A 57,363-nucleotide genomic window follows, 5' to 3' on the forward strand; every position below is an offset into this window, starting at 1 on the left:
GATCAGCCAGGTCGGTTTCACGCAGGCTGTCGCGGTAGTGCTTGTCGACCCACTGGGTCAGCGTGTCGTACAACGGCGCGGTCATGATAACCCCTGGGTTCACCGCCGCCAGCTCAGTTTCATTCAACGCCACGCGCAAGCGCAGGCACGCCGGGCCACCGCCGTTCTGCATGCTTTGCTTGAGGTCAAACACCTTCACTTCACGGATCAGCCCGCCGGAGGCCGTCAGGCCTTGCAGGTACTGCCAGACGCGCTCGTTGGCGCGGCACTCTTCCGGCACGATCAGCAGCATCGAACCGTCGGCGCGGGTCAGCAACTGGCTGTTGAACAAGTAGGACCGTACGGCGTCCTCGACGCTGACCTGGGCGCGCGGCACGCACACTGACTGGAAGTTGCCGCCCAGTTTGCCCAACTTGCCTTGCAGCTCGGCGAGCATCTGCTCGGTATTGAGAAACGCGTCCTCGTGGTAGAACAGCACCTCGCCGTTGCCCACCGCGATCACGTCGTTGTGGAACACGCCGGCATCGATCACAGACGGGTTCTGCTGGGCGTAGACCACGCCGTCATCCTTCAGGCCATGCAGGCGCGCGACGGCTTGTGAGGCTTCAAGGGTCTGGCGCGCCGGGTACTTCTGCGGCGCGGGGTAACGGGTGTCGAACGCGCTGCGGCCAAACACGAAGAACTCGACGCCGGCCTCGCCATAATCACGGCAGAAACGCGTGTGGTTGGCCGCGCCTTCGTCGCCGAACTGCGCCACCGCCGACAACGCGGCGTGGTGGGCGAAGTGCTTTTGGTCGGCGAACATCGCACCCAGCACGCGGCTGGTGGTCGGGTGTTCGATGCTGCGATGGTATTTGCAGTTGAGGTTGGCGGCAGTGAAATGCACGCGGCCGTCCGCCGTGTCGGCACTCGGGCTGACAGTGGCGGCGTTGGCTACCCACATGCTGGAGGCCGAGCAGCTGGCAACCAGCAGCGGCATGGCCTGCTTGGCCGCCTGCTGAATCACCTGCGCGTCGGTGCCGCTGAAACCAAGGTTGCGCAACGCGGCCACGTCAGGACGTTCCTGCGGCGCCAGCACACCTTGCACAAAGCCCATGTCCATCAGGGCTTTCATTTTCTGCAGCCCCTGCAACGCCGCTTCCTTCGGGTTCGAAGACTGCTGGCTGTTGCTCTGGGACGCGACGTTGCCGTAGGACAAACCGCCGTAGTTATGGGTCGGCCCCACGAGACCGTCAAAATTGACTTCACAGGATTTCATCGGCGAGGCTCCACGAACATCTGTTTTTATAGGCATCAATAGCAGTCTTCACACCACCGCTACTCTCTATCTGTAAACCCGATCAACTGTGGGAGCTGGCTTGCCTGCGATGGCAGCGGCGCGGTTTGACTAAAGGACCGAGTTGCCCGCATCGCAGGCAAATCAGCTCCCCCACAAGCCCGCTCCCACCTTTAGATCAGCGTAATACCTGGGGTCAGCGTTGCCGGGACCACCAGGCTTGGCGTTTCCAGAGACGCCACCGGGTACGCGCAATAATCCGCCGCGTAATAGGCGCTGGCGCGATGGTTGCCCGACGCCCCTACCCCACCGAACGGCGCGGTGCTGGCAGCACCGGTCAGCTGCTTGTTCCAGTTGACGATGCCGGCGCGGCTTTCCAGCCAGAACTGCTGGTAGCGTGCTTCGGAATCCGACAACAAGCCCGCGGCCAAACCGTACTGGGTGTTGTTGGCCTCAGTGATCGCAGCGGCAAAATCAGCGTAGCGGATCACCTGCAGCAGCGGGCCGAACAGCTCTTCATCTTCGCGCTCGGTCACGCCGGTCACGTCGATAATGCCAGGGGTCAGCAACGCGGCCTGATCCTGCGGCTGAGTCATTTCCAACAGCGCCACGGCGCCATTGGCCAACATCAACTCCTGGGCGTCCATCAAGGCCTTGGCCGCGCCGAGGGAAATCACCGAGCCCATGAACGGCGCTGGCTGCTGATCAAACGCACCCACTTCAATCGTCGCGCTGACCGCCACCAGGCGCGCCAGCAACGCATCGCCCCAGGCACCTTCGGGCACCAGCAAGCGACGCGCGCAGGTGCAACGCTGACCGGCCGAAATAAACGCCGACTGGATAATGGTGTAGACCGCCGCATCCACGTCGGCCACTTCATCGACCACCAGCGGGTTGTTGCCGCCCATTTCCAGCGCGAGGATCTTGTCCGGGCGCCCGGAAAACTGCTGGTGCAGGTGATTGCCGGTGCGGCTGGAACCGGTGAAGAACAACCCGTCGATACCGGGGTTGGCCGCCAACGCGATACCGGTTTCCCGCGCGCCTTGCAGCAGGTTCAACACGCCCGCCGGCAAGCCGGCGTCGATCCAGCATTGCACGGTCAGCTCGGCGACTTTGGGGGTCAGCTCGCTCGGCTTGAACAGCACGGTATTGCCCGCCAGCAACGCCGGCACGATGTGCCCGTTCGGCAAGTGGCCAGGGAAATTGTAAGGGCCGAACACCGCCACCACGCCGTGCGGCTTGTGGCGCAACACGGCGGTGGCGTCGCCCAGCGGGCCGCTCTTCTCGCCGGTGCGCTCACGGTAGCTTTGAACCGAGATAGCAATCTTGTTGGCCATGCTGGTGACTTCGGTGGCCGATTCCCACAGCGGTTTGCCGGTTTCTTCGCCGATGCAACGGGCAATTTCGTCGGCGCGGCTTTTCAGCGTGGCGGCAAAGGTTTCCAGCACGCTGATGCGTTCTTCCAGCGGGCGCCGGGCCCAGCCTGGAAACGCCTGGCGCGCGGCCTGCACGGCGGATTCAACCTGTTCGACGGTGGCGCCATTGCCGGCCCACAGCACCTGCTGGGTCACCGGGTTGCGCGACTCGAACAGTTCACCCTGGCCCGCCAGCCAGCTACCTGCGATATACAGCGAATTCATTATTTCGACTCCCGAGCAGCAGACAACGCAACAGCGCGCACTTGATCACCCACCACCAGTTGCAGGCGTTTGGCGGTCTGAGGATCGACCACCAGCGTGCCTGCCGCCAGACGGGCCGGAGCGGCCGTGATGCGGCACTCCTCACGCTTGCGGTTATGAATCAGGAACGGCGTGGCGTCGTCCCCTGGGGTGCCGATGGCCAACACCAGTGACTGGCTGTCGCGCACCGCACGGATTTTGCTGGTTTCACATTCCACCGCCGGGCCGGCGTCGAAGATATCGACATAGCCCTGGTAGCTGAAGCCTTCACTCTTGAGCATGCTCAGCGCCGGCTCGGTGTCCGGGTGGACTTTGCCGATGACATTGCGCGCGTCTTCAGAGAGGAAGCAGCTGTACAGCGGAAACTTGGGCATCAGCTCAGCGATAAACGCCTTGTTGCCCACGCCGGTCAGGTAATCGGCCTGACTGAATTCCATCTTGAAGAAATGCCGGCCCAGGCTTTCCCAGAACGGCGAGCGCCCAGCCTCGTTGGACACGCCGCGCATTTCGGCAATGATCTTGTTACCGAACAGCTGCGGGAATTCAGCGATAAACAGCATGCGCGCCTTGGCCAGCATGCGGCCGTTGAGGCCGTTGCGGTAATCGGCGTGCAGGAACAACGAGCACAATTCGGAGTTGCCGGTGAGGTCGTTGGCCAAAAACAGCGTCGGAATCTCGCGGTAGATGTTCAGTTCCTGGGAGGCGCTGACGGTCAGGCCGACCCGGAAGTTGTACCACGGCTCGCGCAGGCCGACGGCGCCGGCAATGGCGGAAATACCCACCACGCGGCCTTCGTCGTTTTCCAGCACAAACAGGTAGTCGGCATCGCCGCGCCCGGCTTCGCCGCGAAAGGTTTTTTCCGCCCAGCCAACCCGGTGGGTCAGGCGCTCTTCGTTGGCCGGCAAGGTGGTGAGGCCGGTGCCGGTGCTGCGCGCCAGATCAATCAGGGCCGGTAAATCGCTGCTGCGTACGGGACGAACGATCATGCTATCTCCTCAGACGGGCCGCCTGCTCCAGGCCACCCGCAAAACTCTGCTTTAAACAGCGACCAGGCGCACGCTGGCACCTTCGCCGACACCCAGGGCTTCGGCCGCGGCCAGGTCCAGGGTCACCGGTTTGCCGGGCGCGTAGTCCAGCTCCAGCATCACCGCGCGGTAATCCTGCAACTGCGCGTTGCTCACCAGGTACTGGCGGCCGGCCCCCTTGACCATTTCACCGATCTTCACCGGCACCACGCGGCTTTGGGCAATCGAGCGAATGCCCGAGACCCGCGCGTGCAGCGTCGGGCCGCCGTCGAAGATGTCGATGTAATGGTCGGTCTCGAAGCCTTCACGCATCAGGATGTCGAAGGTGATCTGCGCACGCGGGTGCACCTGGCCCATGGCTTCCTGGGCTTCGTCGGGCAACAGCGGCACGTAGATCGGGTAATGCGGCATCAGCTCGGCGAGGAAGGTGCGACTTTTGAGCCCGCACAGGCGTTCGGCAGCGGCGTAGTTGAGGTCGAAGAAGTTGCGGCCAATGGCGTCCCAGAACGGCGAATCACCGTTCTCGTCGCTGTAGCCGACAATCTCGGTCACCACCGAGTCGGCAAAGCGCTCGGGATGGCTGGCGACGAACAACAGGCGGCCACGGGAATTGAGTTCCGACCACGGCGAACCGACCAGCGCAGGCTTCACGTAGAAACTGGTGAGCAGGCTGTTGCCGGTCAGGTCGTGGCATTGGGAAAGCACGTGAATCTTGTTGTGGATCTTCAGCTCGCGGGACGCGTGCACGAAGGTTTCGTTACGGAAGCTGTAGAACGGCTCCGAGTAACCGGCCGACGCGACGATGGCCGAGCAGCCGGCCAGCTCGCCGGTCTCGGTGTCTTCAAGCACGAAGAAATAGCTTTCTTCGCCGTTGAAACTGACCTCGGCCGCGAAGGACGCTTCGCTGGCGGCGATCTTGTCGCTCAGACGTTCCACATCATCCGGCAAGGAGGTGACACCAATCGGGCTGTCCGCAGCCAGACGCTGTACCTCGCCCAGATCAGCCATTTGCGCGGGGCGCATCACCAGCATGGTGTCACTCCTTAACTCGAAAAACTCATAGAGGGAAAAATGCCGGACACGGGATCTGAGCTCACACAGATCCAATGTGGGAGGGGGCTTGCCCCCGATAGCAGTCTGTCAGTTGATAAATCCAGTGACTGATCCACCGCTATCGGGGGCAAGCCCCCTCCCACATTTTTGACCAGTCCAACCAGCAAAATGTGTCGCTATCAGGCTTGCGTCAGCGTCTTCACGGCACGTTCAAAACGGTCCAGGCCTTCGTTGATGTCTGCATCTTCGACCACCAGGCTTGGGGCGAAACGCACCACGTCGGGGCCGGCTTGCAGGATCATCAGGTTTTCTTTTTCGGCCGCGTTGAACACGTCCTTGGCCTTGCCTTTGAACGCGTCGCTGAGCACGCAACCAATCAGCAGGCCCATGCCGCGCACTTCGGTGAAGATGCCGTATTTCTCGCCGATCTGTTGCAGGCGTGCCTTGAACAGCTCGTGCTTGGCGTTCACGCCGGCCAGCACTTCTGGGGTGTTGATCACGTCGATGACCGCTTCCGCCACCGCACACGCCAGCGGGTTGCCGCCGTACGTGGTGCCGTGGGTGCCGACCACCAGGTGCTTGGCCAGGTCTTCACGGGTGAGCATGGCTGCAATCGGGAAACCGCCGCCCAGGCTCTTGGCGCTGGTGAGGATGTCCGGCGTCACGCCGTAATGCTGGTAGGCGAACAGGTGACCGCTGCGGCCCATGCCGGTTTGCACTTCGTCGAACACCAGCAGCGCGTTGTTCGCATCGCACAGCTCGCGGGCGCCTTGCAGGTACGCCAGCTCAGCCGGCAAAACGCCGCCTTCGCCCTGAACCGGTTCGAGCACCACGGCGCAGGTCTTGTCCGACACGGCGGCTTTCAGCGCGTCCAGGTCGTTGTAAGGCACGTGAGTGATGCCGGTGATCTTAGGCCCGAAACCGTCGGAGTACTTCGACTGGCCACCGACGTTAACGGTGAACAGGGTACGGCCGTGGAAGCTGTTCAGCGCGGCGATGATCTCGTACTTCTCGGTACCGAAACGGTCGAACGCCACACGGCGGGCCAGCTTGAACGCGGCCTCGTTGGCTTCGGCGCCGGAGTTGCAGAAGAACACGCGCTCGGCAAAGGTGGCGTCGATCAGCTTATGCGCCAGGCGCAGGGCCGGCTCATTGGTGAAGACGTTGGAGACGTGCCACAGCTTGTTGGCTTGTTCGGTCAGTGCACCGACCAGCGCCGGGTGGGCGTGGCCCAATACGTTAACCGCGATGCCGCCGGCAAAGTCGATCAGCTCGCGACCCGCCTGGTCCCAAACGCGCGAACCCGCGCCACGCACAGGGATGAATGCGGCAGGTGCGTAGTTGGGAACCATGACCTGGTCGAAATCGGCACGTTGCACCGGGGCTTGCTCAACGGACATCGGAGTCTCCTGAAGAGGAACGCCTGCCTGGAACTGGCGGGCGATGCAGGGATTGTAAGGACAGTTTTCAGTGCGGCCTTGCCGCCAAGCGACAACTTCTTATAGCGCCAACCCGCGTTTTCAGCGGGTTTACGCCAATGCGACAAATAGCATCGCAATGGCGCAGTTTAAACCGTGGGCTCGCCCAGCGGCACCGATTTACGGCTCGCGCTTAATTATCTAACACGGATCGGCGGCGGCGAACTGTTCTGCTGAGGGCATCATTTGATCCTCAGGAAGTTTTGCAATGAGCCAGCAACCCAGCGTGCCCGCTTTCGACCGGCTGATCCCTGCGCGCGACGTTCATCATGAAACGCTCAAAAACGCGATCCCCGACTGGCTGGGCGACGCGTCGGCCGCACGTCGCAACGCCCTTAAAACCAGCGCACCGGCAGGGTACGCCCAACCCTCAGCCGAGCAGGACACGGCGCTCAAAGGCCTGATCCGTGAGGCCTGGGTCACCCAAAACCTGCTCGACAAGGCCATGGACGCACTCAAGTCACCCGCCGACTTTGCCGCGCCCGTGCTGCAGCAGGCGCTCAAACAGCGCTTCGGTGTGGAGTGCGATGTGCACAACACCTTCCTGCGCCTGTCTATACCGGCGACCATTCCTTGGTTCCCCGTGCGCTCCGGCGCAGTGCGAACCTGGACCGTGTCGCTGCTGGACGCCGCCTTGCATAACTTTGAAGCCGGCGAAACCGCTGACGACGCCTACGAGCCGCCATCCGGTTTTATCACCCCGCCCACCGCCACCGGGCATTTCGATACCCTGCCCGACATAGACACACGTATCAGCGTGCCGGCCTTTACCCGCCTGTGCCGCGAACTGGACATTGGCGGCCAATACAGCGCCTACCTCGAGCACTCCCTGGACCTCAACAACCCCGTCGCCACTGCACACCTGCAACACCGCTTCGATGCCAGCCAGGTCGCCAACCTGAAACTCGCCCTGCACATGGCGCGCCTGCGGGGCGACCTGTCGCAAGCCAGCTCGCAGCGCCTGCAACAATTGTTGAGCAATCCGGGGGGCTGCAACGCACTGCGTTGTCACGCCCTGAGCATGCTGTCCAGCCCGCTGACAGGCATTGTGCTGTTTGCCCACGCGGACCTTGAGCGGGCCAATCACGTGGTGCCCGTCATTGCCTATATTCCGCACGACCCGCAACACCCGCTCAAGGAGTACCGCTCCAGCGTGCAGTTCATGCAGGCCCTGACCGCCGACCTGCGCCAGCCTGCGTACCAGCAATTCTTCAGCCGTTTCGTGAACCACGACGAACGCGGGCATTTTTTCGCCGACCTCGGCCAGCGCCTGTCCCGCGTCACCTGGCATGCGCACACCCGCGGCGACCCGCGCCCGGCCTGGCGGGATACACCGGTGGACAGGCCTGGGCTGCAGTTTGCCGTCACACCGATCAGCGGCTCGGTGCTCGAACACCTTTACCAGACCACCCTGAGCAAACTCTTCAACGACGCACGCGCTCAAGCCGTGTCCACTGCCAGCGCCGACCAGAAAACCCGCTGGGAGCGCTGGAGCCTGTTCGAAAAGATCGGCTCGGCCCTGCTGCAGATTGCCGCGCTGGTCGCGGCGCCGTTTGTACCGCCGCTGGGTTTACTGATGCTGGGTTACACCGCGTATCAGCTGCTGGATGACACGTTCGAGGGCATCGTCGACTGGGCCGAAGGCCTCAAGGCCCAGGCGTTCGGGCACCTGATGTCAGTGCTGGAGCAAATGGTCCAACTGGGCATGTTCGCCCTCGGCCCGCCGCTTGCCGAAGGGTTGTTGCGCCAGCACTTGCCCGCTGAACTCTGGCAGTTTTTCGACCGACTCAAACCCGTCACCTTGCCCGATGGCCAGACCCGGCTGTGGCGACCGGACCTTGCGCCTTACGCCCATGCGGTGACGCTGCCCGAAGGCTCGCGCGCCAACCCGCTCGGCCTGCACGCGCATGGCGAGCAAGACATCCTGCCCCTGTCCGGCGCGCATTACGCGCTGGGCCTCGACCCCGGCACCCACACGCATTACTTCAAGCATCCCACCCGCACCAATGCCTACCGCCCAACGGCACACAGCAATGGCCAAGGCGCCTGGGTAAGTGAGCTGGACCAACCGCTGAGTTGGGACAGCGCCCAGTTGATGCGCCGTCTGGGCCATCAGGCGCAAAGCTTCAGCGACCTGCAACTGGCACAGATTCGCCACGTCAGCGGCGTCGAAGACGCGGCGCTGCGCAAGCTCTACATGGCCCGTGAACCCCTCCCACCGCTGCTGGCCGACACCTTCAAGCGCTTCAAAATCGACCAGGACCTGCAAACCTTCATCGACCAAATGAACAGTGATGACCCTCGTGTCCAGGCGTTGGCCGATGCCCAGACCCAACTGCTGCTCTTGACCAACTACGGGCTGTGGCCCACCACCAGAACCTTGCGCCTGATCGACAACCAGGGACGCACGCACTGGGAAATCCCGGGCGCCGCAGACGCCAGCGTCACCCAGATTCACGAGCACCAACTCAACAATGGCGACTTGCTCCAGACCCTGCTCGAAGCGCTGGACGAACCGCAGAGAAGGACGTTGCTGGGGGAAGCGTCCGGCCATCCCACAGCCTCGCTTCAAGCACGTACGGGCGTCCTCAGGCAAACACTTGCCCAACTGGCTCGGGAAAAACGCTGGGCGCTGTTCGAATCGGCATATCGCGCCCTGCAACGTACCGACGATGCGCAGCTGAGCGCGCTTGTCGACGCGTCGCCGGGCTTGCCGGTGAGCGCCGCCGAAACCCTGCGTGCCATCGCCAGCCCGGAGGAGCTGCGCGCCCTCGATCAGGGCCGGGCGCCCCGGCGCCTGATCGAGTTGGCGCGCGAAGCCCAGCGAGAAATACGCGCCTGCCGTGCCTACGAAGGGCTGTACCTGGACAGCATCGACAACCTGGACACTTACCGCCTGGCCCTGCACTCCCTGCCCGATTTGCCGAACTGGCCCGCGGGGCTGCGCATTAGCGTCAGAAACGACACCGCTGATGGGCCGTTGCGCGACGTGATCGGTGATGACCGCGCCCGCGTTCAACGCACGTTGGTTTACACCGCCAACGGCGGCTATGTGCCCACCGACAGCAGCGGCCCGCTGTTTGGCGAAACCGACTTCTACACCGCCCTCCTCCAGGCGCTGCCCGACCAGGCGCGCGCTGCGCTGGGCATTCATATCGGCCAGGGCCCGGCCCTGCGCCAGGCGCTTGCTCGTCATGCCCTGCACCACTGGCATCTGCGCGAGTTGCTCGCGGGCGCCCCCGTCGGCAAACCCGCCTACGACCCAAGCACCATGCGCCTGCGCGGCGGCATGCCGGGCTATCGAGCAGCACCCGCGCCCGGTGCGCAACACGAGCTGACGGCGCATGAACACGCCCAACACCTGTTCCCGGCGCTGCCCCGCGCGCATATCGACAACATTGTGCGCAGCCTGGAACAAGCGCCCGGCGGGGTGACGACGGCGCTGAGCACCATGCGCAACGAATACCAGCAACTTGAGCGCGACTTGCAGGCCTGGATCACTGCCACGCCGCGCCTGAGCGCTGACCCACAAGTGCGCATCAGTCGCCAGGAACTTGCCTATGCCCGGCGCAACCGCACGGCCTGGGCCGATGAACTGCGCCGGGCCTGGCGCCTGGAAACCCCGCTCGACGCGTACTACGAGCCGCCTGCCCCCAATGGCTACCAACTGCACTTGAACTGGCCGATTTCCGGCAATCCTCCCGTGCTGCCCGGACGTTTCGGTCATATCTCCAGCCTGTCGCTGCAGGGCGAGCAAGGGCCGCTGGAGATCAACACGTTCTTGTCGATGTTCCCGTTCCTGCGTCGCCTGACCGTGCGCAACTTCAACCTCGACAGACTGCCCGATGGCGTCACCGCAATACCCAGCCTCAATGAACTGGTACTCAGCGATTGCAACATTACCCTGACAGCGCAGACCCGCACCGCGCTTGAAAACATGACCCAGCTCAAGACCCTCGACCTCTTCAACAACCCGCTGGGGCTCCTACCCAGTGTCGAGAACATGCCTGGCCTGCACTTCCTCGACTTGAGCAACACCGGTATCACGCAATTGCCTGCCGGGATTTTGCAGCGCCCCCAGCTGGAGACCGCGCTGTTTCGGGACAACCGCATTGCTGCATTGCCCGACGCACTTTTCGAGCTGCCCGTGGCAACCAGCCATTCGTTCGACTTTTCCGGCAACCCGCTGTCTGCGCAGACCCTTGAGCAGGTCAAAACCTACTTCCAGCGCACCGGCAGTTACTGGGAGGCCAATGCGGCCCCGGTGGACATTGCCAGCGCGAAGATGCTTTACCCCACCTTGAGCAGTGACGAAATCAACCGCCTGATTTTCGGTCTGCCGGGTAACCTGGAAATGGGCAAAATCGAACTGGCGCGGCGGGACCTTGACTACAAGCAGCTGAACCACGAGCTGGACGCCTGGGTGAACAGCCCCGGCTTCGGCGAAACCGCCCACTATCAGCGCGAGGCGTTCAAACAAGCGTTGCTCGCTGGATGGCGTCGGCAACTGAAGCAGGACGAACACGGCAACGACATTCATCCCACCTACGCGCTGGACATCTCTGCCCCCATAAGCGGCAAATTACCCACACTCAGCAGCCGGTTCACTCACGTGTCGACCCTCAGGCTCAGTGGCGATGCTCAGCCGTTGGACGTAGGAAATTGGCTGGCGAGCTTTTCGCACGTGCAGCATCTGATCATTGAAGACTACGTGCTGGAGGATATCCCCGAGCCGGTTTTCCAGCTGCCACAGCTCACGGCCCTCAGCCTTGAACGCTGCAACCTGCGACTGTCAGCGAAAACCGTCAAAGCCTTGGAGACCCAGCGCAACCTGGCACGGCTGAACCTGAGCCATAACCCTCTGGAGCAACTCCCGGACTTTACCTCGATGACATCCCTGGACAGCCTGGGACTGCGCAACACCCACCTCACAGAGATTCCGCCCAGCCTGCTCACTGCCCGAGAACGCAACCTCGTAGACCTGAGCCACAACCTGATCACGCAGATTCCCGAACCGCTGCTGCAAAGGCCGGCCTCGGTTACCAGCGCGTTTGACTTGTCTGCCAATCCATTGTCACGAGCGACCCTGGAACAACTCAAGCGCTATTGCCAAACCCGCGGCGAGCACCTCCAGGTCGATGCGCCTGGCGGCTATAACGCCCGCATCGCAGCCTTGTACCCGACGTTCACCGCTGCGGAGGTCAACGCCTTTATCTTCAGCCTGCCCGGCGATCTGGATGCGATTGAGGGCGCCATCCGTCGCCTGGAAAGCGAATACGCGCGCCTCAGTGCAGACCTCACCGTCTGGGCACTGACCGTGCCCGAACGGCACCCCATCCTTGATGTAGCACTGGACGAACAAACGGCGGCCGAGGAGCAAATCCGGCGCCTTGCCATCAAGGCAACGCTGGAAGAAGGCTGGCGCCGCGAAAGCGAGATCGACGATTTCAATGGCGGGTATGCCGTGACCCATAAACTGACGTGCCATACGTCGATTTTTGGCGAGCTGCCCAGCTTGAGCGCACGGTTCGAACATGTGTCGCATCTGGAACTCATCGGCGAAGGAACCACCACCAACGTTGAAGGCCTGGTGCGTGCCTTCCCTAACCTGAGCACGCTGGCGCTGGATAAATACGCCCTGGGCGAGATCCCCGAGCTGATCTTCAACCTGCCGAGGCTGACCAGCCTGACGTTGACGCAGAGTCGGCTTCGCCTCAGCCCGCGGGCCCGCGCCCAGTTGCGAGACCTGCGTAACCTGGAGTACCTGGACTTGAGTGACAACCCGCTGGGCCGGGCGCCCGAGCTGGACAATATGCCCAAGCTGGAATGCCTCTACCTGCAAAACTGCGAGCTCAGCGAAGTACCGTTCGGGGTGTTTGACCGCCCTTATTTGCGCACCGTGGACTTGAGCGACAACCTGATCACCCAGGTCCCGGACGACATTCTAAGCATGCGCCAGCCGTGGGACGACGAGTCCGACCTCAGCGGCAACCCGCTGTCTGAGGACAGCCTGGACCGCCTTCGGCAGTATTTTCGCCAGACAGGCAATGATCTGCAGGTGGATGAAGCCGGCCTGAACGCCCAGGGCACGCCCCTGACGCCACCGTCCACACCCGAACCCATGGAGGAATAACAGCGGTCAGCCGCGCTCGGACGGCACCGACGACAACTCGAACGGGCTGCTGCTGCGTCGCTGGTTGCGGTCTTCACGCGGGGTAGCGCCGAAGAAGTTGCGGTAGGCGCTGGAGAAGTGCGGGCCCGACGAGAAACCGCACGACAAGCCGATCTGGATGATCGACTTGCTGGTTTGCATGAGCATCTGGCGCGCCTTGTTCAGGCGCAATTCCAGGTAGTACTGGCTGGGAACGCGATTGAGGTATTGCTTGAAGATGCGTTCAAGCTGTCGTCGCGACACACATACGTGCTGGGCGATTTCGTCGGTGGTCAGCGGCTCTTCTATGTTGGCTTCCATCAGCAACACGGCCTGGGTCAACTTCGGATGGCTGGAGCCCAGGCGGTTCTGCAAGGGAATGCGCTGGCGCTCGCCGCCTTCGCGGATGCGTTCGACCACCAGTTCTTCGGAGACGGCGCCGGCCAGTTCGGCGCCATGATCACGGGCCAGCACGGCCAGCAACAGGTCGAGTACCGACATGCCGCCGCAGGCGGTCAGGCGATCACGGTCCCAATCGAACAGATGGCTGGTGGCGATGACCTTGGGGAAGCGCTCGGCGAAATCGTCCTGCCAGCGCCAATGCACGGCGGCGCGGTAGCCGTCGAGCAGACCGAGTTGCGCCAGCGGATACACCCCCGCCGACAAGCCCCCGATCACGCAACCCGCCCGCACAAGCTGCTTGAGCGCAGCGCTCAGTTGAGAGGCGATGACGGTCGGCGGCTCGTCCGCCAGCAGGAAGAGTTTCTGGAAGCCTTCAAGCTTGCCGGCCCACGGCTCGCCCGGCAATTGCCAGGCGCCTTCGGTGGCAGGCTCGGCGAGCAGGAACGACAACTCGTAGACCACGTCCGGATGCACCCGCTGAGCAACGCGCAAGGCCTCCTCAGCCAGCGCAAGCGTCAGTGCTTTTGTGCTGGGCCAAATCAGGAAACCAATTTTGTGGGCGGTCATGGAATGCTATCCGAAACGAAGAACGGTAATGAAGACAAGGGCCAATGCTAGCCCGGAAACCAACACAAATCTCAAAACATATGAGATCTAATGGGGGAGCTGGCTTGCCTGCGATAGCGGTGGGTCAGTCTGCCTCTCTGGCACAGACACGCCGCCATCGCAGGCAAGCCAGCTCCCACAGGGAATCGAGGCCAGCCTTAAAGCTGCGCAGCTTGCACTAATTCAGTGCACAAAAGCAGTCTTGATTATTTCAGGCTGCCCGAAAGGAACTGCTGCAACCGCTCAGACTGCGGGTTCACCAGCACTTCACGCGGGTTGCCACGCTCTTCAACGATGCCTTTGTGCAAGAACACCAGCTGGTTCGACACCTCACGGGCAAAGCCCATTTCGTGGGTCACCACCACCATGGTGCGGCCTTCCTGGGCCAGGTCCTGCATGACCTTGAGTACTTCGCCGACCAGTTCAGGGTCGAGCGCCGAGGTCGGTTCGTCGAACAGCATCACCTCAGGCTCCATCGCCAGGGCGCGGGCAATCGCCACGCGTTGCTGCTCGCCGCCGGACATGTGGCCGGGGAACGCATCCTTACGATGGCCCACACCGACTTTGGCCAGGTAATGCTCGGCTTTTTCACGCGCGTCTTTTTTCGACATGCCCAGCACGTGCACTGGCGCTTCCATCACGTTTTCAAGCGCGGTCATGTGCGACCACAGGTTGAAATGCTGAAACACCATCGACAGGCGCGAACGCATGCGTTGCAGTTGTTTCGGGTCGGCAGCCTTCATGGCGCCGTCCTTGTTGGCCACCAGTTTCAGCTCTTCGTTGTTGAGCAGAATCTTGCCGGCGTGAGGTTGCTCGAGCAGGTTGATGCAGCGCAAAAAGGTACTTTTGCCTGAACCACTGGAACCGATGATGCTGATCACATCACCGGCCGCGGCGGCCAGGGACACACCTTTGAGCACTTCATGACTGCCATAGCGTTTATGCAGGTCTTGGACTTCAAGTTTGTACATGCGGTCGGTTCTCACAAAAACAGGTGGTCAGTCGTTGAGCAAGCGCCCGTGACGCAGCGCTTCGCGCCCCGCCACCTTGGCCAGCCAGAAACCCGCTTGGGCATAACGTAGCCGTTCAACGGCAAACAACACCCCGGACGTGCCCGCACACACAATGCTGACGCGGTCGGTCAAGGGATCAATCACTTCAAAAATCGGCTCGCCGGTCTCCACCCAGTCACCGGCTTTACGCAGGTAGCTGATCACGCCGGCATGGGGCGCGAACAACAGCTCGGTCCCCTCGAACGGCAGGCCTTCGCACGGCTCGTGCTGCGGTGCGGGCCATTCGCCCTTGATCAGGCCTTGTTCGGCCAGGAACGCGAGAATGCCTTCAGCGTGGAAGATCGCGTCATCACGGCCGGTGTCGGCCTGGCCGCCCAGCTCCAGCGTTGTCGCCAGGCACGCCAGCGGAATCTGCGCCTCGGGGAACGCCCGGGACAGACGCAGCCAGGGCAGCGAACAGGCTTCATCAAACGAGCTGCCGCCGGAGTCTTCCGCCAGCAGGCCGACTTTTACATTCAAGTGCGCCGACAGCGAACGCCATTGCGGCCAGTGTTGTGGCAACGCGTACATGTGCAGCGCGGCCTCGGCGTCACAGTGCAGGTCGAGGACGATATCGGCGGTGCACGCGTGGCTGAGCAAAACGCGCTGCATGCCTTGCAGCTGGCTGCTCGGCTCGGGCAACGCATTGAGTGCATCGCTCATTGCCTGGCGGATCATGCGCACATTGGCGTGTGGGTCATCGCCCAGCTTGCCCTGGAGCAACGCGGCGACCGGCTCGCTCAACTCGACGAAATCACGGTTGAAGTTCTTGCCGCTGCCGACTTCGAAACGCCCCTGGTGGCTGCCTTGCAACAGCTGGCCCAGGCCCATCGGGTTGGCCACGGGCACCAGCTCGATCACGCCATTGAGCGCACCTTGCTGTTCCAGTTCGGTGAGGCGTTTTTTCAGTTCCCAGGCCGCGCGCATGCCGGGCAATTCATCGGCGTGCAGGCTGGCCTGGATGTAGGCCTTGCGCTCGCCGCTGCCAAAACGAAACACGCTCAGCTGGCGCTCGCAGCCCAGGTGGCCCCAGGGCAACAGGTGATCGATACGTTCCATATCAGTGCTTCCGTGGCGCCAGGTAGCTGAGCCAGCGGCGCTCGGCCAACTTGAACAGGCGTACCAGGATAAAGGTCAGGCACAGGTAGAACACGCCGGCCGTGATGTAGGCTTCGAACGGCAAGTAGAACTGGGCGTTCACTGTGCGCGCGGCACCGGTGATGTCGATCAAGGTGACGATGGACGCCAGGCTCGTGGTCTGCAGCATCATGATCACTTCGTTGCTGTACTGCGGCAGCGCACGGCGCAGGGCCGACGGCAGCAGAATTCGGCGGTACAGCTTGTAGCGCGACATGCCCATGGCCTTGGCCGCTTCGATCTCACCGTTCGGCGTGGCCTTGAGGCTACCGGCGATGATCTCGGCGGTGTACGCGCTGGTGTTGATCGCAAAGGCCAGGCACGCGCAGAACGTGGCGCTGGACAGCAGCGGCCACAGGAAGCTTTCGCGCACGGCTTCGAATTGGGCCAGACCGTAGTAGATCAAAAACAGCTGCACCAGCATCGGCGTGCCGCGAATCACGTAGGTGTAGAGCCAGGCCGCACCATTGACGATCGGCTGCTTGGACACGCGCATCAAGCCCAGGGGCAAGGCGGCGAGCAAGCCGAAGAACAGCGAGATGGCGAGCAATTTCAGGGTGGTCACCAAACCGCCGAGGTACAGCGGCATGGCGTCCCAGATGACGTTGTAGTCGAAGATCATAGATCAGCCGCCCTTACGCCTACCGAGTAGCGCTTCTCAAGATAGCGCAGGGCCAGCAACGACACGCTGGTGATCACCAGGTACATCGCCGCCACTGCGAGGAAGAAGGTAAAAGGCTCGCGGGTGGCGTCTGCCGCCTGCTTGGCCTTGAACATCATGTCTTGCAGGCCCACCACCGAAATCAGCGCGGTGGCCTTGGTCAGTACCAGCCAGTTGTTGGTAAAACCAGGGATCGCCAGCCGAATCATCTGCGGCACCATCACCCGGAAAAACACCTGGAAACTGCTCATGCCATACGCAAGGCCGGCCTCGGCCTGGCCCTTGGGAATGGCCATGAAGGCGCCGCGGAAGGTTTCCGACAGGTAGGCGCCAAAGATGAAACCCAGGGTGCCGATACCGGCGGCCAAGGGGTTCAAGTCGATATAGTCGTCGTAGCCGAGCATCGGCGCGACGCGGTTCAGCAAGTCCTGACCGCCGTAGAAAATCAGCAGGATCAGCACCAGGTCGGGGATCCCGCGGATCACCGTGGAGTACAAGTCACCCAGCCAGGCCAACCAGCGCACCGGCGACAGGCGTAACGCGACCCCGATCAGACCCAGAACAATGGCCAAGGCCATGGACGACAAGGCGAGCTGAAGCGTCAACCATGCGCCATCGAGGATGACGGCCCCGTAGCCTTTCAACATGATTCAGGTCCTCGAAAAGGGGGATGAAAAAATGGCGCAAACCGCAGGAATTCTGTTGCTTGCGCCATTCTGGACAGACAGCTAGGACGAGTTACTTAGGGTCAGCGCCGTAAATATCGAAGTCGAAGTATTTGTCCTGGATTTTCTTGTATTCGCCGTTGGCACGGATCGCTGCGATGGCCGCGTTGATCTTGTCCAGCTCGGCCTTGTCGCCTTTACGTACAGCAATGCCGATGCCGTCGCCGAAGTACTTGGCGTCGGTGAACTGTGGGCCCACGAACGCGTAGCCTTTACCGGCCGGGGTTTTCAGGAAGCCGTCTTGCAGCAGGGTGGCGTCAGCCACGGTGCCGTCGAGGCGACCGGCTTCCACGTCCAGGTAGATTTCGTTCTGCGAGCTGTAAGGCACAACCGTGGCGCCTTTAGGGGCCAGGACTTCCTTGGCGAAGCGATCGTGGATCGAACCGCGTTGCACGCCGATTTTCTTGCCTTTCAATTCATCCAGGCTGTCGCTGACCGTGGTGCCTTCCTTCATCACCAGCTGCGCTGGGCTCAGGTAGTAGCGGTTGGTGAAGTCCACGGATTTCTTGCGGTCTTCGGTGATGGACATGGACGACAGGATCGCGTCGATCTTGCGCACTTTGAGCGCAGGGATCAGGCCGTCGAATTCTTGCTCGACCCAGACGCACTTGACCTTCATCTCGGCGCACAGGGCATTGCCGATGTCGTAGTCAAAACCGACGATGCTGCCATCCGGCGCCTTCGAGGCAAACGGAGGGTAAGCCGCTTCGATACCAATCTTCAGGGGCTTTTCATCAGCGAAGGCCTGCATCGACAGCACGGACAGCGCCAGGGCGCCCAACAGCACAAGTTTCTTCATCTTGGGACTCCATCGGTAGGGCAAAAAGCAGAATGAGCCGTGGCCCACGATGCGACTTAAGTGAAACCGAATAGCGGTGCTGCGTCCTACCCCGGTTCAGCATTGGAGACGACGAGCGAGTGATCGGCATTCTAACGACAGGCCGGAAGCCGATATTTCCTCAATGCGACAACAATTTACAGAAGCACTGAGAAAGCGGTTCCAGCACATTGACAGCCTCTGAATTTTATGCAGAGACAAAAGATATTAAACCTGTTGATGCTGCAAATTGCGGGCCTATTATTCGCAAACCCTTCTAGCACGGCAAGTCTGGCGTTTAATCTTATTTCAGAGGGTGTCTAAAACGGGGCTTTTCGGGGCGCGGGCGTAGCACTTTGCCTCAGGTTTGGGCACAGGGTTACACATTTGGCTTGCTCGGTAACATTCAGATACGTCCTACGAGCGAAGTCGATATTTATTGGCTTGGTGGTTATGCCGGCCTGTCAGACCTACACCGCCTTGTTCATGAAATACATTCCAAATGTGGGAGCGGGCTTGCTCGCGAATGCGCTGGGTCAGCTGCACATCTGCCAGCTGATGCACCGCATTCGCGAGCAAGCCCGCTCCCACAGGGGATTTGCATCGGTTTCGAGACCCTGCAAAAAAGCCCCATGCAGCTCACGCCGAATGGGGCTTCGTCCCACAGACCCCGCCTTACGCGGCGTTCATGGTCTTGTGCGTTTCAATCAAATGCGCCACCACACCCGGATCAGCCAAGGTGGAGATATCCCCCAACCCGTCATATTCAGCCGTGGCGATCTTGCGCAAAATCCGCCGCATGATTTTCCCCGAGCGCGTCTTCGGCAAGCCCGGTGCCCACTGAATCACATCCGGCGACGCAATCGGCCCGATCTCTTTGCGCACCCAGTTTTTCAGCTCCAGGCGCAGCGCTTCGTTCGGCTCTTCACCATTTTTGAGCGTGACATACACATAGATGCCCTGCCCCTTGATGTCATGGGGCACGCCCACCACCGCCGCTTCGGCGACTTTCGGGTGTGCAACCATCGCGCTTTCGATCTCGGCAGTGCCCATGCGGTGGCCGGACACGTTCAACACGTCGTCTACACGGCCGGTGATCCACCAGTAGCCATCCTCATCGCGACGCGCGCCGTCACCGGTGAAGTACATGCCACGGAAGGTCTTGAAGTAGGTATCGACGAAGCGGTCATGGTCGCCGTACAGCGTACGTGCCTGGCCTGGCCACGAATCGAGGATCACCAGGTTGCCTTCGGCAGCGCCCTCGATGATGTTGCCCAGGTTGTCCACCAACGCCGGCACCACACCAAAGAATGGCCGCGCCGCCGAGCCCGGCTTGAGCGCGTGCGCACCCGGCAGCGGGCTCATCAGGGTGGCGCCGGTTTCGGTCTGCCACCAGGTGTCGACGATCGGGCAACGGGATTGGCCGACATTCTTGTAGTACCAGTCCCACGCTTCCGGGTTAATCGGCTCACCGACTGAACCGAGCAGACGCAAGCTGCTGCCGTCCACGCCTTCGCAGGCGGCGGTGCCGGATGCCATCATCGCGCGGATCGCAGTGGGCGCGGTGTAGAGGATATTGACCTTGTGCTTGTCGACGATCTTGCCGACACGGGTGATGTCCGGGTAGTTCGGCACGCCTTCGAACAGCAGCGTGGTCGCGCCATTGGCCAATGGGCCGTACACGATATAAGTGTGGCCGGTGACCCAACCGACGTCGGCGGTGCACCAGTAGATTTCGCCTGGGCGGTAGTCGAACACGCGCTCGTGGGTCAGGGCCGCATACAGCAGGTAGCCGCCGGTGGTGTGCTGCACGCCTTTGGGTTTGCCGGTGGAGCCGGAGGTGTAGAGGATGAACAGCGCCTCTTCGGCGCCCATCTCTTTGGGCGCACACACGGTGCCCGCCACTTTCATCAGGTCTTCGTACCAGATGTCGCGATGCTGGTTCCACTTGATGTTGCCATTGGTGCGCTTGCACACGATGACTTTCTGGATGCTGCTGGTTTCCGGATTGGTCAGCGCGTCGTCGACGTTGGCCTTCAGCGGAATTTTCTTACCGGCGCGGATACCTTCGTCGGCGGTAATCACCACCTTCGACTTACAGTCGATGATGCGGCCGGCCAGCGCCTCCGGCGAAAAACCGCCAAACACCACGGAGTGGATCGCACCGATGCGGGTACAGGCCAACATGGCGACCACGGCTTCGGGGATCATCGGCATATAGATAGTCACCACGTCGCCGCGGTGCACATCCTGGCCGCGCAAGGCGTTGGCGAACTTGCAGACTTCTTCATGCAGCTCGCGGTAGGTGATGGTGCGGCTTTCGGAAGGGTCATCGCCTTCCCAGATGATCGCCGCCTGGTCGCCACGCTCGGCGAGGTGACGGTCCAGGCAGTTGTAGGAAACGTTGAGGGTGCCATCGGCGAACCATTTGATGTCGACATGGTGGTCGTCGAAAGAGGTCTGCTTGACCGCGGTGAAAGGCTTGACCCAGTCAAGGCGCTTGGCTTGCTCGCGCCAGAAGCCATCGGGGTTGACCACCGACTGCTGGTACATGGCCTTGTAGGTCGCCTCGTCGGTCAGCGTGTTGGCTGCTACTTCGGGGCGAACGGGGTACAGGGAAGCCGCACTCATCTTTCTTACCTCGGTGACAATAGTTGTTTTTGTATGCCCTGTTGTAGCCGGGGCGCCCCCATAGAACCATTCGACGATGGTAGTAACAAGCCCCTACAAATTGCCCTGCCATGCCCGTTTACGGCTCTGGCCCGCGCCCTGCGTGGCTTTCCGGCTGGGTGAAAAAACCTTTATCAGGGGATTGTTACAAAAACCGCCAATAGTGTTTATCAAAAGCACGGGTATATGAATATAACGCGTGCGCCTAAAATCAACGCCGTCAACAAGACACTGTGATTAACAACGTAACAGCCCCCACGAAGGCAACGTTAATCCGAACTTCCCAACTCTTAAGTTACACACGTGGCCTCACAAGGGCCCCGTGACCCCTTTCGCCCTGAAGAAGGTAAGTAAAGAAATGAAAGCTCTCGTAGTTATGGCCCTCAGCAGCTTGTGCGCCACCGCCGCCCTGGCCGATGAGGCCCCGACCGAGCTGGCCGGCCAGAACGCCCCGATCGTTGAGGATTACACTTACAGCACTCACTTGGATGTGGCCAAAGTCTTGTCCATGAGCACTGTTCCGGAAGTATGCCAAGTTGTACCGGTACAAATGGAATATGAAGACTCCCAAGGTCAACGTCATATTCTTAATTACCAAGTAATGGGCAACGGTTGTTCTAACGGGTAACAGGTTATTGAGTCAGGTTTAAACCCGGATCTTGGTCGCCGCAAGTAATCGTTCTTGCGGCCAAGAACCTATTTCGAACCCACCATGAAAAAAATGTGGGAGCTGGCTTGCCTGCGATGGCAATTTCAGCCTTACCCACCTCCCAAAGCCCGCCACCTACCCGCCTCTCCTGCCCCCACAAAAACTATCCCACCGCCCGTCAAAAAATTCCTATCCCGGCAAAGCCTTGCAAACACGCGCCTTGGCCGAAAACCAGGCCATTTTGGCGCGCAATCGTGACCATCCGCCGCAACACAAAGCCGAATTTTTCCCTATAATGCGCGGGTAAATCGGGCCTGCAATATCCCTTTACACTGGGATGAAGAGCCAGACCTGAGGCCTCCCGCTGGAGCATGCACCAGTCGCTCCGCCCCTCAGCCTCACGCAGAACACCCGTTACCCAATTCCGTTTAATGCCTGCGCGAGCTGTTGCAACAAACGATTTCTTAAGATCCACCGCGGCCTCTGGGCCGTGTGAACACCCAACCATCCGGTTTCACACGGGCACCTTTGAGCCCTCACGCAGGAGACGACACGTCATGCTGAGCTGGGACGAATTCGACAAAGAAGAAGAAGGCGAAGTAGCCGCTAAAGGCGCCAACGCCGGCCACGCCACCGAAGCCAACATGGACCGCCTCGACGGTGCCGGCGCCGCCGCCGCCATCGAAGCTCGCGCCGTCACCGCCAGTGACTCCGCCGCCATCGTGCGCGCCAAGGCCGCCCTGGACAAACTCGACGTCGCCGAAGGCCTCGCCGAGCTGGAAGGTTCCGCCGCCCGCGTCGCCGTTGACGAAAAGCGCATGATCAACTGCCGCGCCGACCTCAACCAACTCGTACCCTTCAAGTACGACTGGGCCTGGCAGAAGTACCTCGACGGCTGCGCCAACCACTGGATGCCGCAAGAGGTCAACATGACCGCCGACATCGCCCTGTGGAAAAACCCCGAAGGCCTGACCGACGACGAGCGTCGCATCGTCATGCGTAATCTCGGCTTCTTCTCCACCGCCGACTCCCTGGTTGCCAACAACCTGGTGCTGGCCGTGTACCGCCTGATCACCAACCCGGAGTGCCGCCAGTACATCCTGCGCCAGGCCTTCGAAGAAGCGATCCACACCCACGCCTACCAGTACTGCATCGAATCGCTGGCCATGGATGAAGGCGAGATCTTCAACATGTACCACGAGATTCCATCGGTGGCCAAAAAGGCCGCCTGGGGTTTGAAATACACCCGCTCGATCTCCGATCCGAAGTTCGAAACCGGTACCGTCGAGACTGATAAAGAGTTGCTGCGCAACCTGGTCGCCTACTACTGCGTCCTGGAAGGCATCTTCTTCTACTGCGGCTTCACCCAGATTTTGTCCATGGGCCGTCGCAATAAAATGACCGGCGTGGCTGAGCAGTTCCAGTACATCCTGCGCGACGAGTCGATGCATCTGAACTTCGGTATCGACGTGATCAACCAAATCAAAATCGAAAACCCGCACTTGTGGGATGCCGAGATGAAGGAAGAAGCGACCCAGATGATCCTGCAAGGGACTCAGCTGGAGATTGAATATGCTCGTGACACTATGCCGCGCGGCGTGTTGGGCATGAATGCGGCGATGATGGAGGACTACCTCAAGTTCATCGCGAACCGTCGTTTGTCGCAGATTGGGTTGAAGGAAGAGTATCCGGGGACGACGAATCCGTTCCCTTGGATGAGCGAGATTATGGACTTGAAGAAAGAGAAGAACTTCTTCGAAACCCGTGTAATCGAGTACCAGACCGGCGGCGCGTTGAGCTGGGATTAATCCTAGAGTCGGCCCCACCGAGAAGCCCTGACATGTTCAGGGCTTTTTTATGCTCAGTGATCTGAATATTCCCAAATTCAGAGACGGTCAAATCCCAGCAGACTGTAGGAAATTTCGTAGACGCAATAATGGCTACTCAGTATCGTCCGAGGGTTTTCTACCCTTGGCGGCTGTATGGATATTGCGAAAGACAAAACGGACTGGAACGACGCGGAGCTGGCAGCGGCGGTCGAGACGTACTTGAAGATGTTGGCCTGGGAAAAGAGCGGCCAGCCTTTTAACAAAGCCTTCGAAAACCGCCTTCTGCGCGAAGGCCCTGTGGCAGGCCGCGCAAAGGGCTCCATCGAATTTCGCATGCAAAATATCTCTACCGTGCTCGTCCGTATGGGCTGGGACCGCATTGAAGGCTATAAGCCCGCCAAGAATGTGGGCACAGGCGTAGAGCAACGCATCCGCAATGCACTGGCCGCAAAGGGCGTGTTCGAATCCGAAGATGCTGGCCAAACAGCAGACGAGCAAACGCTGATGCGCCGCGCGTCCAAACTGCAGCAGCAACCTTTCCCTAAGCTACCGGACGGTATTGCCCAGCCGCAGAAGGTATCGACCGTAAGCACGGCCTTCGTCCGCGATCCAAAGGTCCGCGCCTGGGTGTTGAAAGAAGCCAACGGCATCTGCGAAGGCTGCGGCTCTAACGCACCTTTCGAGGTCGACGGTTTGCCATTTCTCGAAGTGCATCACGTCAAGCACCTCGCCCGGAAGGGTTCGGATCGCATCACCAATGCTGTAGCCTTGTGCCCCAATTGCCATCAGCGTTGCCACCGGTCGAGTGACCGGGAGGCTTTCACCGAGTCGCTTTACGCCAAGATCGGAAGATTGGCACGGGAGTAAACTCCTGCTGTCACACCTGATGCACGCTTAATAAACACTAGATAGGACCGAGGCCAACCCGTGAACCCAGACATGCTCGAAGCCGGCCCTGCAGACGCCAAAGTACTTTCCGTCTTTGACTTCGACGGCACCCTGACCCATCACGACAGTTTCGTGCCCTTCCTCAAGTTTGCCTTTGGCACCGGTGAGTTCTATGGCCGGATGGTCAAGCTGGCGGTGCCGGGGCTGCGCTTTTTGCTGCGGCAGATCAGTCGGGATGAGTTGAAGGCGCAGTTGATTCGCACCTTTATGACCGGCGTGGAGAAGGCGTGGGTTCAGCAGCAGGCTGAGGCGTATTGCCAGCGTACGTGGAGCAAGCTGATGCGCCCGACTGGGTTGCAATCGGTGGCGGATGAGGTGAAGTCCGGAGCGGAGGTGACGTTGTGTTCGGCGTCGCCGGCTTTAGTGTTGCAGCCGTTTGCGAATCGCCTTGGGATCAAGTTGATCGGCACTGAACTTGAGGTGGTCGACGGGGTGTTGACGGGCAAGCTCACGGGGAATAATTGCCGCTGTGAGAACAAGGTACTGCGGCTTGAGGCGGTGTATGGGGATTTGGGCGATTATCGGCTCAGGGCCTGGGGCGATACCCGCGGGGATCGGGAGTTGTTGGCGGCGGCGCAGGATGCGCATTTTCGGCATTTTCATTCGAAGAAGAAGCAAGGCAAGTTGCAGCGCTGATGCGTGGATGGGGTCGGCGGGTGGACTGAGGTGATCCCCTCGCTGCCTCGCTGGGGCTCGAGAGCTCCCACATTTTGATCGGTTTCAGGCCGGACGGCGCACTAGCATGGGTTGCTGGAGGGTCGATACAAATAGCGGGTTCGGCAGCGGACCGAGGTGATGCCTTCGCTGCCTCGCTGGGGCTCGAGAGCTCCCACATTTTGATCGGTTTCAGGCCGGACGGCGCACTAGCATGGGTTGCTGGAGGGTCGATACAAATAGTGGGTTCGGCAGCGGACCGAGGTGATCCCTTCGCAGCCTCGCTGGGGCTCGACAGCTCCCACATTTGCGCTTTGTTGCTTGTTGATCGGTGTTCGGCGCGGTTTATGTTGTGGCCTTGAGGTTGACGCCCAGGGCTGTGGCGAAGGCTTTTACCATCGGGCTGCGCGGGGCGTTGTGGCGCAGGATCAGGTTGAAGGCGGTGCTCAGTTGGACGTGTTCCGGGCACAGTGCGCGCAGGCGCCCTTCCCTTACCAGTGGCGCGGCGTAGTGTTCCGGCAGGAAGCCTAGGAAGCGGCCGGTGAGGATCAGGATGGCGACGGCTTCAACCTGTGAGGCCGAGGCGGACTGGCTGTCGTAGGTGACGAAGTTGGCTTTGTCGCGGTGGATTGCGTACCGGTGGTTGACCACTTCGTATTGGCGCAGCACTTCTGGCGTGAGGTCGCTCGCGTTGAACAGTGGGTGTCCTACGGCGCAGTAGGCGTGGGCTTTTTCTTCGTACAGCGGGAAGTAGTCGAATTCTTCGCGGCGTTGATACACCGGGACGATGCCGACGATCAGCCGCCCTTCCACCACGCCGCGCTCAACTTCATCCAATTGCGAGGCATGTAGACGCAATCTAATCTTTGGCGATTCGCTGTGTAATTTACTTAAGGCGCTAATCAGCGGCGAATTAACGTCGGAGACGGTGTTATCAATAACGCCCACACTTAGGTCACCAATAAGCTCGTTTTGCGCCGAACTAAGCTTGTCGCGAAAACTGTCCACCGAGGTAAATAACTCGATGGACGCCTGATACACCAACTTGCCTTCTTCGGTCAGGCCGAAGCCTTCCCTGCCCCGCGTACACAGGCGCATGCCGATGCGGATTTCGAGGTCGGAGATCTGTTTGCTGATGGCCGCCAGGCCCACGTTCAGCTCGTTTTGCGCGGCGCTGAAGCCGCCGGCTTCGACCACCGCCATGAACACGCGCAGCAATTTGAAATCCAGCCCGCTCAGTTGCAGGGGCGGCCGAGTGCCGGGTTTTGGTGGCATGTTTCCAGAAGTGGAAAGTGGGGTTTCCATAATACGCGTTGACCTCAAGTGCCATATTCAACAGGCTTCAACCCAATCCTTGAACATAGCCAGGCGGCGATAATGGCCGTAAACATCCGCCCTTGGCAACCTTGAATATAGCGGGTTGAACAGCACACAGAGGCTGATTTAACACCCGTAAAAACCTGACACTACGATCAGGTCTTTTTAGTTTTTTACTGCCTCCGACTCTTCTAAAAACAAGCGCGAGGAATACCGATGTCCCAGCCCACCGACCGCCTTTGGGGTGCTCGTTTCAAGACCGGCCCGTCTGCTGCATTGGCCGCGTTGTCGCGTTGCCCTGAGCGCTATTTTCGCCTGACGCCCTACGACCTGGCCGGCTCCCGCGCTCATGCCCGGGAGTTGCAGCGCGCCGGTTTGCTGGATGAGTCGGAGACTTTGCGCACCCTCGAGGCCCTGGACCGAATCGGTGAGGACTTCGCCGCCGGCCGCCTGCATCCAACCCTGGATGACGAGGACGTGCACACCTTTATCGAACGCGTATTGACCGAGCGCCTGGGCGCCTTGGGTGGCAAGTTGCGCGCCGGGCGTTCGCGTAACGATCAGACGGCCAATGACCTGCGCCTTTTCCTACGCGACCATGCGCGCACCATCACCACCGAGGTGTTGGGTTTGCAGCAGGCGCTGGTGGACCAGGCCGAGCAGCATATCGAGAGCATCTGCCCGGGCTTCACCCACTTGCAGCAGGCGCAACCGATTGTGTTTGCCCATCACTTGCTCGCTCATGCGCAGTCGATGCTGCGCGATGTGCAGCGCTTGGTGGATTGGGATGCGCGCACGGCGTTGTCACCGTTGGGTGCTGCCGCGATGGCAGGCTCGGCGATTGCGCGTCAGCCAGAGCATTCGGCCAAGGAAATGGGCTACACCGGGCCGTGCGAAAACTCGATCGACGCCGTCGCCAGCCGTGACCATGTGGCGGAGTTCCTGTTTGTGGCGGGCATGCTGGGGGTGAATATTTCGCGGCTGTCGGAGGAGTTTTGCCTGTGGTCGTCGCGCCAATTTCGCTGGGTGGTGCTGGACGATGCCTACGCCACCGGCAGCTCGATCATGCCGCAGAAAAAGAATCCGGACATTGCCGAGCTGGCACGCGGCAAGGCTGGGCGCCTGATTGGCAACCTGACCGGGCTGATGTCGACGCTCAAGTCGTTGCCGCTGTCGTACAACCGCGACTTGAGTGAAGACAAGCACAGCGTGTTGGACAGTGTGGACACCTTGCTGCTGGTGCTGCCAGCGATGGCCGGGATGGTTGCGACCATGAAGGTGCAAGTGGAAGAGCTGCGGCGTCAGGCGCCGATGGGCTTCACTTTGGCGACTGAGGTGGCGGACTGGTTGGCCACCCGTGGTGTGCCGTTTAAAGAGGCGCATGAGATTACCGGCGCGTTGGTGCAGGCTTGCGAGAAACACGAGATTGAGTTGTGGGAAGCCTCGCCGGCGATGTTGGCGGAGGTGGATGCGCGGTTGCTGCCTGAGGTGCGTGACTGCTTGACCCTTGAAGCGGCAATTGCGGCGCGCAGTGGTTGGGGTGGGACGGCGCCAGAGCGGATTCGGGAGCAGATTGGGCGGTTGAAGGTGGCGTTGGCGGCTCAGCAAAAATGGGCTGAGAGTTATCAGGGGTTTCGGATTTAAACCTGGTCCTTTGTGGTGAGTTTGCTGGCGCTTTCGCAGGCAAGCCAGCTCCCACATTTGGACTGTGTTTTAACAGTTGGATCGAGTACAGCAGTGGAGTAACACCATGAACCAAACCCCGGCGGAGCGCTTGGAAGCTGAGCGCAAGTTGTCCGAGAACCAGTTCGATATCACGCAGTACGAGCATGTGCCGCGTCGTTATTACGGGCGGATGTTTTTTGCCACGTTGATCGTGATCGCACTGGCCGCGTTGTTGCGCGCCTTTGCCAATGGCCAGATCGAATGGTCCTACATCGGGCAGTTCCTCACGTCTGAGGCCATTCTGTGGGGCCTGGTTAACACTATCGTCATGTCGATTCTGGCAATGGCACTGGGCGTGGTCATCGGGGTGATCACGGCGATCATGCGCATGTCGGCCAACCCGATCCTGCGCTATGTGGCCATCACTTACACCTGGCTGTTCCGCGGTACGCCGCTGATTCTGCAGCTGTTGCTGTGGTTCAACCTGGCGCTGATTTTCCCGGTGATCGCGATCCCCGGCCTGTTCAGCATTGACACCGTCGACCTGATGACGCCATTCGTGGCCGCCCTGCTCGGCCTCAGCATCAACCAGGGCGCCTACACCGCCGAAGTGGTGCGCGCAGGTTTACTGTCGGTCGACACTGGCCAGTACGAGGCCGCCAAGTCCATCGGCATGCCAAGCCTTCAGGCGCTGCGTAGGGTGATTCTGCCGCAGGCGATGCGGGTGATCATTCCGCCTGTAGGCAACGAGTTCATCAGCATGGTGAAAATGACCAGCCTGGCCAGTGTGATCCAGTACTCGGAGCTGCTGCACAACGCGCAAAACATCTACTACGCCAACGCCCGCGTCATGGAGCTGCTGATTGTCGCCGGCATCTGGTACCTGGCGGTGGTGACTGTTCTTTCATTTGGTCAAAGCCGCCTTGAGTGTCGTTTTGCCCGCGGCGCCGGCAAGCGTTCGTAAGTCTGGGTTGAGGAGATTTGCCCCATGAGAAGCATCGTCAAGGCCGTCAACCTGAACAAGTATTACGACGAGTATCACGCGCTGCGCGACATCAATATTGAGGTCGAGCAAGGCGAAGTGATGTGCATCATCGGCCCGTCCGGCTCGGGCAAAAGCACGCTGTTGCGGTGTGTGAATCAGCTGGAAAAAATCGACAAAGGCGGCCTTTGGGTCGACGGCGAACTGGTGGGTTACCGCGTCGTCGGCAACAAGCTGCATGAGATGAATGAATCGCAGATTGCCCGCCAGCGCCTGGCGACCGGCATGGTGTTTCAGCGCTTCAATCTGTTCCCGCACATGACCGTGTTGCAAAACATCATCGAAGGCCCGGTGCAGGTTCTCAAGCGCTCGCCCAAAGAAGCCATCGAAGATGCGCTGGAATTGCTGGCCCGCGTCGGCCTGGCGGACAAACGCAATGCCTACCCGGTGGAATTGTCCGGCGGCCAGCAACAGCGTGTGGCCATTGCCCGCGCGCTGGCGATGCGTCCCAAACTGATGTTGTTCGACGAACCCACGTCAGCCCTCGACCCGGAGCTTGTAGGCGAAGTGCTGTCGGTGATGCGCGATTTGGCCACCACCGGCATGACCATGATCGTGGTCACCCATGAGTTGGGCTTCGCCCGCGAAGTGTCCAACCGCATGGTGTTTATGGATGCCGGCCAGATTGTGGAAGCCGGCAGCCCGGAAGAAATTCTAATAAGCCCACAAAACCCGCGTACCCAAAGCTTTATTTCTGCCGTTCGCACTTAACTAAAAAACTAACGAGAACGCCTCCATGAAAAAATTGTTTATCCCAACGTTGCTCGCAGGCCTGATGGCCTCCTCGTGTGTATTCGCGGCATTGCCGGCGGCAATCAAGGACAAGGGTGAGATCAGCGCGGCCATCGTGCCGAACTACCCGCCGATGGATTTCAAGGACACCGCCACCAATAAACTCACCGGGCTGGACTTCGACCTGGGCAATGCCCTGGCCGAGCGTCTGGGCGTGAAGATCAAGTGGCAGGAAACCGGCTTCGAGCAGATGCTCAGCGGCCTGACCACCAAGCGCGTCGACATCGTGCTGTCAGGCATGAGTGACACCGCCGAGCGCCAGAAGGCCGTGACCTTCATCGACTACTTCACCAGCGGTCCGCAGCTGTACACCCTGGCCAAGCGTGAAGACCTCAAGGAATTGACTGACCTGTGCGGTAAAAAAGTCGGCACCAGCCGCCGTACCACCTGGCCGTCGGAAATTGCCGCGTGGAGCAAGGAAAACTGCGAAGCGGCGGGTAAGCCGGCAATCGTGGTAATCGGCACCGAAGGCTCGGCGGACGCGCGCGCCCAGTTGCAGCAGAACCGTTTGGATGCGGCGATGCAGGGCAGCGAGACGATTCCTTATTTGATGTCGTTGGACAAGGGCAAATACAAGCCGGTGGGCCTGGCCATTTCCAAGCAGTTCACGGGGCTGGGGATTGAGAAGAGCAACACCGAGCTGGTCATGGCGATCAGTGAAGCGTTGCAGGGCATGATTGATGATGGGACGTACGGCAAGATCCTGAAGAAGTGGGATCTGGAACAGGGTGCGGTTGAAAAAATCAGCATTAATGCCGGCCAGTAATTTGATCTAAATGTGGGAGCGGGCTTGCTCGCGAATGCGATGTATCAGTGACAAATTTACCGACTGATCCACCGCATTCGCGAGCAAGCCCGCTCCCACATTTGAATTGTGTTGTATTGGAAAAATAATAAGGACATCCGCCCCACCGTGGCCACCTACTCCCTGGTAATCCGCCGCCTGATGATCTGCTCGGTGACCATCGTCGTCAGCCGCGCGATGACCAGTCCGCTGCTGGCCCTTTGGCTGAGCACGCGCCTGGGCCTCAACCAGCAGGACATCGGCTTGCTGATGGGCATCGCCGTGTTCATCGCCACGCTGCTCGGCCTCTATGGCGGCTACGTCATCGACCGCCTGGAAAAGCGCAAGCTGCTAATCCTGGCCATGCTTTCAAGCGCCATCGGATTTCTGTTGCTGACCTTTGCCAGCAACCTCTACCTCACCACCCTGACCTTGGTGATTACCGAAGCCGCGTCGGCACTGTTCCTGATCGGCTCCAAGGCGATCATCAGCGAAAACCTGCCGGTGGGCGACCGCGCCAAAGTATTTTCCCTGCGCTACACCCTGACCAACGTCGGCTATGCCACCGGCCCGATGGTGGGTGTGGTGATCGCCGGGCAGATCCCCTGGGCGCCGTTCCTGATCGCCAGCGCCATCGCCTTGGGCAGTGTGTTCCTGATGATCGGCATTGCGCCGACCCAACGCGACAACAGCAATAAACCCCTGAGTTTTCTCACGACCCTGCGCACGCTGCGCAGCGACCGCACACTGATCCTGTTCACCAGCGGCAGCCTGTTGAGCACCATTGTCCACGGGCGCTATACGCTTTATCTGTCACAGTTTCTGCTGGTGGCCTACAAACCCGCCGAGGCGCTGAAGATTCTGTCGGCGGTGCTGGCCTGCAACGCTATCACCGTGATTTTGATGCAGTACCAGATCGGCCGATTTCTGAAACGCGAGCAATTGCGCTACTGGATTGTGCTGGGCACGTTGCTGTTCATTGTCGGGCTGATCGGTTTCAGTCTGGCGGACAGCCTGGTGACCTGGTGCCTGGCGATGTTCGTGTTCACCTTGGGCGAGATGATCATTTACCCCTCGGAATTCCTGTTCATCGACACCATCGCCCCGGATGCACTACGCGGCAGTTATTACGGCGCGCAAAACCTGGCGGCGTTTGGCGGGGCGATGAGCCCGGTCATTTGCGGGTACCTGCTGATCAATGCGGCGCCGGTCAGCATGTTCTACGCACTCGGCGCGTTGACCGCCGTGGGTGGCACCTTGTGTTTCCTGAGTGGACGGCGGGTGGCCGGAACACCGCCTATCTAATGTGGGAGCGGGCTTGCTCGCGAACGCGGTGGATCAATCAATGCACTCGGAACTGACACACCGCCTTCGCGAGCAAGCCCGCTCCCACACAAGCCCGCTCCCAGATTTTTTGATCTCCGTAACGGCGAAGTTTTGCGTAATATCCAGTCATTCATCTCACGGACCCGAGCCCCATGAAATTCGACACGGCCTACAGCCTGAGTCTCGATGACAAGCTGTCGATCTACGACGTACGGGACCTGAATTTCGACGAAACCAGCCCTTTCGACTCCGACAAGGACAGCTTCCTATGCCCCAACGATGAGTGCCGCGCAGCGTTCGATGCGGGCAACGCCCTCAGCACCTTCAACGCAAAAAACGTCAACTATCAGCGCACGCCGCATTTTAAGAACAAGGCCAGTACCCAGCACATTGACGGCTGCCGCTACGCCAGCACGCACAAGACCGCGACCGGCGAAACTGATGATGAGCGCGAGGACAGTTTCCCATCGGAATGGGTACTGACGCGGCGCCAGTACGAGCGCAAGCCGGCCGTGACCGGCACCGAAGTCGGCGTCCCACACGATCCCACGAAGGTTGCGTCTACTCGTACCGGTTCGTCCCCCAGCGCCAGCGACTCTACCCCAGACAAAACCAGCGTGTTCGCCCACCCGGTGGAATGCTATGTGTCGAACATCGACGATAAAGACAAGCTCAAGAGCATGCCGCTGAAGATCGGCGATCACGCGGCAACCTATTGGACGTTTTTCAAGAAGATCGAATACCTACAGGACAACAACGGCCTGATCTACTGGGGGAAAATCAAGGAGATCAAGGACTACACCGCCAGCTTTCGCATCGATTTCGAAAAGAAAGTGTGGCTCGACAAGAAGCCCTACTCGGTCAACGTCTACCTGAGCAAAAAACTCATCGAAAACTACCGCAAGCGCACGGCGTTCCTGGAACAGATCAAGGCGGCAGCAGACAGTAAAAAGGCGCTGTATTGCTTCTTTTATGGGGTCACGCCGCAATTGAAACAGGTGCCGAGCAAGAAAAACCCCGAGCAGACATTCGGGGTCTTCAGCGCGAATATCGAGAACCTGGATCACCTGATCATTCGAGAAGCGCCGGGCGTGGAATAACGCGCGGCCCAAACGCCATTAAAAAAATCCAGTTGATGAGCGGTCAAAACAACTGTACAAAAACACAGTATAGTTTGCCTTCCCCCGTCGAACCTGGAGAAACCCCCATGTCCTCTCTGGCAATGAGCTCTTTTGTAGAACAGCAGATCGTCCTGCACCAATTCACCGCCAAGCACAGTGTGCAGGCCCGCGCGATGCTTGGCTGGAGCCGGGAAGAACTCGCCCGCCAAGCCGGGCTGGCGGTCGAAACGGTGCAACGCTTTGAAAGCCAGGGCGATGTAGATGATGAAACCCGCCTGGTATTGGCCTTTCGGCTGGAAGCTGAGGGGCTGGTGTTTTTCCCGGGGTTTGCGCCGGGTTGGGGCATGAGTGCGCGCAAGTTCGACAAGGCCCCGGCCGAGCCCGCTGCACAAGGCATCATTTCGCGGCTGATGGGCTCAACAGCGGCATCAATTGATTCACCAACGCCTCAACCGAATGGTGCGTAGCGTCCAGCCGGATCACCGGGCAGCTCAGTGGTTTCAGCCAGCTTTCATGCCGACGCAGGCTGCGTAGGCTGTGGTTACCATCATCGTAACGAGCAGCCCAGGCGAGAAACGCGACGCTGTTTTCATGGCGGCTGCCGCCCTCCAGAATTCGGTCACCATAGCGCTGCTCTTCGCGCAGTTGCAGCCGGTGCAGGCGAACTGGCGGGTCTACGCGCAGAAACACCACTTGGGTGAACTGCGGGATCATGGCATCGCCCCATCCGCACACCGAGCCGGACAGCACCCAGCCTTCGAGGCCGGCACTCTGTTCCTGTAACAGACGCATGCGTTCATCCCGTAGCCGAGCGACGGTGAACGGTTCCGGAGTTTGCTGCCAGAAGAAGTCGTCGGAGTCGAAATAAACCACCTTCAAGCGTTCGGCCAAGGCTTTGCCCAGTGTCGTGGTGCCTGCGCCCGCAGCGCCGAGGATGTGAATTTTATGGCGCATATCTTGCCCCCTTAACTTGAGTGTAAGCCGCTGGGGCATCAGGCCTGCAATTGCAGCGCGCGGCGCATCATTTGTGGCGGCTGGCCGAAGGCACGCAGGAAGGCGCGACGCATGCGCTCCGGGTCACCGAAGCCGGTGTCGCGGGCAATGATGTCAATAGGATGGTCGCCGGATTCAAGCATCAGGCGCGCCGCTTCAATGCGCAGGCGTTCGATCGCCTTGGCCGGGGTGTGGCCGGTTTCGCTGCGAAACAGACGGCTGAACTGGCGCGGACTAAGGTGCGCGACGTCGGCCAGCCGTTCAACCGATAGCTCTTCCTGTAAATGCTGGCGGGCGTAGACCAGGGCGGTTTGCACGCGGTCGGACTTGGGGTCGATGTCCAGCAGCGCGGAAAATTGCGACTGGCCGCCCGCGCGGCGATGGTAGATCACCAACTTGCGCGCGACCTCGCGGGCCACCTCTATACCCAGGTCGTTTTCGACAAGGGCCAGGGCCAGGTCAAGGCAGGCGGTCATGCCGGCAGAAGTCCAGAGTGGGCCGTCGACAGTGAAGATGCGGTCTTCTTCAAGCCTCACAGTGGGATAAGCCTGACGAAAGGCACGGGCGTGGTACCAGTGAGTGGTTGCCTTGCGGTCTTCCAGCAGTCCGGCGGCCGCCAGGTGGAAAGAGCCGGTACAGGCAGACGTCACACGACGCGACGTCACCACTGACTGCTGCAAGTAGCTGAGCAGGCCAGGCGTGGCGTCGAGCACTTCGTTATCGCCCACCACCAACACCGTGTCGTATGGACCAAAAGGCACGGTATCAATGGCAAAACCCATGGAGCTTTTGATCGGCCCGCCTTCCTCAGATACCAGGTCTACCCGATAGAACGGCTGTTGCACCTCCAGGTTGGCGAATTCAAACACCGTACTGGTGCTCAGGCTGAGCATCTGGAAACCCGGAAACAGCAAAATACCGACAGACACCATGGTCAAACCTCATGTCTCTAAAGGAGGGATATACGACATTGCAGCCACGACATTACACCCATAATCTTGGTTGCAACAAGGCCCTCCTTCCTCGGCCCTCCTGGAGCAACTGCAATGACTCAATCCAAAGGTTATGCGCTGATCACCGGCGCTTCTTCAGGTATTGGCGCCACCTACGCCGATCGCCTGGCTCGCCAGGGTTACGACCTGATATTGGTGGCACGTAACCAGCACCGGCTGGAGCGACTGGCGACTCAGCTCAACGCCAACACCCAACGGGATATCCACGTGGTGGTGGCCGACCTTAACCTGCCGGCCGATCTGGCCCGTATCGAACAGATCCTGCACGACGACAGCCGCATCAGCCTGTTGGTGAACAACGCCGGCATCGGTGCCACCGCGTCCTTGCTGGACAGCGATGCGGACAAGATGGAGGCGATGATCCTGCTCAATGTGCTTGCCCTGACCCGCCTGGCCAAAGCCGCGGCAACCAACTTTGTCGCCCAGGGTCGCGGCACCCTGATCAACATCGGTTCGATCGTGGCGGTCGCACCCAAGCTGCTGAATGGCGTTTACGGAGGCACCAAAGCGTTTGTGCAGGCGTTTACTGAATCACTCGAGCATGAGCTGAGCGACAAGGGAGTACGGGTTCAAGTGGTGTTGCCCGGTGCCATCGCCACCGAGTTCTGGGACGTTGCCGGCCTGCCGGTGAGCAACCTGCCCGAGACAATGGTCATGACCACGCAAAACCTGGTAGATGCCGCGCTGGCAGGGCTCGCACAAGGTGAAAAGGTCACGATCCCGTCACTGCCCGACAGCCTGGATTGGGACGCTTACGAGACCGCGCGCCTGGCCTTGGGGCCAAACCTGTCACGCAGCAGCCCGGCCCCACGTTACGGCGTGTAGTCAGCTAATAGACTGAAGCCCAGGTCAGTGGCCGCCTGGGCCGCCGGCGCTGTTTTGCCGATAGGCGTAGAGCAACGCGTGCAAAGCATCGCGAGACCACCGAGCGCCATAAAACCAGAGCTTCGCGCCCTCTGCCAACGGCTCGCACACGGCGGGATACCCACTTATGCACGCACCATGAAACGCCGCAGATTGATCATCAGACACCAAGGCATCAAGCCGATGCCTGGTCACCAGATCGTCGATTTCACGCGTCTGCAAAGAGAATTGAAGGCTGTGGTCTTCACGTCGTGCATCTACCGGTACCAATTGCGCACCGGCCAGTTGCAGGATGTCGAACGCTCGGCGCAAGGCTGCACTGTGTTCAACGGGTTCGTAATGAGCCCCGTGCACATACCGGTCAGCGAACCCGATGCGCCACCCTGCGAGCACCTTGGAAGCGGTAAAAGTGCTGTTATTGCGTACCAGAGGCACTTCAACCATCACAGGCCCAGTGGGCTCGATACCACTCAAAGCGACGAGTGACAGCGCAGGATCCCGCACGGGTTTTATCGGCGCAGCCACGGCGTTGTAACCGGGAATGAGTGCGATACCCTTTGGATGATCAGCGCCGAAGACGATACCGCCCGGATTGGCTTTATCGGGTTGGGCCTGGGCCGGCGCAGCGTTTGAGCCGCCCGCTTCACCCGCTTCCGGCAAGGAAGGCCCAAGTCGACAAGGCAAGCCCAATCGCCAATGCTCCCTACAGTTTTTTTCCATCAGAACCCGCACCCCGACAATGACCGTGCGGGATCATCGCACTCGGACCTGATGGTTGTCGCAGGGCTGAAATACCCTGAAAACTCATTTTCCTACGGCCCCAAACGTCAGCCCGCCGCGTGCTCTTTCGCACCTTGAGTTTCCACGTCCAACCACCACGCATGCCCACGCTCAGGCTGGTTCAGATTGAACGCTTGCCCCATCGCCGGCGTGGTAATCGAAACGTTGCGCTCCCAGGCCAGGGCCATGATGCGGTCAAACGGCTCGTGCCAGGCATGGAACGCCAGGTCGAACGTGCCGTTGTGAATCGGCAGCAGCCAACGGCCTTTAAGGTCGATATGCGCCTGCAAGGTTTGCTCCGGCTGCATGTGCACATGGGGCCAGTCGACGTTGTAAGCACCTGTTTCCATCAGCGTGAGATCAAACGGGCCGTATTGTTCGCCGATGCGTTTGAAACCGTCGAAATAACCCGTGTCGCCACTGAAAAAGACCCGCCGCGCACCGTCGATCATCACCCAGGAACACCAAAGGGTCTGGTTGCCGTCAAACAGACCGCGCCCCGAAAAGTGCTGGGCCGGCGTGGCGATAAAGCGAATGCCATCGACCTCGGTACCTTGCCACCAATCCAGTTGCCTGACTTTGCTGGCGTCCACACCCCATTTCACCAGGGTGTCGCCCACACCCAGCGGGGCGAGAAAGTAGCGGGTTTTGTCGGCCAGCTGGACCACGGCCTTATGGTCCAGGTGGTCATAGTGATTGTGCGAAAGAATCACCGCTTCCAGCGGCGGCAAGTCTTCAAGGCTGATGGGTGGCTGATGGAAGCGCTTGGGCCCGGCCCAACTGAACGGTGAGGCGCGCTCGGCAAACACCGGGTCGGTTAGCCAGAACTTACCGCGCATTTTCAGCAACACGGTGGAATGCCCCAGACGGAACACGCTGTGATCGGGAGCGGCCAGCAGTTGCTCGCGTGTCAGCGGTTGCACCGGGATCTTGCCCACAGGGCGCGTGCTGCGCGGCTTGTTGAAAAGCATGTTCCAGAAAATCCGCAACGTCTTGCCAAAGCCGCCATGTTGCACTGGGGCATCGTTGGTGAAATGCCCTTGCTCCTGCTCGGCAGGCTTGAGTGCTTCAGGCGAAGGGTCGAGACGGCTTGAAATCGTGGCCATTACAGAGTGACTCCTGGGGTCCGCTCACAAATTACACTGCACAGTGTAGTTTCTAGATTGCAACAAAACCCGGAGCAAGTAAACTACCGAGTGTAATTTCATCCAAGAGCCGAACGCCCTCCATGACTGCTCCCCAACGCCTCACCGACCGCAAACGCGAAGCCATCGTGGCAGCGGCCATCACCGAGTTTCGGGCTAACGGGTTCGAGGTCACCAGCATGGACAAAATTGCGGCCACCGCCGGAGTCTCCAAGCGCACGGTGTACAACCACTTTCCCAGCAAGGAAGAGTTGTTTGCAGAAATTCTGCACCAGTTGTGGGCCAGCAGCGTTGCCCAACTGGACGCCAGCTACGCCAGTGACCGCCCCCTGCGCGAGCAATTGCGCGGTTTGCTGCAGGCGAAGATGCAGATGATGTCGGACGCCAACTTCCTCGACCTGGCCCGTGTCGCGATCGCCGCCACCATTCATTCGCCCGAACGCGCGCAAGACATGGTCAACCGCTTGAGCAAACGCGAGGAAGGCTTCACCCAGTGGGTACGCGCGGCCCAGGAAGACGGCCGCCTGGCCTGCACCGACCCGGCCTTTGCGGCCCATCAGATCCAGAGCCTGCTCAAGGCGTTCGCCTTTTGGCCGCAAATTACGCTGGGCCAACCTACCCTCGACGCTGCCACACAGGCCAGCGTGATCGAATCGGCCATCGACCTGTTCCTGGCCGGCTACGAAGTCAGCCCTGCCCGTTCGTAATACAGCCTGTTGCATGAGCGACATTCCAGGTCGTTTTTAGCGCATTCACCCGGTGTGCTGCGCAAATGGCTTGGAAGGACACTGATTATTCCCACGTGAATAACTGACAATATTCCCACCTAATATCCGATCAACGGTCCAAGCCGCTGACGCACGCTGTCGTATCTGCAAAAAAGAGCTGACCCGGAACACTATGGAAAACAGACGAGGCAAAGGGCTGTCATTTGCCAGACGTATCTACAAGCCAAGGATTATCGGCCTGGGTATCGGCTGTATCAGCGTCATCGGCGCCCTTTACCCGTTGGCCATGCCGGGCTGGGTATGGGCGCTGCTGATATTCAACGGTTATGCCTGGGCCCATGTGGCGTACCAGCTCTCCACGCGCTCGCAATTTCCCTACCAGGCCGAACAACGCAACTTGCTCTATGACTCGCTGCTCGGCGGTTTCTGGGCGGCGGCCACGCAATTCACACCGCTGACGACCGTGACCATCCTGTCGATGATGACCATGAACAACGTCGCGGCCGGGGGCAAGCGCCTGTTTCTGCGCGGGCTGGTGGCACAGGCAGGCGGTATCGGCGTGGCGTGGGCGCTGCTGGGGATCAAGTTCAATCCCAACGTCAGCCTTGCCCAGGTGTATACCTGCCTGCCGATGCTGACGCTGTACCCGATGGCGATCGGCATGGTCTGCTATCAGTTGGCAATCAAACTCTCGGAACACAAACGCGCCCTCAGCGCCCTCAGCCGCGTCGACAGCCTCACCGGCCTGCTCAATCATGGCTCGTGGAAAGACCTGCTCAATCTCAAGTTCCACAAATGCCAGCAGCAACAAGGCCACGCCACCATTGCCTTGATCGATATCGACCATTTCAAACAGATCAACGACACCTACGGCCATATCGTCGGTGATCAGGTGTTGCGCCAGCTGAGTCAGGAGTTGCGTCAACACCTGAGGGAAAATGACTTGGCCGGCCGTTACGGCGGCGATGAGTTCTGCGTGATTCTTCCGCAAATGCCACTGGAAGAAGCCGCGCTGGTCATGGAACACATGCGAGAAACCTTTAGTAACTATCGCAATTCGCAGATCCCAGCGTTGCGCGTGAGCCTGAGCATTGGTCTGGCAGACTTCCAACCCGTCTTCAGCGATGCGGCAATGTGGCTCAACGCCGCGGATCGCGCGCTCTATGCCGCCAAGGACACCGGCCGCAACCGGGTGAATGTCAGCCACTGTGTCGTCGCCCACTCCGCCTAAGTCGTCCTACAACACCTCGTCTGATTTCTCTTCCGCCGCACTGCTGCAGAAGCATAATGCCACCATTGGTCGCCTACTCATTGATGCCACCGCCCTGAAGGCGAACTTCTTGGCCGGCCGATCACTCTGAACCCGTTGTTCAACCCCCCTCTGTCAGCACAAGGAAGCTGACAATGAGCAAGTCAACCGTAAGGCCTGGTGCCCTACGGGGGCAGGCGCATATTCATGGATACCTCTGACGCGTGCTTCCCCGAGCTCTCGAACATGCTATTCAACGCCCACAAAAAAACTATCAACACCCTGCAACACACCAACGCCCAACAAGCCAGCTTGCTGGATGCCATCGAGCGCTCCATGGCGGTGATCGAATTCGATCTGCAAGGCACCGTCCTGCGGGCCAATGAGAATTTCCTCAAGACCATGAGCTACCGCGCCGAACAGATCGAGGGCCAGCCCCACCGGATGTTCTGCACCCCCGCGTTCACGCGCAGTGCCGAGTACAACCAGTTGTGGACGCAGCTGCGTAATGGCCAATTTCAGTCGGGCACCTTTGAACGCGTCGGCGGCGACGGCCAATCGGTATGGCTGGAAGCCAGCTACAACCCGGTGCGCGATCACACCGGCCAGGTCATCAAAGTGGTGAAATACGCCATGGACGTCACCCCGCGCCTGCAGGCCGAAAGCGAAGCCAACGCCAAGTTGGGTGCCATCGACCGGGCCATGGCGGTGATCGAGTTCAACCTCGACGGCACCATCATTACCGCCAATGCAAATTTCCTGCAGCGCATGGGCTACAGCCTGGCGCAGATTCAGGGCAAGCATCACCGCCTGTTCTGCAAGCCGGACCTGGCCAACAGCTCGACCTACAGTGAGTTCTGGAAGCGCCTGAACCAGGGCGAACTGTTCAACGGCCAGTTTGAACGCATCGACAAAAACGGCCAGACGGTGTGGCTGGAGGCCAACTACAACCCGGTGTACGACGCCAGCGGGCGCCTGTGCAAAGTGGTGAAGTTTGCCTCCGACATCACCGCCAGAGTGCAACAGCATGCCGCCGACGCCGCCAGCGCTGCCCAGGCTTATCACATCTCGCTGAACACTCGGGATATCGCCGAAAAGGGCGCCGATGTGATCCAGCAAACCGCCAGCGGCATGCGCGAGATTGCTGCCGACATCGATGGCTCCTCGCAACTGATCGCCAAGCTGGGCGAGCGTTCGCAGCAGATCACGGCCATCGTCAACACCATCCGCGGCATCGCCGACCAGACCAACCTGCTGGCCCTCAACGCCGCCATCGAAGCGGCGCGCGCTGGCGAACAAGGCCGTGGCTTTGCCGTGGTGGCCGACGAAGTGCGGCAACTGGCGGCACGCACCAGCGGCTCGACGGCGGAAATCTCCAGCATGATCGCGATGATCCAGGAGGAAACCCGCCAAGCCATCGACAGCATGGAAGGGACTCGCGACCGCGCCGCTCAAGGTGTGGAGTTGGCCAACCAGGCCGGCACGGTGATCCTGCAGATTCGCGAAGGCACGGGCGAGGCTGTGCAGGCGGTGAGCGCGTTTGCCAATGAGCGGGGCAACAACTGACCTGATCTTCATGTGTCTGCCCGGGGGCTCGGTCTATAGTGCTGGCTAGTTTTTACGCCAAGGATTCGAGCCCGCCATGACCCCAGACAAGCCAGAAGCAGCCCCCGTCGATCACCTGCGTTTCCACCGAGGCCACGCCCACCTGGCGCCGACCTTCGGCAACGACACCTTTGCGCTCAAGGCCGAAGCGTTCGCGCGCTTCTTTGGTACGCCCACCTTTCTGGGCGCGCAAACCGCGATCGTGATCTTGTGGGTGGTGCTGAACATGACCGGCATCACCCACTTCGACGTGTACCCGTTCATCCTGCTCAACCTGGCCTTCAGCCTGCAATCGGCCTATGCCGCGCCGCTGATCCTGCTGGCCCAGACACGCCAGGCCGCCCGCGACAAAGCCCAGTCCGACGCCGATGCCCAGCACCGCGAAGCGCTGGCCATAGCCAACACCGAGCGCCAGGCCCAAGCCGAACAAACCACCAAGCAGTTGCTGGAACTGCTGGAGCAGAACACCCGCCTGACAGAAATGACCAAGCAACTGACCGAGCGTATCGAGACCCTGACCTGCGAGATGCATGAGCAGTTCATGCGTAAACCCTGAGGGCAACGCAGTTGCATTAAGGAAAGCTTGTTGTAGCGAGCGAGCTGCTGTGGCGAGCGGGCTTGCCCCGCGTTGGGCTGCAAAGCAGCCCCAAAACCTGACACCGCGGTTTACCTGAAGAATCGCGTTGGCCTATCTGGGGGCCGCTTCGCGCCCCAACGCGGGGCAAGCCCGCTCGCCACAACAAGCCCGCTCGCCACAGCAGCCCGCCCGCCACAACAAGCCCGCTCGCCACAGCAGCCCGCTCGCCACAACAAGCCCGCCACAGCAGCTCGCTCGCTACAACAAGCCGCGCGCGCCACAACTATCCCGCCAGTCACAAAAGATGCCGTTCACGGCAACCGCACATGCCGCCCCAGCTCATCAAACAACGTGACCACCGAACGCAACGCCCGGCAATCCGGACGCGTCAGCAGCCACAGTGCGGTGTTCCGTGCGGCCAATGCCGGCCCCAGTGGTTGCACACCATCGCCCAAGAGAAAATCCGGCAGCGCCGCCACGCCCAGGCCTGCACGTACCAACTCGGTGACCGACAACATGCTGTTGCAGCGATAGCTGGGACGCACACCCGGCAAATGCTCGCGGCGCCAGGCGACGGTGGGGTGATCGGGCAGGAAGTCGTCCGGGGCGATCCACGGCAGGTCGGCCAACTCGCGGCCTGCGTGCTGGCGCGCAAAATCGGCACTGGCACACACTTGATAAGCGACCGTGCCCAGGCAACGACCAACAAGGTGCTCCGGCGGCGTCTTGGTCAGGCGCAGGGCAATGTCGGCATCGCGGCGGCTGAGGTTGGCGAAATCATTCGATGTGCTCAACTCCAGGGTCAACGCCGGGTAGTCGGGCATGAACCGCGCCAGCGCCGGCAGCAGCAAACCTTGCAGCACCGAGTCGGTACAGGTCAGGCGCACAGTGCCGCTGATCACTTCGCCGCCCTGCTCCACGCCAATGCGCGCCGCCTCCAACGCTTGTTCGGCGTGCTCGGCCTGCTGCGCCAGGTTGCTGGCCAGGCTGGTGGGCAGGTAACCGGCGCGGCTTTTTTCAAACAGGGTCTGGCCCAAGGCGGCCTCCAGCCGGCGCACCGCGCGGAACACCGTGGACACATCCACCCGCAACAGCGCCGCCGCGCGCGCCAGGGTGCCGCCGCGTACCAGGGCGAGGATCAGCGAGAGGTCGGGATAGTCGATTTGATAGTGCGTGGCTGCATTGAGCATGTGGGCAAACGCCAATTTTGATTGCGTGAGCGCCAATCTATAGTGGGCACCAGGACACAACAAGCCATGGGACGTACACGATGAAAGCCAGCACCTTGCACCTTGCCCTGATCGGCGACTACAACCCCGACGTCACCGCGCACCAGGCCATCCCCGTGGCGCTGCAACAGGCGGCCGACGCCTTGAACCTGAACGTTCACGTGCAATGGCTCGACACGGACTCGATCACGTCCACCCCTCAATTGCATGCGTTCGACGGTTTCTGGTGTGTGCCCGCCAGCCCCTACCGCGACACCGACGGCGCATTGCGGGCGATCCGGTTTGCCCGCGAACATAAGCGCCCTTTCCTCGGCACGTGCGGCGGTTTTCAGCATGCGGTGCTGGAATATGCCCGCAACGTGCTGGGTTGGGCGGATGCCGAACATGGCGAGCTGGACCCGCACGCCAAACGTGCGGTGATCACACCGCTCAGTTGCGCGCTGGTAGAGGCCACGGACACCGTGAGTCTGGCGCCCTACACCCGCATCGCCGAGGCCTATGGCACGCTGGATATCCACGAGGGTTATCGCTGCCGCTACGGCATCAACCCCGAGTTCGCCAACGCGCTGTTGGAAAGCGACCTGATCCCCAGCGGCCACGACTCGGCCGGCGATCTGCGCGCCATCGAATTGCTCGACCATCCGTTTTTTGTCGCCACGCTGTTCCAACCGGAACGTGCCGCGCTCAAACACGTCACGCCACCCTTGGCGATCGCTCTGCTCAAGGCCTGTCTGGAGTTGTCACGATGATCGCCACCACTCCCGCCACGCCCTACTACGCAGTGATTTTCAGCTCAGTGCGCACCGAGGGCGATCAAGGCTACGGCCAGGCCGCCGCCCGCATGCTGGAACTGGCGCGTGAACAACCGGGGTTTCTCGGGGTGGAATCGGCGCGCGAGGACGGCTTGGGGATCACCGTGTCCTACTGGGAAAGCGAGGCGGCGATCCTGGCCTGGAAACAGCAGGCCGAGCACCGCGAAGTGCGTGAGCAAGGCCGCGCCACCTGGTACTCGGCGTTTCACACGCGGGTGTGCAAGGTGGAGCGGGCCTACACCTTCCAGAAGTGACATGCGTGCCCCGGTGGGAGCTGGCTTGCCTGCGATGGCATCAACTCGGTTTTACTCAGAGACCGCGTCGTCTGCATCGCAGGCAAGCCAGCTCCCACCTCTGATCTTGATTGCCTGCAAAACAACAGGTGCTTAGCTGACCAAACTGCGCAACGCACTGATCTGCGGGATTTCGACCCGGCGCATGTACACGCGCAACGGCTCGGAGATGTTGATGCGGTCGTCGATGTTCTGGTCCAGCAGCAACTGCAGGCGTTCGCGCGACAGGGTCATGGCGTGGTCGGCGGCCGGCAGCCAGACAAACTCAGCAGTAGGAATGATGCCGTCATCGGCTACGTCCATGCCGAAGGCATCTTCGCTGAAACGCACAATGTACTGGCCGGTTTTGCGGTTCAGGCCGACAAAACCGTGGAGTTGGTCGGCGGCCTTGCAGATGAGTTCTGAAGTGATGCGCATGGTAAACCTCACTGAAAAGTCCCACTGGGACTGGAAAGATGGTTTACACGCGTGGCAGAAATTACGGCCCTCTGACGGGACAGCTGCGGCCAAGAATACTGCACTACAGCACAAAAAAAACCCGAAAAATGGCGCCTGAGCACCTTAATGTCGGTTTGGTGATAGCGCCTTTCGCAATCAATTGTTAAAAAGGACGCCTTCTCAAAGTTACCTCCATGAAAGGACTTCGCATATGCCTGTCACGTTTACCAAGAGCGCCTTGCTGCTCGCTCTGATGCTCGGCCTTGGCCAGGCACAGGCTGCCGACCCGATCAGCCCGGCTGAATTGGCAACAAACGAAGGCATTCCGTACCCGGCCGTCATTGCGCACCGTGGCGCTTCCTACGACGCTCCCGAATCCACCGCGGCTTCCTACAAGCTCGCTCGCGACCTGGGCGCCGACTACCTGGAAATGGACCTGCAGCGCAGTAAAGACGGCGTGCTGTTCGCCCTGCACGACAACAACCTGCAGCGCACCACCGACGTGGCCACCAAGTTCCCCGAGCGCAAAGACGCCCCGGCCAACGAGTTCACCTGGGCCGAGCTGCGCACCCTGGACGCTGGCAGCTGGTTCAACGCCGCCTACCCGGATCGTGCGCGCCCAGCGTTCGTCGGCCTGAAAATCCAGAGCCTGGACGAAATCATCAAGATCGCCGAAGGTAACCCGCAGCATAAACCCGGCCTGTATATCGAAACCAAAGAGCCCAAGCAATTCCCGGGCATCGAAGCCGACCTGAAAAACAAGCTGCTGGACAAAGGCTGGTTGAGCTCTGCCGGCTCCAAGCTGGGCAAGAGCAACACGGGCGTCGGCCAGGGCAAGGGCCGCGTGGTGCTGCAAACGTTTGAAAAAGACAGCTTGAAAGAGCTGCAGAAAGAAATGCCCAACACCCCGAAAATCCTGCTGCTGTGGGTCGGCCCAGGCAGCATCGAGCCGAAGTCCGCGCAGACATTCGCCGAATCCGGCGAGACCACCAAAGCGGCCTACTACGCCAAGCAAGAGCCGAAAGACGCTGCCGAGTTTGAAAAGTGGGTCGACGAAGCCAAGAGCCTCGGCGCCATCGGCACCGGCCCATCGGCCGAACTGACCAACCATGGCGACCAGAGCTACACCGACCTGGTGAAGCCACAAATGAACAAGCTGACCCACGACAAAGGCTTGCTAGTGCACGTCTATACCGTCGATGAACCGGTGGACTTCGAGAAAGTGATGGCCGCTGGCGTCGATGGCATCTTCACCAACCGCGCCGCCGAATTGCTGAAGTTCTACAAGCGCTGGCCGTCGTCGAGTGTGCAGGACCTGCTCAAGGACAACGGGTACTAAGCGTCAGGCCGCAATAGGTGTCGGTTCGCCATTAAGGATGAATTAAGTTGCGCTGGTTAATCTGGCGCCACTTAAACAGCTCACCCAGAAGGACACACCATGAAAACCCTGACCGCCCTGTTTGCCGCTACCGCCCTGACCCTGACTGCCGGCCTGGCCCAGGCGGACGTTCGTCCGGACCACATTGAAGGCCTGCTCAAATCCGGTGCAGTCATGCCGTTCGAGAAACTCAACGCCGCCGCCGTGGCCACTCATCCCGGCGCCAGCATCACCGACACCGAGCTGGACCACAAAAACGGTGTACTGGTTTACGAAGTTGACGTGACCGACACCGCTGGCAAGCGCTTTGAAGTCAAGCTCGACGCCAAGACCGGCGCGGTGCTGGAAAACAAGCAAGACACTTGAGTCAACCGCTAAAAAAACCGCGCCACTTTTTAAGTGGCGCGGTTTTTTTATGCGCGCTGGAAAGCCAGAGGCAGGAAAAGTACCCACATAGTTAATGAAATTACACCTACAACGCGCAAGGTCGCTAGAATCCCACTCATTAACGTGGGCACAACGCCCACCCACCTCCCTATAGAGACCGCTGAATGGGGCAGAAAGCCGCCGACATCGCCACTATTGGCCGTATCAGTGCCGTACCTGCGATGCTCAAAGTCATCAGCGACATGACCGGCCTGCGTTTTGCCGCCGTGGCGCGCGTGACCGAGGACACCTGGACCGCCTGCGCTGTGCTCGATCAATTGGAGTTCGGCCTCGGTGTGGGTGGCGAGCTGGACCTTTCCACGACTATCTGTCACGAAATCCGGGGTTCCCACGTCTCTGTGGTAATCGACAAGGCCAGCGAAGACCCGCGCTACCACGACCACCACACCCCGCGCATGTACCAGTTTGAAAGCTACATCTCGGTGCCGGTGTTCCGCACTGACGGGCGCTTTTTCGGCACTATTTGCGCGTTGGACCCCAACCCGGCGCAGCTGCGCAGCAGCACGATCCAATCGACCATGGAGTCGTTCGCCCGGGTGCTGTCCTTGCAGATCGAAGCCGAGGAGGATTTGCAGGATACCCAGGCGCAATTGCAGGAAGAACGCGGCACGGCCGAACTGCGCGAGCAATTCATCGCCGTGCTCGGCCATGACCTGCGCAACCCGCTGTTCGCCATCAACTTCGGTGCCGAGCGGCTACTGCGCAAACACCCCAACGCGGCGACCGACCCGCTCGTACGGCACATCCTCGCCAGCGGCCGGCGCGCGTCGCAACTGGTCGAAGATGTACTGGATTTCGCTCGCGGGCGCATGGGCAGCGGCATTCCGCTGCACCTCAATGATTGCCTGGATTTGCAGGACGCTTTTCGACACGTGGTCTTCGAAGTGCAAAGTGTGCACCCGCAACGCTTGATCAAGGCCGATATCGGCGACCTGCGTGGCGTCTACGGCGACCGCGATCGGCTGGCGCAATTGCTCTCCAACCTGGTGGCCAACGCCATCCATCACGGTAGCCACGACGGCCCGGTGGAGGTCACGGCGCGGATTGAGCATGAACACTTCACACTGACCGTGAAGAACCCCGGCCAGATCGACGAACTGGCGTTGCCTCGGCTCTTTCAGCCCTACTCGCGGCCGGTCAGGGACACGCCACAAGCAGGCCTCGGCCTGGGTTTGTATATCGTCAAGCAGATTGCCGATGCCCACGGCGGACAGCTGCAGGTATCGTCCTGCGCAGAAAATGGCACGCGCTTCACCTTCACACTGAAAACCCGCTGAACTCGTTTTCATACCGTCACAAAATCGTCATCCGGCCTTGCAATGATTCGCCCACGCGAACCTGTGAAACGTCCTACAGGCGCTTTCTCTGCGAGCCTCCATGAACCACAGCATCGACCACGGCCATCAGGATCCCGATCTGTTTGGCCTGCTTTACGGTTTTCGTTTTCGACCCGGCGAAAAGGGCGAACAGATTGATTCGGCCACGGCGCTCGCAGCCTTGCAGGCGCCGCACAACCCGGATGAATTTCTGTGGCTGCACCTGAACCTGGCGCACGCCGCGTGCGAGCGCTGGATGCAGACGCATCTGGCGCTGCCGGAAGAGTTTTTCGAAGCCTTGCACGAAGGTTCACGCTCTACGCGCATCGAACACGTTGACTCGGCCTTGCTGGCGGTGGTCAACGACGTGGTGTTCAACTTCAGCAGCATGGTTTCCTCGGATATTTCCACGCTGTGGGTGTGCGCCCGCAGCCACTTGCTGGTGAGTGCGCGCCTGCAACCGTTGCATTCGGTGGACAAATTGCGCTCGTCGGTAAAAGCCGGTGAACGCTTTCGCTCGCCGCTGGAGCTGCTGGTGCATTTGTTGCGCGACCAGGGCGAGGTGCTGACCCAGATCGTGCGCAAGACCAGCCTCAGCGTCGACCACATCGAAGACCAATTGCTGTCTTCGCGCCTGTCTACCAACCGCGCCGAACTGGGTGCCGCACGCCGGGTGCTGGTGCGCCTGCAACGCCTGCTGGCGCTGGAACCGGGCTCGTTGCTGCGCCTGCTCAATCGCCCGCCGCAGTGGCTGCAAAAGGAGGACGTGAAGGAATTGCGCAAATCCACCGAGGAGTTTGCGCTGATCATCAACGACTTGATGGCCCTGGGTGAGCGGATCAAATTGTTACAGGAAGAGATCGCCGCCAACCTCAATGAACAAAGCAACCGCACGCTGTTCACCCTTACGGTGGTGACAGTGCTGGCGTTGCCGATCAACATCATTGCCGGTTTTTTCGGCATGAACGTGGGCGGCGTGCCGCTCTCCACTGACCCGGAAGGCTTCTGGATTCTGGTGGCGTTGGTGGCCACGTTCACCTTGATTGCCGGGCGCTGGGCCTTTAGAAAGCGCAAAGATTACTGACGGTGGAATGCTACAAAACGGTGGGGGCTTGCCTGCGATAGCATCACCCCGGTGTCTCTGAAATTCCGAGGTGCCTGCATCGCAGGCAAGCCCGGCTCCCACACAAGCCAGGCCCCCCATTGATTGCACTCTGCCATTACTTTTGTGGGGGTTTGTAGACCAGTGGCACGCCCAATTCCCTAAACACTGACTTACCGCAGCATCTCTGTAACATTCTGCAATGATCATCAACGACATCCTCCCCACACTGGATGCTCCGGCATGGCCACCCCTTCCCTGACTGCCTCCACCACCGCCTCACACGCAGACCCCAAACCCCGGCTGGACAAGAAACCCGGCCTGGTGACGGTGATCATCTTCTTCGCCGTGCTCGCCATGGGCCTGCTGTTTACCGCCTACAGCCTGATGCACGACATGCACGAACTGGGCACGGTGGTCACCACCTGGACACCGTTCCTGCTGCTCGGCGTGGCGCTGTTGATCGCCCTGGGTTTCGAATTCGTCAACGGCTTCCACGACACCGCCAACGCAGTGGCGACGGTGATCTACACCAACTCGCTGCCGCCGCACTTTGCAGTGGTGTGGTCGGGCTTTTTCAACTTCCTCGGCGTGCTGCTGTCCAGCGGCGCCGTGGCGTTCGGCATCATTGCCCTGCTGCCGGTCGAGCTGATTTTGCAAGTGGGCTCCTCGGCCGGTTTCGCGATGATCTTTGCCTTGCTGATCGCCGCGATCCTGTGGAACCTCGGCACCTGGTGGCTGGGCCTGCCGGCCTCGTCTTCGCACACCCTGATCGGCTCGATCATCGGCGTCGGCGTGGCGAACGCCTTGATGCACGGGCGTGACGGCACCAGCGGCGTCGATTGGAGCCAGGCGATCAAGATTGGTTATGCGCTGCTGCTGTCACCGCTGATCGGCTTCGCGTTTGCCGCCTTGCTGTTGCTGGCGCTTCGCGCCTTCGTAAAAAACCGCTCGCTGTACAAGGCGCCCAAGGGCGACACCCCGCCGCCGTGGTGGATTCGCGGCATGCTGATCGCCACCTGCACCGGCGTGTCCTTCGCTCACGGTTCAAACGACGGCCAGAAAGGCATGGGCCTGATCATGCTGATTCTGGTCGGCACCCTGCCAATGGCCTACGCGCTGAACCGCACCATGCCGGCCGAGCAGTCGTTGCAGTTTGCGGCAGTGGCCGAGGTGACCCAGGTCGCGTTGATGAAAAGCGCACCGCAAGCACTGCCGGGCGACCCACGGCCGATCCTGTCGACCTACGTGCGCACCAAGGAAGCTACCCCGCAACTGATACCCGCCCTCGCCGCCCTGACAGGCCAGATAGGTGACGAAGTCAAAGGCTACGGCTCCCTGGCCAAAGTCCCCGCCGAAGCGGTAGGCAACGTGCGCAACGACATGTACTTGACCAGCGAAACCATTCGCCTGATGGACAAGGACAAGGTCGGCAGCTTCGACGCCGACACCCAAGGCAAGCTGAAGCTGTTCAAGGAACAGATCGACAATTCCACGCGCTTTATTCCGCTGTGGGTGAAGATCGCCGTGGCCATCGCTCTCGGCCTGGGCACCATGGTTGGCTGGAAGCGCATCGTGGTGACGGTGGGCGAGAAAATTGGCAAGACCCACCTGACCTATGCCCAAGGCGCCTCGGCCGAGACAGTGGCGATGCTGACGATTGGCGCAGCGGACATGTTCGGGTTGCCGGTGTCGACCACCCATGTGCTGTCGTCCGGTGTGGCCGGGACCATGGTGGCCAATGGCGGGGGGTTGCAGATGAAGACCATCCGCAATTTGCTGATGGCCTGGGTGCTAACGTTGCCGGCGGCGATTCTGTTGTCGGGCAGTTTGTACTGGCTGTTCACCCAACTGTTCTGACACAACACTGTTAAAAACTGTGGGAGCGGGCTTGCTCGCGAAGGCGGTGTGTCAGTACCGAATAGGCTGGCTGACACACCACCTTCGCGAGCAAGCCCGCTCCCACATGGGTCCTATGTGTTTTCAGGGAGTGAATAAACCGCCCATTATTTTCAGCCGCTTCTTGTACACCCGCCGCGCCTCCAATGCCTCCTCAAGCGTCACCGCCACAAACCCCGCCCGCTGGTTCGGCTGCATCTGCCCGATCAAATCCAGATCCGCACTGATCACCGTGCCAATCATCGCGTAGCCACCGCCCGAGACCGCATCCCTGTGCAGCACAATCGGCTCCAACCCCGCCGGCACCTGGATCGAGCCAATGGGGTAGCAACTGTCGACGATATTCGACGGGTCCGAGCCCGCGCCAAACGGCTGCTCACGCGGCTGAAAACTCAACGCGCTGCCGCCCTTGAAGCGATAGCCGATGCGATCCGCCTCGGAGCCCACTGTCCACGGTTCGGCAAAAAAGCTGCTTTTCGCGCCGTCAGTCAGCCGGTCGTAATACAGCCCCGGCACCACACGCAAGGTCACATCGCCGCCGACTGAGCGACGCAGCGCCATCGGCAAACTGTTGCCCGCACGCCCCAGCCCAAAGTCCTGGCCGATCGGCAGTTCATCGCCCGCCTGCAAGCGCCGTCCCTGAAACCCGCCAAGCGCGCCGAGGGTGTACGTCGAGCGGCTGCCGAGCACCAATGGCACATCAATGCCGCCCGCCACCGCCAGGTAGGTGCGCGCGCCCGCCTTGGGAAATTCAAAGCGCAGCACCTGCCCGGCGCGCACCTGGAACGCGGTGTCCTGATGCACCACGTCACCGTCCAGGCGCGGCGCCATCAGCGCACCGCTGAGCGCCACCAACGCGTCCTGTTGAAACAGCAGCTCAGGCCCGATCAAGGTGCATTCCAGGCCGGCCGCACCCACCGGGTTGCCCACCAGGTGGTTGGCCGCGCTCAAGGCGTATTGGTCCAGCGCACCCGAGGGCGGGATGCCCAAGTGGTAATAGCCTTCACGACCAAGGTCCTGCACAGAGGTGGCGAGGCCGGGTTTGATGACTTTGATCATGCCAGCGCCTCCTGCAGGGTTTTCGGATAGCCAACGGGGTCGGCAACAAAGGCGTCGAGGGAAAATTCCACCGGGCGGATGCGCAAGTCGAAACGCCCCGCGTCCACCTCGGCGACCGCCAGGTCATAGGCGTCGCGGTCCAGCGGTTTGAACTGCACGATGTCTCCGGGGCGGAAGAACACCATATGCTCCTTGAGGTACGCCAACTGCTGCGCCGGGTCGTAGATGGGCGCCGGGGTCACGCCGAACATCTGGTAACCCCCGGCGCCGCGTACCGAGTAAATACAGCCAAAGCAGCCGCCATGCCCGAGGGTCAATTTGGGGGTGTCGGTGCGCGGGCGCAGGTACTTGGGCACCTGCAATTGCCGTTCGCGCTCAACCATCTGGAACATGAACGGCAGGCCGGCGACAAAGCCCACCATCGACACAAACCACGGCGCGCCACTGTGGGCGGCGATAAACGCGTCGACATCGGCCAGGCCGTTGATGCGCGCAGCGTATTCCAGGTCCGTGCCCGTGGGGTCTTGGTGACGGTCGCGAAAACGCATCAGCGTTTCGTGGGTCCAGGGGTCGTTGTAGAGCACCGGGATTTCAATGATGCGCGTGTGCAACGTGCGCTCGGCCACGGCCCGGGCTTCGGCGCTTTGCACCGCGTCGAGCAGCACGTGTGGCGCGATGCGGTCGGGGTCGAAGCGAATCTGAAACGACGCATTGGCCAGGCACACATCCAATACGCCGTCCAGCGCCAGACGCTCCACGGCGCGGGTCACGGCCATGCCTTTGAAAAAGGCCTGCAGGGACATGCTGTCGCTGACCTCGGCAAACAAGTGTTCATCACCGCCGAAGCTGTAGCGGATGGGGGACGTTTCAGCCATGTCTGTTCCTCTTGGAATCATTGTAGAAAGGCAGGCAAAAAATAATGTGTGTGTGTGCATGCTTTTTGTTGGGGTGAGCGCATGTCGTTGTGGCAAGCCGGCTTGCTGTTGCCAGTGGGTTTACTGTGTTCAGTAGGCTTACTGTGGTCAGTAGGCTTACTGTGGCGAGCGGGCTTGCCCCGCGTTGGGCTGCGCAGCAGCCCTTAAATCAGGCGACCGGGTGCTACCTGACATGACGCGGCGTTTATTGGGGCGGCTTCGCCGCCCAACGCGGGGCAAGCCCGCTCGCCACAGTAAGCCCGGTTGTCTCAGCAAGCCCGCTCGCCCTCAGAGAGTCCTCTCGCCCCAACACGTCCACTCGCCGCTGTGACTACGATGCCCGCCCGGTCCAACGCTTCGCGGGTGGCCTCGACCAACTCCAGCGCGCCGGGCGTGTCGCTGTGCAGGCAGATGGAGTCGAATGCGATAGGCAGGTCTTCGCCCTCTACCGTGCGCACCAACCCCGTCTGACAAGCCCGCAAGACCCGCGCCGCGACCGTTGCAGGGTCAAGCGCCCGCACATGGCGGGTAAACACGATGGAGCCGGTCAGGTCGTATTCACGGTCGGCGTAAAACTCGCGCACCACAGGCTGCCCGAGTTCCTTGGCAACGCGCCAGATCACCGAGTTGGGCATGCAGTACAACAACAGTGTCGGTTCGATCAGTTGCAGGTTTTGCACCAGCAAGCGCGCGGCCTCTTCGTCGCGAGCCAGGTGCATGTAGAGCGCGCCGTGGGGCTTGATGTGTTGCAGGGGCACGCCTTGGGCGCGGGCGATTTCGCGCAGGGCGCCGAGCTGGTAGAGCATGTCGTCCACCAGTTCCTGCGCCGGTGCGTGGATATGCCGACGGCCAAACCCCACCAGGTCACGAAAGCCTGGGTGCGCGCCGATGGCCACGCCGAGTTGCTTGGCGCGCGCAACGGTGCGGCGCATGGTACCGGGGTCGCCGGCGTGGAAGCCGGTGGCGATGTTGGCTGAGCTGATGTAAGCCATCAGTTCAGCATCCACGCCATCGCCGATGGTCCAGGGGCCGAAGCCTTCGCCCATGTCTGAATTGAAATCCACTGCCTGCATCGGTGTCGCTCCGCCAAAGGTGATGCCAGGAAAGTAGGCTGGCGCTTGACCCCTTGGGAAGATCTATTATCAGATGGCCCATCTTCTGAAAATCAGATAAAGCCATGTCCCTGACCTTGCGCCAAGTTCGCTACTTCGTCGCTACTGCCGAGATCGGCCAGATTTCCCAGGCGGCCATTCACTTGAACATCTCCCAGTCGGCGGTGACCACGGCGATCAAGGAACTGGAAGCCATGCTCGGCGTGCAGCTGTTTGTGCGTTCGGCCCAAGGCATGAACCTGACCGATGCCGGACGGCACTTTCTCAACCGTGCCTATGTGATTGTGCGCAGCGTGGACGACGCGCTGAACAGCCCGCTGCCGGATTACCGCGCCAGCGGCGTGCTGCGCGTGGCGGCCAGTTACACGGTGCTCGGCTATTTCCTGCCGCATCACTTGCAACGCATGGAACACTGGCACCCGGACGTGACCATCGAGGTGTTCGAGCAGGAGCGCCAAGCCATCGAACACGGCCTGCTCGACGGTCAATTCGACATGGCCGTGGTGCTCACCGCCAACCTCACTCACCCGGATATCGTCTCCGAGATCCTGTTCAATTCGGAACGCCGCCTGTGGCTGCCCAGCCACCACGCGTTGTGCGAACGCGGCGCCGTGAGCCTGGCCGATGTGGCGCAGGAACCTTACATCCTGCTCACCGTCGACGAGGCCGAACACAGCGCCATGCGCTACTGGGAACAGGCCGGACAAACGCCCAGGGTGCGGCTGCGCACCAGCTCGGTGGAGGCGGTGCGCAGCATGGTTGCCAATGGCAGCGGCGTGGCGATTCTGTCGGACCTGGTGCACCGGCCCTGGTCCCTGGAAGGCAAGCGCATCGAGACGCTGACCGTGACCGACCCGGTGACGCCCATGAGCGTCGGCCTGGCCTGGCACCGCGAGCGCGCGTTCACACCGGCGATGCAGGCGTTTCGGGATTACTTCCACGATGCTTTCCTGGCACCGCAGCAGTTGTCGGCGCGGCGTTAAATCTGGGCTTGCACGGTGGCGGCGAGCCAATCCATGAACACCCGCACGCGCTGTGGCAAATGCCGCTGCCCGGCATAGAGCAACGACACGTCCAACGCCGGCGCGGGGTAGTCAGGCAACACGGCCACCAGTTCACCGCGCTCGAGTAAATCGCGAATTCCCAGGACCGGCACCTGCGTGATGCCAAAACCGCCCAGGCACGCCGACTTGTAGGCATCGGTGCTGTTGACCGTGACGCGCCCGGCCATCGGCACGCGGTGCACTTTGTTGCCCTGCTGGTATTCGAACCCCGGCGAACGCGAACCCAATGGCCGCACGTAATGCACCAATTGGTGATGCGCCAGGTCGGCCAGGGTCTCGGGCTTGCCATGGCGCTGGACATACTCGACGCTGACGCAGTTGATCATCGGCATGCTGCACAGCAGGCGCGCCACCACCGACTGATCAGGCTGCGCGCCGACGCGCAACACGCAGTCGAAACCTTCGGCGAGCAGGTCTACCTGACGGTCGGTGGTGCTGATTTCCAGCTCGATCAAGGGGTGGGCGTGCATGAATTCGGGCAGGCGCGGCAGGATCAGGTCCCGCGCCATGACGTTGGGCATGTCCACGCGAATGCGCCCGGTCAGTTGCGCTTCATCCTGACGAAACAGGCCTTCAAGTTCTTCCATGTGCGACAGCAAATCCTTGCTGCGCTCATACAGCACGCGCCCGTCCTGAGTGGCCTGGACCTTGCGCGTGGTGCGCTGCAACAGGCGCGCGCCGAGTAATTCTTCGAGTGCCTGCACGTGCTCGGACACCGTGGAGCGCGGCAGCCCCAGGCTCTCGCCCGCCTGGGTGAAACTCGACAGTTCGGTGACCCGCACGAAGGTGCGCAACAACTCAAGCTTGTTCATGGGATTGTTCGCCTTATCCGGCCAGTGATTCCGATAGCGCCCTGTTTATCACGTTACGAGCGGACAAATACACTCAGTCCCACTGATCACACAAGAGGACTGCACCATGACCCGTAAAATCGCACTCATCACTGGCGCCAGCCGCGGCCTGGGCAAAAGCGCAGCGCTGCACCTGGCGGCACAGGGCGTCGACATCATCGGCACCTACCACAGCGCCGCAGCCGAAGCCCAAGCGGTGGTGGAACAGATTCAAGCGCTGGGTGGCCGTGCTGCCATGTTGCAACTGGATGTCAGCCAAAGCGGCACCTTCAATGACTTCGTCGGCGAGGTCAGCACAGTACTCAAGGATGTTTTCGCACAGGCTCACTTCAATTTTCTGATCAACAACGCCGGCATCGGCGCTCACGCCAGCTTCGCCGATACCACCGAAGAACAGTTTGACCGCCTGGTGGCCATCCACTTCAAGGCGCCGTTTTTCCTCACGCAAAAGTTGCTGCCGCTGATCAGCGATGGCGGGCGCATCATCAATATCTCCAGCGGCCTGGCGCGGTTCAGCCTGCCAGGGTATTCGGCGTATGCCTCGATGAAGGGCGCGGTTGAAGTGCTGTCGCGCTACCAGGCCAAAGAGTTGGGCCCGCGCGGCATTACCGTCAACACCCTGGCACCGGGCGCCATTGCCACCGACTTCAGCGGCGGCGCAGTGCGCGATAACCCGGACGTCAACGCAATGGTCGCCAACAACACCGCGCTGGGCCGTGCCGGTTTGCCAGACGACATCGGCGGCGCGATCTCGACCTTGCTGGCCGATGGCAGCAACTGGATCACCGGGCAGCGCATCGAAGCGTCGGGCGGCATGTTTCTGTAGGCATTGTGCGCTAGCATCAATGCCTTCAAGTCACAGACAGGCAATCACCGATGAGTTTCGATCCAGGTTTGGCCGGCGGCATGGGCGTATTGGCAGCCGTGGTCGACAGCGGCAGCTTTGCCCGCGCCGCCGACAGCCTGGACATGACGCCTTCGGGGGTCAGCCGGGCGATTTCGCGCCTGGAAAAACGCCTGGGGATTCGCCTGTTCGACCGCACCACGCGCTCGGTGCAACTGACCGACGAAGGTCGACGCTTTTACCAGCAAATCGCGCCGTTGCTGGCCGGTCTTGAAGAAGCCGCCAGCTCCGCCGCCGACAGTGCATTGACCGTGCGCGGGCGCTTGCGGGTGAATATCGACCCGTACTTCTCGCGCCTGGTATTGGGCCCGGTGCTGGGCGATTTTATGCGGCGCTACCCGCAGCTGCAGTTGGACTTGCACACCCGCGACCAACTCGGCGACCTGGTCGCCGACGGTTTTGACGTGGCAATTCGCTTCGGCATCCCACAATCCTCCTCGCTGATCGCGCGCAAATTGATGGAAGTGCGCGTGCTCACCGTGGCCTCTCCCGCTTACCTTGAGCAATACGGCCGACCGGCCACGCCACAAGACCTGGAAACCGGGCATATGTGCCTGGACTTTCGCGACTCGCAAACCGGGCGCCCGTTTGCCTGGGAGTTCCACCGCAAGGGCGAGCAAGTGATCGTGCGCACCGACGGTCGCTTGGTGGTCAACGACGCCAGCACCTTGTACAGCGTGTGTGAACACGGGCACGCGGTGGCGCAAATGCTCGATCTGGGCCTGACGCCGG

The 57,363-nt window shown here is 60.8% G+C and carries 50 protein-coding genes (2 of these 50 cut by a window edge); 27 read left to right on the top strand and 23 right to left on the bottom strand.

What is annotated here, in order from left to right:
- The 5 genes from astB to AACW30_RS14070 form a co-directional block, all read right to left on the bottom strand.
- On the bottom strand, positions 1-1,258 hold the 5' portion of the coding sequence (astB, locus tag AACW30_RS14050) for an N-succinylarginine dihydrolase (protein WP_200622884.1). 89 nt of this gene lie to the left of the window's left edge; only the first 1,258 of its 1,347 coding nucleotides appear in the window; it begins with the start codon at positions 1,256-1,258; its stop codon lies off the left edge, out of view.
- Positions 1,259-1,449: 191 nt separating this feature from the next.
- Positions 1,450-2,919: a succinylglutamate-semialdehyde dehydrogenase gene (astD, locus tag AACW30_RS14055; RefSeq protein ID WP_164487997.1), complete on the bottom strand. Its 1,470-nt coding sequence runs from the start codon at positions 2,917-2,919 to the stop codon at positions 1,450-1,452.
- Complete coding sequence (gene astA, locus AACW30_RS14060; RefSeq protein ID WP_106576117.1) at positions 2,916-3,941, bottom strand: arginine N-succinyltransferase; 1,026 nt, start codon at positions 3,939-3,941, stop codon at positions 2,916-2,918. The genes astD and astA overlap by 4 nt, the downstream gene beginning before the upstream one ends.
- Positions 3,942-3,992: 51 nt before the next feature.
- Entirely contained in the window at positions 3,993-5,012 is a 1,020-nt protein-coding gene (gene aruF / locus AACW30_RS14065; protein WP_106576116.1) for an arginine/ornithine succinyltransferase subunit alpha, read from the bottom strand.
- A gap of 200 nt (positions 5,013-5,212) precedes the next feature.
- Entirely contained in the window at positions 5,213-6,433 is a 1,221-nt protein-coding gene (locus AACW30_RS14070; RefSeq protein WP_106576115.1) for an aspartate aminotransferase family protein, read from the bottom strand.
- A 286-nt stretch (positions 6,434-6,719) separates the two neighbouring features.
- Between AACW30_RS14070 and AACW30_RS14075 the strand changes: the two genes are divergently transcribed.
- Entirely contained in the window at positions 6,720-12,644 is a 5,925-nt protein-coding gene (locus tag AACW30_RS14075) for a leucine-rich repeat domain-containing protein (protein ID WP_200622886.1), read from the top strand.
- A 6-nt stretch (positions 12,645-12,650) separates the two neighbouring features.
- On the opposite strand, the gene argR is transcribed toward AACW30_RS14075, so the two are convergent.
- From argR to acs, 7 genes are all read right to left on the bottom strand, one after another.
- Positions 12,651-13,631 carry a transcriptional regulator ArgR gene (argR, locus tag AACW30_RS14080; protein WP_106576113.1) on the bottom strand — a complete coding sequence of 327 codons (981 nt, stop codon included), beginning with the start codon at positions 13,629-13,631 and terminating at the stop codon, positions 12,651-12,653.
- 245 nt (positions 13,632-13,876) lie between these two features.
- Entirely contained in the window at positions 13,877-14,641 is a 765-nt protein-coding gene (locus tag AACW30_RS14085; RefSeq protein WP_003214336.1) for an ABC transporter ATP-binding protein, read from the bottom strand.
- A 27-nt stretch (positions 14,642-14,668) separates the two neighbouring features.
- Positions 14,669-15,781 (bottom strand): succinylglutamate desuccinylase/aspartoacylase family protein, encoded by a 1,113-nt coding sequence (locus AACW30_RS14090; RefSeq protein WP_119741954.1) that lies wholly within the window; start codon positions 15,779-15,781, stop codon positions 14,669-14,671.
- Position 15,782: 1 nt separating this feature from the next.
- Positions 15,783-16,481, bottom strand: coding sequence for an ABC transporter permease (locus AACW30_RS14095; RefSeq protein ID WP_106576111.1), 699 nt, complete (start codon positions 16,479-16,481; stop codon positions 15,783-15,785).
- Positions 16,478-17,167: an ABC transporter permease gene (locus tag AACW30_RS14100; protein ID WP_032886746.1), complete on the bottom strand. Its 690-nt coding sequence runs from the start codon at positions 17,165-17,167 to the stop codon at positions 16,478-16,480. Before AACW30_RS14100 ends, AACW30_RS14095 begins: the two co-directional genes overlap by 4 nt.
- Positions 17,168-17,258: 91 nt before the next feature.
- Positions 17,259-18,044, bottom strand: a complete 786-nt coding sequence (locus AACW30_RS14105) for an ABC transporter substrate-binding protein (protein ID WP_106576110.1) — start codon at positions 18,042-18,044, stop codon at positions 17,259-17,261.
- 693 nt (positions 18,045-18,737) lie between these two features.
- On the bottom strand, positions 18,738-20,693 hold the full coding sequence (gene acs, locus AACW30_RS14110; protein WP_106576109.1) for an acetate--CoA ligase: 1,956 nt from the start codon (positions 20,691-20,693) through the stop codon (positions 18,738-18,740).
- 397 nt (positions 20,694-21,090) lie between these two features.
- On the opposite strand from acs, the gene AACW30_RS14115 reads away from it, so the two are divergent.
- From AACW30_RS14115 to AACW30_RS14130, 4 genes are all read left to right on the top strand, one after another.
- On the top strand, positions 21,091-21,360 hold the full coding sequence (locus tag AACW30_RS14115; protein WP_106576108.1) for a DUF2790 domain-containing protein: 270 nt from the start codon (positions 21,091-21,093) through the stop codon (positions 21,358-21,360).
- Between the two features lie 578 nt (positions 21,361-21,938).
- Complete coding sequence (locus tag AACW30_RS14120; protein ID WP_032879817.1) at positions 21,939-23,189, top strand: ribonucleotide-diphosphate reductase subunit beta; 1,251 nt, start codon at positions 21,939-21,941, stop codon at positions 23,187-23,189.
- 174 nt (positions 23,190-23,363) lie between these two features.
- Positions 23,364-24,077, top strand: a complete 714-nt coding sequence (locus AACW30_RS14125; RefSeq protein ID WP_200622888.1) for an HNH endonuclease — start codon at positions 23,364-23,366, stop codon at positions 24,075-24,077.
- 72 nt (positions 24,078-24,149) lie between these two features.
- Positions 24,150-24,794, top strand: coding sequence for an HAD-IB family hydrolase (locus AACW30_RS14130; protein WP_124418911.1), 645 nt, complete (start codon positions 24,150-24,152; stop codon positions 24,792-24,794).
- 363 nt (positions 24,795-25,157) lie between these two features.
- Here the strand turns inward: AACW30_RS14130 and AACW30_RS14135 are convergent, their stop codons facing one another.
- Positions 25,158-26,117 carry a LysR family transcriptional regulator gene (locus tag AACW30_RS14135; protein ID WP_200622890.1) on the bottom strand — a complete coding sequence of 320 codons (960 nt, stop codon included), beginning with the start codon at positions 26,115-26,117 and terminating at the stop codon, positions 25,158-25,160.
- 228 nt (positions 26,118-26,345) lie between these two features.
- Here AACW30_RS14135 and argH point away from each other — a divergent pair, with 228 nt between their 5' ends.
- From argH to AACW30_RS14170, 7 genes are all read left to right on the top strand, one after another.
- A complete protein-coding gene (gene argH, locus AACW30_RS14140) occupies positions 26,346-27,773 on the top strand; it encodes an argininosuccinate lyase (RefSeq protein WP_200622892.1) in 1,428 nt (475 codons plus the stop codon).
- A 106-nt stretch (positions 27,774-27,879) separates the two neighbouring features.
- Positions 27,880-28,758: an amino acid ABC transporter permease gene (locus AACW30_RS14145; RefSeq protein WP_200622893.1), complete on the top strand. Its 879-nt coding sequence runs from the start codon at positions 27,880-27,882 to the stop codon at positions 28,756-28,758.
- Positions 28,759-28,782: 24 nt separating this feature from the next.
- Positions 28,783-29,547, top strand: coding sequence for an amino acid ABC transporter ATP-binding protein (locus tag AACW30_RS14150; RefSeq protein WP_119741579.1), 765 nt, complete (start codon positions 28,783-28,785; stop codon positions 29,545-29,547).
- 25 nt (positions 29,548-29,572) lie between these two features.
- Complete coding sequence (locus tag AACW30_RS14155; RefSeq protein ID WP_200622895.1) at positions 29,573-30,394, top strand: ABC transporter substrate-binding protein; 822 nt, start codon at positions 29,573-29,575, stop codon at positions 30,392-30,394.
- 147 nt (positions 30,395-30,541) lie between these two features.
- Positions 30,542-31,717, top strand: coding sequence for an MFS transporter (locus tag AACW30_RS14160; RefSeq protein WP_119741577.1), 1,176 nt, complete (start codon positions 30,542-30,544; stop codon positions 31,715-31,717).
- A 173-nt stretch (positions 31,718-31,890) separates the two neighbouring features.
- Positions 31,891-32,838, top strand: a complete 948-nt coding sequence (locus AACW30_RS14165) for a hypothetical protein (protein WP_200622896.1) — start codon at positions 31,891-31,893, stop codon at positions 32,836-32,838.
- Positions 32,839-32,945: 107 nt separating this feature from the next.
- Positions 32,946-33,326: a helix-turn-helix domain-containing protein gene (locus AACW30_RS14170; RefSeq protein WP_106576099.1), complete on the top strand. Its 381-nt coding sequence runs from the start codon at positions 32,946-32,948 to the stop codon at positions 33,324-33,326.
- Here the strand turns inward: AACW30_RS14170 and AACW30_RS14175 are convergent.
- Positions 33,256-33,813 carry an AAA family ATPase gene (locus AACW30_RS14175; RefSeq protein ID WP_200622897.1) on the bottom strand — a complete coding sequence of 186 codons (558 nt, stop codon included), beginning with the start codon at positions 33,811-33,813 and terminating at the stop codon, positions 33,256-33,258. The two genes, AACW30_RS14170 and AACW30_RS14175, sit on opposite strands and share 71 nt — an antisense overlap.
- Positions 33,814-33,851: 38 nt before the next feature.
- Complete coding sequence (locus tag AACW30_RS14180; protein ID WP_200622898.1) at positions 33,852-34,784, bottom strand: GlxA family transcriptional regulator; 933 nt, start codon at positions 34,782-34,784, stop codon at positions 33,852-33,854.
- A gap of 114 nt (positions 34,785-34,898) precedes the next feature.
- Between AACW30_RS14180 and AACW30_RS14185 the strand changes: the two genes are divergently transcribed.
- On the top strand, positions 34,899-35,690 hold the full coding sequence (locus AACW30_RS14185; RefSeq protein WP_200622899.1) for an SDR family NAD(P)-dependent oxidoreductase: 792 nt from the start codon (positions 34,899-34,901) through the stop codon (positions 35,688-35,690).
- A gap of 24 nt (positions 35,691-35,714) precedes the next feature.
- On the opposite strand, the gene AACW30_RS14190 is transcribed toward AACW30_RS14185, so the two are convergent.
- Entirely contained in the window at positions 35,715-36,449 is a 735-nt protein-coding gene (locus AACW30_RS14190; protein ID WP_200622992.1) for a hypothetical protein, read from the bottom strand.
- A 107-nt stretch (positions 36,450-36,556) separates the two neighbouring features.
- A complete protein-coding gene (locus AACW30_RS14195; protein ID WP_119741564.1) occupies positions 36,557-37,615 on the bottom strand; it encodes an MBL fold metallo-hydrolase in 1,059 nt (352 codons plus the stop codon).
- A gap of 122 nt (positions 37,616-37,737) precedes the next feature.
- Between AACW30_RS14195 and AACW30_RS14200 the strand changes: the two genes are divergently transcribed.
- The 4 genes from AACW30_RS14200 (at position 37,738) to AACW30_RS14215 (ending at position 41,792) form a co-directional block, all read left to right on the top strand.
- A complete protein-coding gene (locus AACW30_RS14200) occupies positions 37,738-38,361 on the top strand; it encodes a TetR/AcrR family transcriptional regulator (RefSeq protein WP_106576094.1) in 624 nt (207 codons plus the stop codon).
- A gap of 193 nt (positions 38,362-38,554) precedes the next feature.
- Complete coding sequence (locus AACW30_RS14205; protein WP_106576093.1) at positions 38,555-39,613, top strand: diguanylate cyclase; 1,059 nt, start codon at positions 38,555-38,557, stop codon at positions 39,611-39,613.
- A gap of 264 nt (positions 39,614-39,877) precedes the next feature.
- Positions 39,878-41,197, top strand: a complete 1,320-nt coding sequence (locus tag AACW30_RS14210) for a methyl-accepting chemotaxis protein (protein ID WP_106576092.1) — start codon at positions 39,878-39,880, stop codon at positions 41,195-41,197.
- Positions 41,198-41,273: 76 nt separating this feature from the next.
- Positions 41,274-41,792, top strand: coding sequence for a DUF1003 domain-containing protein (locus AACW30_RS14215; protein ID WP_119741558.1), 519 nt, complete (start codon positions 41,274-41,276; stop codon positions 41,790-41,792).
- Positions 41,793-42,124: 332 nt separating this feature from the next.
- On the opposite strand, the gene AACW30_RS14220 is transcribed toward AACW30_RS14215, so the two are convergent.
- Positions 42,125-43,003, bottom strand: coding sequence for a LysR family transcriptional regulator (locus AACW30_RS14220; protein WP_119741556.1), 879 nt, complete (start codon positions 43,001-43,003; stop codon positions 42,125-42,127).
- 80 nt (positions 43,004-43,083) lie between these two features.
- Here AACW30_RS14220 and AACW30_RS14225 point away from each other — a divergent pair, with 80 nt between their 5' ends.
- The gene (locus tag AACW30_RS14225; RefSeq protein ID WP_200622902.1) at positions 43,084-43,791 is read left to right on the top strand and encodes a CTP synthase C-terminal region-related (seleno)protein; all 708 of its coding nucleotides are present in this window, start codon (positions 43,084-43,086) and stop codon (positions 43,789-43,791) included.
- A complete protein-coding gene (locus AACW30_RS14230) occupies positions 43,788-44,108 on the top strand; it encodes an antibiotic biosynthesis monooxygenase family protein (RefSeq protein ID WP_169367467.1) in 321 nt (106 codons plus the stop codon). Before AACW30_RS14225 ends, AACW30_RS14230 begins: the two co-directional genes overlap by 4 nt.
- Positions 44,109-44,240: 132 nt before the next feature.
- Here the strand turns inward: AACW30_RS14230 and AACW30_RS14235 are convergent, their stop codons facing one another.
- Positions 44,241-44,564 (bottom strand): DUF2025 family protein, encoded by a 324-nt coding sequence (locus AACW30_RS14235; protein WP_200622903.1) that lies wholly within the window; start codon positions 44,562-44,564, stop codon positions 44,241-44,243.
- A gap of 232 nt (positions 44,565-44,796) precedes the next feature.
- Between AACW30_RS14235 and AACW30_RS14240 the strand changes: the two genes are divergently transcribed.
- The 5 genes from AACW30_RS14240 to AACW30_RS14260 all read left to right on the top strand — a co-directional run bounded on the left by AACW30_RS14240 (position 44,797) and on the right by AACW30_RS14260 (position 50,688).
- Positions 44,797-45,924 carry a glycerophosphodiester phosphodiesterase gene (locus tag AACW30_RS14240; protein ID WP_106576086.1) on the top strand — a complete coding sequence of 376 codons (1,128 nt, stop codon included), beginning with the start codon at positions 44,797-44,799 and terminating at the stop codon, positions 45,922-45,924.
- Between the two features lie 99 nt (positions 45,925-46,023).
- Positions 46,024-46,329 (top strand): PepSY domain-containing protein, encoded by a 306-nt coding sequence (locus tag AACW30_RS14245; RefSeq protein ID WP_106576085.1) that lies wholly within the window; start codon positions 46,024-46,026, stop codon positions 46,327-46,329.
- Between the two features lie 185 nt (positions 46,330-46,514).
- A complete protein-coding gene (locus tag AACW30_RS14250; RefSeq protein WP_200622904.1) occupies positions 46,515-47,687 on the top strand; it encodes a GAF domain-containing sensor histidine kinase in 1,173 nt (390 codons plus the stop codon).
- A gap of 100 nt (positions 47,688-47,787) precedes the next feature.
- Positions 47,788-48,810, top strand: coding sequence for a transporter (locus tag AACW30_RS14255; RefSeq protein ID WP_106576083.1), 1,023 nt, complete (start codon positions 47,788-47,790; stop codon positions 48,808-48,810).
- Positions 48,811-49,071: 261 nt separating this feature from the next.
- Positions 49,072-50,688, top strand: coding sequence for an inorganic phosphate transporter (locus tag AACW30_RS14260; RefSeq protein WP_200622905.1), 1,617 nt, complete (start codon positions 49,072-49,074; stop codon positions 50,686-50,688).
- A gap of 123 nt (positions 50,689-50,811) precedes the next feature.
- Here the strand turns inward: AACW30_RS14260 and AACW30_RS14265 are convergent, their stop codons facing one another.
- The 3 genes from AACW30_RS14265 to AACW30_RS14275 all read right to left on the bottom strand — a co-directional run bounded on the left by AACW30_RS14265 (position 50,812) and on the right by AACW30_RS14275 (position 53,773).
- Positions 50,812-51,786 carry a 5-oxoprolinase subunit C family protein gene (locus AACW30_RS14265; protein ID WP_119741546.1) on the bottom strand — a complete coding sequence of 325 codons (975 nt, stop codon included), beginning with the start codon at positions 51,784-51,786 and terminating at the stop codon, positions 50,812-50,814.
- The gene (locus AACW30_RS14270) at positions 51,783-52,661 is read right to left on the bottom strand and encodes a 5-oxoprolinase subunit B family protein (RefSeq protein ID WP_200622906.1); all 879 of its coding nucleotides are present in this window, start codon (positions 52,659-52,661) and stop codon (positions 51,783-51,785) included. Before AACW30_RS14270 ends, AACW30_RS14265 begins: the two co-directional genes overlap by 4 nt.
- A 308-nt stretch (positions 52,662-52,969) precedes the next feature.
- Positions 52,970-53,773: a 5-oxoprolinase subunit PxpA gene (locus AACW30_RS14275; protein ID WP_200622907.1), complete on the bottom strand. Its 804-nt coding sequence runs from the start codon at positions 53,771-53,773 to the stop codon at positions 52,970-52,972.
- A gap of 104 nt (positions 53,774-53,877) precedes the next feature.
- Here AACW30_RS14275 and AACW30_RS14280 point away from each other — a divergent pair, with 104 nt between their 5' ends.
- Complete coding sequence (locus AACW30_RS14280; protein ID WP_200622908.1) at positions 53,878-54,795, top strand: LysR family transcriptional regulator; 918 nt, start codon at positions 53,878-53,880, stop codon at positions 54,793-54,795.
- Here AACW30_RS14280 and AACW30_RS14285 read toward each other — a convergent pair.
- Positions 54,792-55,688, bottom strand: coding sequence for a LysR family transcriptional regulator (locus AACW30_RS14285; protein ID WP_200622910.1), 897 nt, complete (start codon positions 55,686-55,688; stop codon positions 54,792-54,794). The two genes, AACW30_RS14280 and AACW30_RS14285, sit on opposite strands and share 4 nt — an antisense overlap.
- Positions 55,689-55,794: 106 nt before the next feature.
- Here AACW30_RS14285 and AACW30_RS14290 point away from each other — a divergent pair, with 106 nt between their 5' ends.
- Both AACW30_RS14290 and AACW30_RS14295 read left to right on the top strand, forming a co-directional pair.
- The gene (locus AACW30_RS14290; protein ID WP_200622912.1) at positions 55,795-56,553 is read left to right on the top strand and encodes an SDR family NAD(P)-dependent oxidoreductase; all 759 of its coding nucleotides are present in this window, start codon (positions 55,795-55,797) and stop codon (positions 56,551-56,553) included.
- A 50-nt stretch (positions 56,554-56,603) separates the two neighbouring features.
- Positions 56,604-57,363, top strand: partial view of a LysR family transcriptional regulator gene (locus AACW30_RS14295; protein WP_106578490.1) — the 5' portion only. 146 nt of this gene lie beyond the right edge of the window; the window shows 760 of its 906 coding nt (coding positions 1-760); its start codon is at positions 56,604-56,606; its stop codon lies off the right edge, out of view.

It is taken from the genome of Pseudomonas sp. MF6747 (assembly GCF_963890955.1).
GTDB lineage: Bacteria > Pseudomonadota > Gammaproteobacteria > Pseudomonadales > Pseudomonadaceae > Aquipseudomonas.

Bases quoted from the DNA above. Each gene is read 5' to 3' on its own strand.
- astA (WP_106576117.1), bottom strand. From the start codon at position 3,941: ATGATCGTTCGTCCCGTACGCAGCAGCGATTTACCGGCCCTGATTGAT.
- aruF (WP_106576116.1), bottom strand. From the start codon at position 5,012: ATGCTGGTGATGCGCCCCGCGCAAATGGCTGATCTGGGCGAGGTACAG.
- AACW30_RS14070 (WP_106576115.1), bottom strand. From the start codon at position 6,433: ATGTCCGTTGAGCAAGCCCCGGTGCAACGTGCCGATTTCGACCAGGTC.
- AACW30_RS14075 (WP_200622886.1), top strand. From the start codon at position 6,720: ATGAGCCAGCAACCCAGCGTGCCCGCTTTCGACCGGCTGATCCCTGCG.
- argR (WP_106576113.1), bottom strand. From the start codon at position 13,631: ATGACCGCCCACAAAATTGGTTTCCTGATTTGGCCCAGCACAAAAGCA.
- AACW30_RS14085 (WP_003214336.1), bottom strand. From the start codon at position 14,641: ATGTACAAACTTGAAGTCCAAGACCTGCATAAACGCTATGGCAGTCAT.
- AACW30_RS14090 (WP_119741954.1), bottom strand. From the start codon at position 15,781: ATGGAACGTATCGATCACCTGTTGCCCTGGGGCCACCTGGGCTGCGAG.
- AACW30_RS14095 (WP_106576111.1), bottom strand. From the start codon at position 16,481: ATGATCTTCGACTACAACGTCATCTGGGACGCCATGCCGCTGTACCTC.
- AACW30_RS14100 (WP_032886746.1), bottom strand. From the start codon at position 17,167: ATGTTGAAAGGCTACGGGGCCGTCATCCTCGATGGCGCATGGTTGACG.
- AACW30_RS14105 (WP_106576110.1), bottom strand. From the start codon at position 18,044: ATGAAGAAACTTGTGCTGTTGGGCGCCCTGGCGCTGTCCGTGCTGTCG.
- acs (WP_106576109.1), bottom strand. From the start codon at position 20,693: ATGAGTGCGGCTTCCCTGTACCCCGTTCGCCCCGAAGTAGCAGCCAAC.
- AACW30_RS14115 (WP_106576108.1), top strand. From the start codon at position 21,091: ATGAAAGCTCTCGTAGTTATGGCCCTCAGCAGCTTGTGCGCCACCGCC.
- AACW30_RS14120 (WP_032879817.1), top strand. From the start codon at position 21,939: ATGCTGAGCTGGGACGAATTCGACAAAGAAGAAGAAGGCGAAGTAGCC.
- AACW30_RS14125 (WP_200622888.1), top strand. From the start codon at position 23,364: ATGGATATTGCGAAAGACAAAACGGACTGGAACGACGCGGAGCTGGCA.
- AACW30_RS14130 (WP_124418911.1), top strand. From the start codon at position 24,150: ATGCTCGAAGCCGGCCCTGCAGACGCCAAAGTACTTTCCGTCTTTGAC.
- AACW30_RS14135 (WP_200622890.1), bottom strand. From the start codon at position 26,117: ATGGAAACCCCACTTTCCACTTCTGGAAACATGCCACCAAAACCCGGC.
- argH (WP_200622892.1), top strand. From the start codon at position 26,346: ATGTCCCAGCCCACCGACCGCCTTTGGGGTGCTCGTTTCAAGACCGGC.
- AACW30_RS14145 (WP_200622893.1), top strand. From the start codon at position 27,880: ATGAACCAAACCCCGGCGGAGCGCTTGGAAGCTGAGCGCAAGTTGTCC.
- AACW30_RS14150 (WP_119741579.1), top strand. From the start codon at position 28,783: ATGAGAAGCATCGTCAAGGCCGTCAACCTGAACAAGTATTACGACGAG.
- AACW30_RS14155 (WP_200622895.1), top strand. From the start codon at position 29,573: ATGAAAAAATTGTTTATCCCAACGTTGCTCGCAGGCCTGATGGCCTCC.
- AACW30_RS14165 (WP_200622896.1), top strand. From the start codon at position 31,891: ATGAAATTCGACACGGCCTACAGCCTGAGTCTCGATGACAAGCTGTCG.
- AACW30_RS14170 (WP_106576099.1), top strand. From the start codon at position 32,946: ATGTCCTCTCTGGCAATGAGCTCTTTTGTAGAACAGCAGATCGTCCTG.
- AACW30_RS14175 (WP_200622897.1), bottom strand. From the start codon at position 33,813: ATGCGCCATAAAATTCACATCCTCGGCGCTGCGGGCGCAGGCACCACG.
- AACW30_RS14180 (WP_200622898.1), bottom strand. From the start codon at position 34,784: ATGGTGTCTGTCGGTATTTTGCTGTTTCCGGGTTTCCAGATGCTCAGC.
- AACW30_RS14185 (WP_200622899.1), top strand. From the start codon at position 34,899: ATGACTCAATCCAAAGGTTATGCGCTGATCACCGGCGCTTCTTCAGGT.
- AACW30_RS14190 (WP_200622992.1), bottom strand. From the start codon at position 36,449: ATGGAAAAAAACTGTAGGGAGCATTGGCGATTGGGCTTGCCTTGTCGA.
- AACW30_RS14195 (WP_119741564.1), bottom strand. From the start codon at position 37,615: ATGGCCACGATTTCAAGCCGTCTCGACCCTTCGCCTGAAGCACTCAAG.
- AACW30_RS14200 (WP_106576094.1), top strand. From the start codon at position 37,738: ATGACTGCTCCCCAACGCCTCACCGACCGCAAACGCGAAGCCATCGTG.
- AACW30_RS14205 (WP_106576093.1), top strand. From the start codon at position 38,555: ATGGAAAACAGACGAGGCAAAGGGCTGTCATTTGCCAGACGTATCTAC.
- AACW30_RS14210 (WP_106576092.1), top strand. From the start codon at position 39,878: ATGCTATTCAACGCCCACAAAAAAACTATCAACACCCTGCAACACACC.
- AACW30_RS14215 (WP_119741558.1), top strand. From the start codon at position 41,274: ATGACCCCAGACAAGCCAGAAGCAGCCCCCGTCGATCACCTGCGTTTC.
- AACW30_RS14220 (WP_119741556.1), bottom strand. From the start codon at position 43,003: ATGCTCAATGCAGCCACGCACTATCAAATCGACTATCCCGACCTCTCG.
- AACW30_RS14225 (WP_200622902.1), top strand. From the start codon at position 43,084: ATGAAAGCCAGCACCTTGCACCTTGCCCTGATCGGCGACTACAACCCC.
- AACW30_RS14230 (WP_169367467.1), top strand. From the start codon at position 43,788: ATGATCGCCACCACTCCCGCCACGCCCTACTACGCAGTGATTTTCAGC.
- AACW30_RS14235 (WP_200622903.1), bottom strand. From the start codon at position 44,564: ATGCGCATCACTTCAGAACTCATCTGCAAGGCCGCCGACCAACTCCAC.
- AACW30_RS14240 (WP_106576086.1), top strand. From the start codon at position 44,797: ATGCCTGTCACGTTTACCAAGAGCGCCTTGCTGCTCGCTCTGATGCTC.
- AACW30_RS14245 (WP_106576085.1), top strand. From the start codon at position 46,024: ATGAAAACCCTGACCGCCCTGTTTGCCGCTACCGCCCTGACCCTGACT.
- AACW30_RS14250 (WP_200622904.1), top strand. From the start codon at position 46,515: ATGGGGCAGAAAGCCGCCGACATCGCCACTATTGGCCGTATCAGTGCC.
- AACW30_RS14255 (WP_106576083.1), top strand. From the start codon at position 47,788: ATGAACCACAGCATCGACCACGGCCATCAGGATCCCGATCTGTTTGGC.
- AACW30_RS14260 (WP_200622905.1), top strand. From the start codon at position 49,072: ATGGCCACCCCTTCCCTGACTGCCTCCACCACCGCCTCACACGCAGAC.
- AACW30_RS14265 (WP_119741546.1), bottom strand. From the start codon at position 51,786: ATGATCAAAGTCATCAAACCCGGCCTCGCCACCTCTGTGCAGGACCTT.
- AACW30_RS14270 (WP_200622906.1), bottom strand. From the start codon at position 52,661: ATGGCTGAAACGTCCCCCATCCGCTACAGCTTCGGCGGTGATGAACAC.
- AACW30_RS14275 (WP_200622907.1), bottom strand. From the start codon at position 53,773: ATGCAGGCAGTGGATTTCAATTCAGACATGGGCGAAGGCTTCGGCCCC.
- AACW30_RS14280 (WP_200622908.1), top strand. From the start codon at position 53,878: ATGTCCCTGACCTTGCGCCAAGTTCGCTACTTCGTCGCTACTGCCGAG.
- AACW30_RS14285 (WP_200622910.1), bottom strand. From the start codon at position 55,688: ATGAACAAGCTTGAGTTGTTGCGCACCTTCGTGCGGGTCACCGAACTG.
- AACW30_RS14290 (WP_200622912.1), top strand. From the start codon at position 55,795: ATGACCCGTAAAATCGCACTCATCACTGGCGCCAGCCGCGGCCTGGGC.